General features: G+C 40.1%; 36 protein-coding genes and 3 rRNA genes (1 of these 39 running past the window's edge). 12 read left to right on the top strand and 27 right to left on the bottom strand.

The window, feature by feature from the left end; genetic code table 11:
• Positions 1-2,136, top strand: the 3' portion of a protein-coding gene (locus HH219_RS02775; RefSeq protein WP_169326560.1) for a TonB-dependent receptor. 768 nt of this gene lie to the left of the window's left edge; the window shows 2,136 of its 2,904 coding nt (coding positions 769-2,904); its start codon lies off the left edge, out of view; the stop codon is at positions 2,134-2,136.
• 78 nt (positions 2,137-2,214) lie between these two features.
• Here HH219_RS02775 and HH219_RS02780 read toward each other — a convergent pair whose 3' ends face one another.
• The 5 genes from HH219_RS02780 to folB form a co-directional block, all read right to left on the bottom strand.
• A complete protein-coding gene (locus HH219_RS02780; protein ID WP_169326561.1) occupies positions 2,215-3,300 on the bottom strand; it encodes a hypothetical protein in 1,086 nt (361 codons plus the stop codon).
• A gap of 57 nt (positions 3,301-3,357) precedes the next feature.
• A complete protein-coding gene (locus HH219_RS02785) occupies positions 3,358-7,008 on the bottom strand; it encodes a hypothetical protein (protein ID WP_169326562.1) in 3,651 nt (1,216 codons plus the stop codon).
• A gap of 443 nt (positions 7,009-7,451) precedes the next feature.
• Positions 7,452-8,252 carry an undecaprenyl-diphosphate phosphatase gene (locus tag HH219_RS02790; protein ID WP_054204345.1) on the bottom strand — a complete coding sequence of 267 codons (801 nt, stop codon included), beginning with the start codon at positions 8,250-8,252 and terminating at the stop codon, positions 7,452-7,454.
• A complete protein-coding gene (gene folK, locus HH219_RS02795) occupies positions 8,249-8,737 on the bottom strand; it encodes a 2-amino-4-hydroxy-6-hydroxymethyldihydropteridine diphosphokinase (RefSeq protein WP_054455114.1) in 489 nt (162 codons plus the stop codon). The genes HH219_RS02790 and folK overlap by 4 nt, the downstream gene beginning before the upstream one ends.
• Before the next feature lies 1 nt (position 8,738).
• A complete protein-coding gene (gene folB, locus HH219_RS02800) occupies positions 8,739-9,095 on the bottom strand; it encodes a dihydroneopterin aldolase (RefSeq protein ID WP_054204347.1) in 357 nt (118 codons plus the stop codon).
• A 228-nt stretch (positions 9,096-9,323) separates the two neighbouring features.
• Here folB and plsY point away from each other — a divergent pair, with 228 nt between their 5' ends.
• Positions 9,324-9,938 carry a glycerol-3-phosphate 1-O-acyltransferase PlsY gene (gene plsY, locus HH219_RS02805; protein WP_169326563.1) on the top strand — a complete coding sequence of 205 codons (615 nt, stop codon included), beginning with the start codon at positions 9,324-9,326 and terminating at the stop codon, positions 9,936-9,938.
• Here plsY and tsaD read toward each other — a convergent pair.
• The 3 genes from tsaD to HH219_RS02820 are packed head-to-tail and all read right to left on the bottom strand — an operon-like array spanning position 9,931 to position 11,936.
• Positions 9,931-10,944 carry a tRNA (adenosine(37)-N6)-threonylcarbamoyltransferase complex transferase subunit TsaD gene (tsaD, locus tag HH219_RS02810; protein WP_054204349.1) on the bottom strand — a complete coding sequence of 338 codons (1,014 nt, stop codon included), beginning with the start codon at positions 10,942-10,944 and terminating at the stop codon, positions 9,931-9,933. The two genes, plsY and tsaD, sit on opposite strands and share 8 nt — an antisense overlap.
• Before the next feature lie 52 nt (positions 10,945-10,996).
• A complete protein-coding gene (locus HH219_RS02815; protein WP_054204350.1) occupies positions 10,997-11,587 on the bottom strand; it encodes a YjaG family protein in 591 nt (196 codons plus the stop codon).
• On the bottom strand, positions 11,580-11,936 hold the full coding sequence (locus tag HH219_RS02820; RefSeq protein ID WP_054204351.1) for a DUF2007 domain-containing protein: 357 nt from the start codon (positions 11,934-11,936) through the stop codon (positions 11,580-11,582). Before HH219_RS02820 ends, HH219_RS02815 begins: the two co-directional genes overlap by 8 nt.
• Positions 11,937-12,013: 77 nt before the next feature.
• On the opposite strand from HH219_RS02820, the gene HH219_RS02825 reads away from it, so the two are divergent.
• From HH219_RS02825 to HH219_RS02840, 4 genes are all read left to right on the top strand, one after another.
• Positions 12,014-12,421, top strand: coding sequence for a DUF2721 domain-containing protein (locus HH219_RS02825; RefSeq protein WP_054204352.1), 408 nt, complete (start codon positions 12,014-12,016; stop codon positions 12,419-12,421).
• A gap of 50 nt (positions 12,422-12,471) precedes the next feature.
• Positions 12,472-13,998: a DUF3369 domain-containing protein gene (locus HH219_RS02830; RefSeq protein ID WP_169326564.1), complete on the top strand. Its 1,527-nt coding sequence runs from the start codon at positions 12,472-12,474 to the stop codon at positions 13,996-13,998.
• Positions 13,999-14,118: 120 nt separating this feature from the next.
• Positions 14,119-15,006: a LysR family transcriptional regulator gene (locus HH219_RS02835; RefSeq protein ID WP_169326565.1), complete on the top strand. Its 888-nt coding sequence runs from the start codon at positions 14,119-14,121 to the stop codon at positions 15,004-15,006.
• A gap of 362 nt (positions 15,007-15,368) precedes the next feature.
• Entirely contained in the window at positions 15,369-15,989 is a 621-nt protein-coding gene (locus HH219_RS02840) for a 2OG-Fe(II) oxygenase (RefSeq protein WP_169326566.1), read from the top strand.
• A gap of 1 nt (position 15,990) precedes the next feature.
• On the opposite strand, the gene ubiA is transcribed toward HH219_RS02840, so the two are convergent.
• The gene (gene ubiA / locus HH219_RS02845; protein WP_169326567.1) at positions 15,991-16,869 is read right to left on the bottom strand and encodes a 4-hydroxybenzoate octaprenyltransferase; all 879 of its coding nucleotides are present in this window, start codon (positions 16,867-16,869) and stop codon (positions 15,991-15,993) included.
• Positions 16,866-17,411 (bottom strand): chorismate lyase, encoded by a 546-nt coding sequence (locus HH219_RS02850; RefSeq protein WP_169326568.1) that lies wholly within the window; start codon positions 17,409-17,411, stop codon positions 16,866-16,868. Before HH219_RS02850 ends, ubiA begins: the two co-directional genes overlap by 4 nt.
• 154 nt (positions 17,412-17,565) lie before the next feature.
• Between HH219_RS02850 and HH219_RS02855 the strand changes: the two genes are divergently transcribed.
• Complete coding sequence (locus tag HH219_RS02855) at positions 17,566-17,973, top strand: flagellar basal body-associated protein FliL (protein ID WP_054204356.1); 408 nt, start codon at positions 17,566-17,568, stop codon at positions 17,971-17,973.
• Here the strand turns inward: HH219_RS02855 and glpG are convergent.
• The 6 genes from glpG to HH219_RS02885 form a co-directional block, all read right to left on the bottom strand.
• A complete protein-coding gene (gene glpG, locus HH219_RS02860) occupies positions 17,954-18,790 on the bottom strand; it encodes a rhomboid family intramembrane serine protease GlpG (protein ID WP_054455101.1) in 837 nt (278 codons plus the stop codon). The two genes, HH219_RS02855 and glpG, sit on opposite strands and share 20 nt — an antisense overlap.
• Positions 18,787-19,104: a thiosulfate sulfurtransferase GlpE gene (glpE, locus tag HH219_RS02865; protein WP_054455099.1), complete on the bottom strand. Its 318-nt coding sequence runs from the start codon at positions 19,102-19,104 to the stop codon at positions 18,787-18,789. Before glpE ends, glpG begins: the two co-directional genes overlap by 4 nt.
• Positions 19,105-19,162: 58 nt before the next feature.
• Positions 19,163-20,188, bottom strand: a complete 1,026-nt coding sequence (gene tdh, locus HH219_RS02870; protein ID WP_054204359.1) for an L-threonine 3-dehydrogenase — start codon at positions 20,186-20,188, stop codon at positions 19,163-19,165.
• A 51-nt stretch (positions 20,189-20,239) separates the two neighbouring features.
• Positions 20,240-21,436 (bottom strand): glycine C-acetyltransferase, encoded by a 1,197-nt coding sequence (locus HH219_RS02875; RefSeq protein ID WP_054204360.1) that lies wholly within the window; start codon positions 21,434-21,436, stop codon positions 20,240-20,242.
• 141 nt (positions 21,437-21,577) lie between these two features.
• A complete protein-coding gene (gene gmhB / locus HH219_RS02880) occupies positions 21,578-22,135 on the bottom strand; it encodes a D-glycero-beta-D-manno-heptose 1,7-bisphosphate 7-phosphatase (RefSeq protein WP_054204361.1) in 558 nt (185 codons plus the stop codon).
• On the bottom strand, positions 22,132-23,208 hold the full coding sequence (locus HH219_RS02885; protein ID WP_169326569.1) for a glycosyltransferase family 9 protein: 1,077 nt from the start codon (positions 23,206-23,208) through the stop codon (positions 22,132-22,134). The genes gmhB and HH219_RS02885 overlap by 4 nt, the downstream gene beginning before the upstream one ends.
• 127 nt (positions 23,209-23,335) lie before the next feature.
• Between HH219_RS02885 and HH219_RS02890 the strand changes: the two genes are divergently transcribed.
• A complete protein-coding gene (locus HH219_RS02890) occupies positions 23,336-24,058 on the top strand; it encodes a 3-deoxy-D-manno-octulosonic acid kinase (RefSeq protein ID WP_169326570.1) in 723 nt (240 codons plus the stop codon).
• Between the two features lie 36 nt (positions 24,059-24,094).
• On the opposite strand, the gene hldE is transcribed toward HH219_RS02890, so the two are convergent.
• Both hldE and HH219_RS02900 read right to left on the bottom strand, forming a co-directional pair.
• Positions 24,095-25,534 carry a bifunctional D-glycero-beta-D-manno-heptose-7-phosphate kinase/D-glycero-beta-D-manno-heptose 1-phosphate adenylyltransferase HldE gene (gene hldE, locus HH219_RS02895; RefSeq protein WP_054204364.1) on the bottom strand — a complete coding sequence of 480 codons (1,440 nt, stop codon included), beginning with the start codon at positions 25,532-25,534 and terminating at the stop codon, positions 24,095-24,097.
• Entirely contained in the window at positions 25,534-26,124 is a 591-nt protein-coding gene (locus HH219_RS02900) for an SIS domain-containing protein (protein WP_054455089.1), read from the bottom strand. Before HH219_RS02900 ends, hldE begins: the two co-directional genes overlap by 1 nt.
• 364 nt (positions 26,125-26,488) lie before the next feature.
• Between HH219_RS02900 and waaA the strand changes: the two genes are divergently transcribed.
• Positions 26,489-27,766, top strand: coding sequence for a lipid IV(A) 3-deoxy-D-manno-octulosonic acid transferase (waaA, locus tag HH219_RS02905; RefSeq protein WP_169326571.1), 1,278 nt, complete (start codon positions 26,489-26,491; stop codon positions 27,764-27,766).
• Positions 27,759-28,322, top strand: coding sequence for a DUF1415 domain-containing protein (locus HH219_RS02910; RefSeq protein ID WP_169326572.1), 564 nt, complete (start codon positions 27,759-27,761; stop codon positions 28,320-28,322). The genes waaA and HH219_RS02910 overlap by 8 nt, the downstream gene beginning before the upstream one ends.
• A 35-nt stretch (positions 28,323-28,357) precedes the next feature.
• Here HH219_RS02910 and HH219_RS02915 read toward each other — a convergent pair whose 3' ends face one another.
• From HH219_RS02915 to purL, 4 genes are all read right to left on the bottom strand, one after another.
• Positions 28,358-28,693 carry a YdbL family protein gene (locus tag HH219_RS02915; protein WP_169326580.1) on the bottom strand — a complete coding sequence of 112 codons (336 nt, stop codon included), beginning with the start codon at positions 28,691-28,693 and terminating at the stop codon, positions 28,358-28,360.
• A gap of 9 nt (positions 28,694-28,702) precedes the next feature.
• A complete protein-coding gene (locus tag HH219_RS02920) occupies positions 28,703-28,885 on the bottom strand; it encodes a YnbE family lipoprotein (protein ID WP_054204369.1) in 183 nt (60 codons plus the stop codon).
• Positions 28,878-31,340, bottom strand: a complete 2,463-nt coding sequence (locus tag HH219_RS02925; protein ID WP_169326573.1) for a YdbH domain-containing protein — start codon at positions 31,338-31,340, stop codon at positions 28,878-28,880. Before HH219_RS02925 ends, HH219_RS02920 begins: the two co-directional genes overlap by 8 nt.
• 112 nt (positions 31,341-31,452) lie before the next feature.
• A complete protein-coding gene (gene purL / locus HH219_RS02930) occupies positions 31,453-35,337 on the bottom strand; it encodes a phosphoribosylformylglycinamidine synthase (RefSeq protein WP_169326574.1) in 3,885 nt (1,294 codons plus the stop codon).
• A gap of 210 nt (positions 35,338-35,547) precedes the next feature.
• On the opposite strand from purL, the gene mltF reads away from it, so the two are divergent.
• Positions 35,548-37,002, top strand: coding sequence for a membrane-bound lytic murein transglycosylase MltF (gene mltF / locus HH219_RS02935; protein WP_249118430.1), 1,455 nt, complete (start codon positions 35,548-35,550; stop codon positions 37,000-37,002).
• 317 nt (positions 37,003-37,319) lie between these two features.
• Here mltF and tadA read toward each other — a convergent pair whose 3' ends face one another.
• Positions 37,320-37,823 carry a tRNA adenosine(34) deaminase TadA gene (gene tadA, locus HH219_RS02940; RefSeq protein ID WP_054204372.1) on the bottom strand — a complete coding sequence of 168 codons (504 nt, stop codon included), beginning with the start codon at positions 37,821-37,823 and terminating at the stop codon, positions 37,320-37,322.
• 179 nt (positions 37,824-38,002) lie between these two features.
• Here tadA and HH219_RS02945 point away from each other — a divergent pair, with 179 nt between their 5' ends.
• A complete protein-coding gene (locus HH219_RS02945; protein ID WP_054204373.1) occupies positions 38,003-39,307 on the top strand; it encodes an inosine/guanosine kinase in 1,305 nt (434 codons plus the stop codon).
• A gap of 16 nt (positions 39,308-39,323) precedes the next feature.
• Here HH219_RS02945 and glsB read toward each other — a convergent pair whose 3' ends face one another.
• From glsB to HH219_RS02965, 4 genes are all read right to left on the bottom strand, one after another.
• Positions 39,324-40,247, bottom strand: a complete 924-nt coding sequence (gene glsB / locus HH219_RS02950) for a glutaminase B (protein WP_054455079.1) — start codon at positions 40,245-40,247, stop codon at positions 39,324-39,326.
• Between the two features lie 682 nt (positions 40,248-40,929).
• Positions 40,930-41,044, bottom strand: a 5S ribosomal RNA gene (gene rrf, locus HH219_RS02955).
• A gap of 57 nt (positions 41,045-41,101) precedes the next feature.
• Positions 41,102-41,216 (bottom strand): 5S ribosomal RNA (gene rrf, locus HH219_RS02960).
• Positions 41,217-41,406: 190 nt separating this feature from the next.
• Positions 41,407-41,494: ribosomal RNA gene (locus HH219_RS02965) — 23S ribosomal RNA — on the bottom strand; the annotation flags it as partial.

Genomic DNA, 41,494 nt, shown 5'->3' on the forward strand with positions numbered 1-41,494 from the left:
AAACCTACAGGCCTTGCTTATTACTCAGAAGGCGGTGACTTCTTTACTAAAAATGCTTTTGAAGATGATGGCTACAATAATCACCATTACACATTTGATGAAAATGGTAATATTAGAGCGTTTGATAATGGCTTAGGTCGAATCCCTAACCCTGGTGTTGGCCGAAATGCAACTAGCTACTTTCAAGATGATCAAAAACCAGGTGATGGTGTATTTGGTCACGGTTATAAAAGCTACTTTCAAACCCCTTTAGAGCGCGTTATTGCCTCTGCTTACGGTACTTATCAACTACATGATAATCATACGTTAACGTTTGATTTTACTTACTCAAACACTGAATCGACTACTGAGAGTACACCGGCTTTCTTCCGTCATACCATTCGCCGTGACAATGCATTTGTAAAAAATGATATGGCTAAGCTAATGGATGATAACGAGCTAAAATCAGTCACTCTTCGTCAAGCAAATGAAAATCTATGGGGCGACCGCGCATACAACCAAGAACGTGAAGTGTTCCGTACCTCTATTGGCGTTGAAGGTATCATAAGCGATGATTGGGGCTATTCAACATATGCGCAGTTTGGTCGTATTGAGCAAGATACACTGTGGACTGGTGAAGTATTAACTCAAAACCTAGCTAACTCTATTGATGCCGTTGAATATCAAGGTAATGTTGTTTGTGCTAAACGTAATGATGACGACGAAGTAATTGGCGCAATTGAAGGCTGTACACCATTTAACACTATGGGGGCTACATCAGCAACGCAAGCGCAAGTAGATTATATTGGTACTACCGCAACCCGCTTTGCACAACACGACCAAGTTGTTTTTGCATTAACTGTAGATGGATCACTTTTTGAACTTCCAGCTGGTTATGTTGCTGCTGCATTTACCGCAGAACACCGTCGTGAATCAGCAATTATCACACCATCTGTAAATATGCAAAAAGGCTTAATCTTCGGTAATTCAAGCTTACCTATGGATGGTGAGATTGAAGTTGATGAGATTTCTGCTGAAATATCAATCCCATTACTTGAAGATGTATTTCTTGCGACAGATCTGACACTTGAAACAGCTTTCCGCTACATGGACTACTCTGTTACAGGTGAAGACAATGCATGGAAATTAGCGCTTAACTGGGGTGTAACGGATGAACTTCGTGTTCGTTTAAATCGTTCTAAATCAGTGCGTGCACCAAATATAGGTGATTTATTTACACCTAACTCAAAAACATTTAGCTCAGGTCGCGCAGATGTCTGTAGAGCTGATTCAATTAAATCATCAGGTAGTAAATATAAAGCTAACATCGTCAAAAACTGTCAAGCCGCGGGCTTGGCCGAAGGCTGGATGCCATCTGATGAATGGATATCAGGCGGAAGTTTACCTGGCTATATTCAAGGTAACCAAAATCTTAAAAACGAGACATCTAACGATTACACCGTTGGTGTAATTTATACTCCTGAGTTTGTCGAAGGGTTAGATCTAACTCTTGATTATTGGTCATTCGAAGTGGAAGGCGCTATAGAATACTTTGGCCGTAACAGTGTTGAATTATGTTATGAGTCATCATCTTTAGATAACCCTTTCTGTAGCAACGTTGTGCGTAATGAAAAAACGGGGGAAATTGAAAACTTCTTCACTCGCCCAATTAATGCCGCTGTTATTAATAAAAAAGGTGTTGATGTTGAATCGGCATACCGTACTGAGTTGTTCTCTGGCGACTTAGCACTAAAATTAACTGCAACCTACCTAATTGACGACAACAGTAACTCAACTGGTCGTATTGAAGATTTCCGTAGTGATGTAGGTGAAACTGCCTCTCCTCGTTGGAAAGCTCGTTTTAATGCTGTTTACTCACATGATGACTCAGCTTACGTATTAACAATGAATTATCGTCATGCGACTGTTAATGACAACGACTGGACCATTGAGGATAACAACTATAATAATATCCCGTCTTACACGACGTTTGATTTTATGTATAAAACAAACATCTTAGATGAGCTACAATTACGTGTAGGTGTTAACAACATTCTAGACCGTGAACCACCACGTAATCCATTCACTTACGATGATGGTGAGTTCTTTGACGTGAAAGGACGCCGTATATCACTAGGTGCTAAATACACGTTCTAATTTAAACGTGTTTTAGAGCAATAAAAAACGCCTTACTCGTCGAGTAAGGCGTTTTTTATTTTAATCACAACAAGCTTATTAAAATAAGATTTTTATACGCGCAGCTAACGATAACTGCATCGCTTTATTCGGGTTTAACTTATCCATGGCAAGCGAAAAATCAAACCACTCACTTTCATAACCCAGTTGAGGTACTAAGTTAACAGGGTCTATAAGTAGTTTAACCTGGCTTTCTCCCCAGGGCAGCTGAACACCAAGCTGTACAAAATTGATATCACCTTGACGGAGTAAGTTGGCAACATAACTCAGCTCTCGCTGTTTATATGACAACTCAATAGCAACGTGTTCTGGGATCCTAAAATCATGTTCACTTTCTCCCTCAAATCCTTTTAGGAGTGGGCGAAAACTGCTAAACCCTTGGTTATCAACAAAACTACCTTTTGTATTAATATTGGCACGCGTAAAACCGACATTATCAACAGTAAATTGGTTATAAATATCAATAAAACTTGCGCGAACTAACACGTTTTCCCATGGCATAAACTCTGTGAATACATCAAATGAATAACCACTGCCACTGTTATCCCACCCTCCATTATTTGGACGTTTTAAAAAGTTATTGTGCGTGTAGTACTCTTGGTAATTTAACTCGCCTAATAAACTATTATCTTCGCGACCTTGAACATTGCCGCTCACGAATGAGTGCCTAAAATAATCAACCCCCCAGTAACTCCCTTTTACACCAAGTAGAAATAATTCGAACTGATGTTCAAATGTAATACCAAGCCCTTTACTGCGGTTTGCAAAGTAGTCTAGTTTAGCCTGGTAGTTTTCTTTGCTCAGTAAGGGCGTTTTATTACTTTCTTGATAGTAGCCTAAAGCAGTGTCGGGGTTACTTTTTACAAAGTAGTCCAACCGCTGCTCTATATGAAAAGTAAATTGCTGCCAATCACTCGGCTGATAACTTAAGCCAATCCGCGTTTGTGAAAAACCGTTGTCTGCGTCGGTTTTTGGTGGTGTTTGCCATTCATCTTTAGCAAGCTCCAAAACAGGCGCTATATTGCTAAAGCTATTTGAATATACATAGGTTGATACTTCATGCTGCGCAATTACATGCATTGAACTAAACAATAAAGTACAACTAAAAAAACTCTTAATGTTCATTTTTTATTTCTTATAAAAAAGGCCAGCTAAAGCTGGCCCAGATTCACAATAAGCTAACTATAAACTTTCAACTGTACCATTGGTATAAACAATCAGAACAAGCCCTTCTCGCTTAACTATTTCAGCTGCCTTTTCATCACCAACCATAATAGTACCTAACACTTGCTCTGCTGTATCACCACTGTCAGATTCAGCTAACATCAAAGTCACATTTTCAGCGTTCACTGCAGATAAGGTTTCAAGTTTAGTATCATATTTGACCATGAAGCTTCGTTGCTTATCGCTATTAGGAAGTTGATACTTCACATCAAGAGCCAGCTTACCTTCATCAAGGTCTGTTCTTTCGCCACTCAGATTTAAATCAAGATTATATTCACCGACCTTGACCTGTACATTAAGTGCAGCATTAATATCTAAGAATGTATCTTCATCTTCAACAACTGTTCCAAGTTCAGGTTGAGCCAAATACATATCGATTTTATATTCACCATCGACAGCCCAATCCATGTGTTCTGGTCTTGTAAAATCAGCCGCAACTTTTCCTAAACCATCAACATACCCATAAAAAGTGCGCCACTGAAATACACCTGGTTCATTTGGATCTGAAATCCATTGCCCTCTGAAACCACCAATTTGAGCAGTAAAAATATCAACAGCTGTAAACGTTGCGAAATTACTGTTAATACCAAAGCTGCCAATCTCACTATTATAACGAATCGCTGAAGCTAACGACTCATATTCACCGCAATAGGATTCATAGGTATCAAAATCTATTATTTGGCCGCTACCATCAACGTATTCACCATTATCATTCATATATACTAAGTCATAGCATTGATAGTAATCAGCAACTTTATCTGTATTGGTATCTATTGGGCGATACAGCCGACTTAATTTTGGGCTAATTCGATCATTGTAAGAGTCCCATGAAGCAACTAACAATTCATCCCCCAAGTCACTTTCTTTACTTGATGACACAAGTTGTGATTGAGTTGACCCGCCATCTGAATAGGTTCGCGTGCTGTTAACGCTAACATTGAACTCATCGGTGCGCACTACGCTAACAACATCTTGGCTACCGCCCTCTACTGTAGCTGCTAGATTATTGGCGTTATTGCTAACACTTATAGTCAACAATTCATCTAAAATTGGCGATACAAGGTACGCATCTAAATCTACGTTAGCCCCGGCGCTGACCTGAACGTCATCATTAATTAAACGATAATCTCCTTCACCACCAACAGCAACGCCAAACCAACCATTTAAGGCGTCATTAAAATAATCACTCACACCTTTAATTGTAGTTGGGTCGACTTGGATCCCGATAAAGAGGCTTTCAACGGCTTCTTCGTAGCTATAAAACTCACCTTGTTGCTCATAAAAATTGAGTGCACTTAAACTTATTTGCTCACCATTTGGCGTGGTAAATAAACCATTATTATAATCAGTAAAGTATTGGTTAACGCGCTTTATAACAAACGGCTGGTAATATTCATCTTCTAATGATTTTTCTATGTATTCTACATAGCCATAAGTCAAATTATTAACTTGATTCTCGTAACTATAAAAGTAATATTGAGTGCCTTCAAACACAAATACTTCACGGCTAAATGAACCTTGAAAGTACCCTTCAATTTCAGTGGTTCTTTGAGCTTTCACTTGCCAGTTACCTAACTGCTCATTGGTTTTACTGTAAGTATAATTAGTCACAGTTTCACCGTTATTAACTGATAGTGATAACTCTGCATCGGCATTATCAACAGTGACTGCTGCAATATCTTCTTTCAACTTACCAAAACCCTTCAGCTCTGGCGGTGTATAAGTTGCTAAATCTTTAATATTAACCGTTGCGGTCGCTTTGATCATTTCACCTTGTAGTGATGAAAACTCTCCACTTAAGCTAACCATTTTTGGTAAAATTAGTGTGTCTTGCTCTAATGTATAATCCCATGCAGTTTCTGCATCATAGTTAGAAGTATCCGCGCTATAAACATTGACAGGTAAGAGCTCACCAGTGAGCGCCCCTTTAAAACTAATTGGGTTAGTTACTGTCTCTGTCGACTTTTGTGCAAGCTCCACAGTTAGACTCAGCTCTCCTTTTGTAGGCTCTGCATCCACATCGCCCGCTTCAATTTGCGCGCGTGTTACAGCACGGTCTAAACTGATTTTTGCATAGCTACCTTGTGTAATCTCAAATCTCACTGCATCATTTTCAGCCATACCAGACAGCGCTAATTGATATTGCTGATTATCTTGTAACGCATTGATCGCGATATCAAGTGTCAGTGACTCTGTACCTGCCGCTGCGGTTACTTTAAACGTTAGATTTTCTTCATCCAGTATGACTGTACCTGTACCACCTGTTGATAAGTAATCTTTTAAATCAAACGTAGTTGCTGGATTATCAGCTTCTTGTCGTTGTTGATTAATTTGTGTAATTGCCTCTATTACATCGCTTAATAACGCAAAGCTATCGCCCTGCTCTGCAACCATATCTCCTGCAGACTCAACTAAAGAAACAAATTTCTCACCTTCAGATTCAAAGTCTGCCCCTGACGATTTAGTAACATCAAATAGATTAGCAAACAGGCGAATATCATTAACCATAGCCGCGGCTTTTGCGATAGCATCACCTTGTGTTTGATCGCTAACTTTGCCTTTAATACGACCGCTGTCGCCCGCTTCTGCGGCCTTAGCCTTTTTTTCGTTTACGAGATTTGTTACTAACTGTTCAAGCGCATCTAAACCACTTAACTCTGTAACTAATTGAGGGTCTTTTTTTATTATTTCAATTAATTGCAATGTAGCTTGCTCAGCACCAGACAAAACATCTTCGACTGAAAATTCAAACTCGTCATCATCATCTGCTGCATTAGTAACTAAAATACCGCCATCAGCGGCGACTAAATCAGTAATTGCTGAGCTCAATTTAGCACTTACGTTATCTGTCCCAGCATCAGAGTATAATGCGTTTGCAATACCAGCATTGATCAACGCATAACGTACTGCAGAGATATTCTCTTCGTTTAAAATCGCTGAAGGATTTTCAATTGCGGTAGGCGCTAATGAATTTAATGCTCCGATCAGACCAAATACATTCGCAATTTGAGAATGTGCATCACTTACTGTTTGCTCAGTAATTGCACCACGACTTTGCGCAAGCTCAGTGGCAATATGCGTTAGTGGGGTGATGTTAGATGTGTTCTCGCTATTACTTTCACCTTGCGGCAGGTTTAATATTGATGTAAGTGAAAACTCAGGATCTTGAACCGTTAAGTTAACGTCATCACCATAAGCTATCGTTTGATCTGCTTCATTTTTCCCACAACCTACTGGAGCATCACATACCATAATTGTCGGTGATGCGGTGTCTTGACTGGCTGATACTTTCACTTTAACAAGCCCTGCTACCCCCTTCAACGAAACACTATAGTGACCCGTTTCATCCGTAACTAAACTAGAATCTCCAAGCTCATCGGCCGTCAATTCAATAGCTTCACCGTTTTCATATTTATAAAATGTCAGCTGTGCATTTTTTAATGTCCCTTTAGAGGCCACGCCTTTTACTTGTGCTTCACTTACAACTGGGGTGACCGGATCGGTAACAACAGGATCGGTTATTTCTGGTTTTTTATTATCTGAAGACCCTCCACACCCTGATAGAACAGCAACTACACTTAATGCTAACAATGATTTTTTAAATTCCATTTGTATCCCTTTTATAATCAATTATTAAAAACCACTCCAGTTTAGCCAAAAAAGTAAAAAAAAACACCTACGGAATCGAGGTGTTTTTTTCTCAGATAAATTAGGGCGTGTTGACCTTTGAGGATTGAAATTTGTTCAATCTAGGGGCGATTTAATCGCAGCGCGAGGTTTGTAACCTAGTGGGCTAAGTAAAAATCGAGCAAAGCTTCCGCGTCCTGCTCACGCCCCTTACCTACATCCGTGTAGGCAACAAAGAGTTAATTGCCCCTAGGAAGAACCCTTTGGGCAGCGCATGTTTGGCATTTATACTGCGTTATCGCCTATTTATGGGGAACAACCACACTACATAGGCTCTGCCTTGCCTAAATACCAAGCATACTGCTGCAAAATTAATCACGAAAGGTCAACACGCCCTAACTAATGTTATCTCAATTCCAATTCTGTTAAATCATCAAAAAAGCTATTAGACCTACACCGAGTAGTAATCTGTAGATCACAAACGGCATCATTCCCATACGCTCGATGATTTTCAAAAATAAGAAAATACAGGCATACGCTGAGATAAATGATAAACCAGCGCCTAAAATTAACGTAGTCCAATCAACTATCTCATCGCCTAATGCAAGCTCTACTGTGTAATAAAGCCCCATCATCGTGATGACAGGAATTGCCAGCAAAAATGAAAAACGCGCTGCGCTTTGCTTATTCATACCGAGCATCAAGCCTGCCGTCATGGTTATGCCTGAACGTGATGTACCCGGGATCATGGCCATGGCTTGCGCCATACCTATCATTAGTGCCGACTTCCAATTTAACTGGTAAATTGTTTTGGTTTGCTTGCCTTTTGCATCCGCATACCACAGTAATAAGCCAAATAAAATTGTGGTGATGGCGATAACCCAGGCACTGCGTAAATAAAGCTCAATTAAGTCTTTAAAAAGTAAACCCAGTACTGCAGCTGGTATAGTCCCTAAAATAATCCACCAGCCTAGTTTACTGTCGTCTGTTGTGCCTTGCGCACCAAATGATTTAAACCATGCGCCGAGTATTTCGACGACTTCTTTTCTAAAGTAAATAACAACCGCAATAAGCGTTCCAACATGTACAGCTACATCAAAGGCCAAGCCTTGATCTTGCCAGCCAAGAATTTGTGAAGGAAGAATAAGATGAGCGGAGCTTGATATAGGTAAAAACTCGGTCAATCCTTGGATAAGGGCTAAAACAATAATTTCAATAATGCTCATGGGTTAATAAACTCCACCTTCCATAGTTTTTGCTTGGGGTTGTTGTATGTATCCCATAACTGCGCGATCGTTTGCTTAGCTACAGGATGATAAAAGTCAGGGGCTATCTCAGCCAGCGGCTGAAGTACAAATGCATTTTTTGTTATTTCATCACGAGGCAACTGAGCTGGCGAATCACAAACTATATCATCGTAAAAAAGTAGATCAAGATCGAGTGTTCTTGGGCTAAACTTTTTATCGTTTAGAGTACGGCCATTATCTCGTTCAATATTTTTTAATAACTCACACAGCTGTAATAACGGCATATCTGTTTGCGCGCCAACTACAGAGTTAAAAAAATTATTACCAGCAAAGCCAACAGCTTCGCTTTCAAACACTGAAGAATGCTCAATAGGAGTAAAATACGATTTAAGGGCAAGTAACGCTTGTTGGATATAATGTTCTTTATTAACATTCGAACCAAGGCTAATATAAATCTGTGCCATCTTAACTTGCCTTGCGACGGGTAATTTGCACACCTACAGTGTTTGCCTGTGCTACCGCTGCCGGCTTACTAACTCGAATAGTTACTTCATCAGTATTAAACTCAGCCAAAATAATTGCAGCCAATTGCTCAACCAATGTTTCTAATAACTCTAATGGTTTTGCTGTTGTATGAGCAATAACACGCTCACTCACTTTTGAGTAATCAAGTGCTAAATTAATATCGTCTGTTTTTGCCGCGGGTTTAATATCACACAGCATTTCGATATCAAAATATAAACTCTGCTTAGTTTCTTTTTCAAAATCGTATACACCTATGATAGTGTCAACATGTAGTTGCGATATAAAAACCTTATCCATAACTGCTCCAACTTACAAAGATTCAAACTCTATTTAAGAGTTTACATACGCTATATTTTGTATTTATAACGTTTATACACTTCAAGTGTGTTTTATTATGTAAAAATTAACCATACAATAGCCTATAGGTACAATTAAGTACGCGGATATTGAAATCGCAAATATATGCAAGGCTATTTTTGCGGCCAATGATAGCCGAAAAAGAATGATTTAAAAATAAGGAAGCGCGTGATAGCCGTTTTAATGTTAGTTTTAGCCTACTTACTAGGGTCGATTTCATCGGCTATCCTAGTGTCACGGCTATTCAAACTGCCCGATCCTCGTACTCATGGTTCAAATAACCCCGGCGCAACGAATGTTTACCGTCTAGGGGGAGCATTACCCGCTTGTTTAGTTTTAGTCTTTGATATCCTAAAAGGTACCATTCCAGTATGGGGTGCTTATTTTTTACAATTAGATCCATTAACACTGGGCTTAATTGGTGTTGCTGCATGTTTAGGCCACATGTACCCTGTGTTTTTTCATTTTAAAGGCGGTAAGGCTGTTGCAACCGCTTTTGGCACATTACTACCAATTGGCTTATCTCTCGGTGGGTTACTAATATCAACATGGGTTGTTATAGTTGCAATTACACGTTACTCATCTTTAGGTGCTCTTGTCGCTGTTTCTTTAGCGCCACTCTACACATGGTGGATTAAGCCACTTTACACTCTGCCAGTTACATTTTTAACTATTTTGATTATTTTTCGCCACCGCGCAAATATTAAACGCTTATTTAGTGGTGAAGAACCTAAGATTGGCGACAAGAAAAAGTCGCCACCTAATAATACACCGACTAAATAGGATCTAAGCTATCAATTGGCCAACGAGGTTTAGTTTTCATATCAAGGCTTGCAAACTGCCCTGCTTTTAAACGCTGCATACCTGCATAAGCAATCATTGCACCGTTATCAGTACAAAACTCTGTACGCGGATAGTAAACCTCACCTTTCATGCCTTGCATCACACGTGCTAATTGCGCGCGTAATTGCACATTTGCACTTACCCCACCCGCCATCACCAGACGTTTAATGCCCGTTTGCTTTAACGCTCGCTTACATTTAATCACTAACGTATCGATCACTGCCGTTTGAAACGCATGTGCAATATCCGCTTTAGTTTGCTCATCATCGTCATTATTACGAATGGCTATTGCTGTTGCAGTTTTTAAACCACTGAAACTAAAATCCAATCCTGGTTTATCTGTCATCGGACGCGGAAAAACAAATCGCTTTGCAACACCTTGCTCTGCAAGCTTAGCTAACCTTGGGCCACCTGGATAATCCAGACCCAGTAGTTTTGCTGTTTTATCAAATGCCTCACCAGCTGCATCATCTACTGATTCACCTAAAACGTCGTATTGGCCAATACCTTCAACCTTAACCATCATGGTGTGTCCACCAGATACCAACAAAGCAATAAATGGGAATTCAGGAACGTTTTCTTCTAACATAGGTGCCAATAAATGCCCTTCCATATGATGTACTGCAACGGCTGGAATATTCCAGCCGTACGCAAGTGAACGACCAATAGAAGTGCCCACTAATAATGCCCCTACCAACCCAGGACCTGCGGTATAAGCGATACCATCAATATCTTCAGGGCCGCATCCTGCTTGCTCAAATGCAGCATCTATTAATGGTAACGTTTTACGAACATGATCGCGTGATGCAAGTTCAGGAACAACGCCACCATAATCAGCATGAACTTTAACCTGACTATATAACTGATGGGCAAGTAAACCCTGTTCATCATCGTAAATTGCAATACCAGTTTCATCACACGATGATTCAATACCTAAAATTCGCACGACTGTATTCTCCTAAACCAAATCTATTCTCTTGCTAATATTTTGCTTAATTTTATAAAGCTATGCCAATATTGGTTTGACCATCAGCGATTGCCAACTGCTTTAATGCTTTAGTGCTCTCAGATGTCACTCGCCCCATTTGCTCTACAAAATCGATCATTTCACCTAGCACTTCGATTTCATATTGCATTAACGGATGCTCTCTAATAGTTTGATTATCAGCAATCTCACCTTCTACTGTCAGTTGATACTCAATAAATCGAGCAACTGTCGCTTGTGATATTTTACTAATGCTAATAAATTCTTGCTCATCTTGAGCCATCAAACCATGCATCAAACTTAATAAAGCGGTAGCTGCATCAATCGCTGGATAAGTACCAAACATATCAAAATCGGCTAATTCAGGAACATTAGGCTCTATTTTCTCAATTTGCTTTTCTAAATCGATTTTACTTTTTGGTAAGAGAATTTTTTCCCAACATACGTTAAGCGCACTGCGTAATATTGCTTCGTCACCAAACCCTGTTGCCTCACTGAACAAACCGTAATTAGGGAGCATACGCTCAATAAGTGCACCGGCTAATACCGCTTGTTGTAAATAGTTAAGCTCTCGTATACGCTGAAAATTATTCGCTTTAGTCATTCTGTAACGCCCTACAAGACCAACATATTTCAAATGTTGGTCCATTATGCTCATTACAATTGGGGCATACCCAATCAGGAGCGGATTGTTTTACTTGTGCGTAGTTTACCAATATTTGGCGCGCCTGGCGCTCTTTTATCGCAAAAACCTGTACCCTCACCTGAGTTTGATCTAAAGGGATTTCTCCAACAGCTCCTTGCAAAGATTCACCGAGTAACTGGCATTCAATGGAGCTATTTAGTAATAACCCTTTAACTATGTTCGCTTCGATAGCATCAGCCGCAGAATAGACCGTCAACCATTCAAAAGGTGCTTGTTCTGCGCTGTCATTCGTTATTTTATTTTGCAATACGAACCTCTTTTTACTTTGTGATTAATTGACCCTAAGCTACTCTAAGCAAGGTAATTCTTATCTAGGAAGTCATCATGACCCTCACTACACCCGCACTACTTTTTCCTGCTATTTCTTTACTGTTGTTGGCATACACCAACCGATTTTTAGTGTTAGCACAATTAATTCGGGAATTAAACGCCCGCGAAGGTGATACTATTCGCCCTCTCGTTGTAGCACAAATTACAAACCTAAGGAAACGCATTAAGCTCATAAGAACAATGCAAGTATATGGAGTTGCTTCATTTTTAATGTGTACGTTTTCAATGTTTGCATTATTTATAAAGTTTGACACTACCGGTGTCATTTTATTTGGCACTAGCTTAGCCTGCCTCGCCCTCTCTTTATTGACTTCGCTATATGAAATACATATTTCTTGTGATGCAATTGAAATAGAACTTAAAAACATTGAAAAAAAACCATTAAGCAATAAGGCAGACTAAAAAACAAGCACTATACTACTTAGGTGAATGATAAAACTAAGGGTGTAGATGTGAACGACTTTTTATTTTCTGAAGATGTAGTTACTGAAGAGTCGACTGCCCAGACTGAGCATGCGTTTTGGGAAATACTAGTCGTAGATGACGAAGATGACATCCACCAAGTAACCAAACTAGTGCTCTCTGGATTCACATTTGAAGATAAAGCACTACGTTTTCATCATGCCTATTCGGCTAAAGCCGCAAAACAATTACTTGAGCAAGATCTCGATTTTTCAGTTGGGTTAATTGATGTAGTTATGGAAACCAGCCATGCAGGCCTTGATCTTATTAAATTCATTCGTGATGAAATTAATAACCACGATATCCGTTTAATACTTCGTACAGGCCAACCTGGTGAAGCCCCGGAGGAGTCAGTGATCCGTGAGTACGACATCAATGACTATAAAAATAAAACAGAATTAACAGCCATAAAGATGAAAACATTATTGTATTCCGCTCTTCGTGCCCACCGAGATATTCAAATTATTGAACGACATAAAAAAGGCTTGGAAAAAATTATTAATGCCTCAAGCTCTTTTTTAAAGTGTGAAAGTGTCCATGAATTCGCATCAACGATTTTATCCCATGTCACAAGCGTAATGGGCCTCGATGATGCTGAAATATATTGCGCAGCCGCTGTAAACCAACAAACTTCACCAGCTACAGATTTTAAACTACTTGCGGTTTCAGGTGTAGAGACTCAACCTAGTAACAATACAATCCCTGAAAATGTTAAAAATTTATTTGTAGAAGCTCACAATCGTAAATCCACGCAGGTAACCTCGCATGATTATATTGGTTACTTTCCAACACAAGCAGGCCTTGAAACGATGCTCTATGTTCACAAAGGGTCACAACTCGACCCAACTGAACATCAGCTATTGGAATTTTTTGCTAATAATATTGCCTTAGCTTACGATAATTTAAAACTGCGTGAAATTGTCAAAGAGTCACAAAAAGAACTTTCCTATATTTTAGGTGAAGCTGTTGAAAAACGTTCCAAGGAAACTGGTTCACACGTCAAGCGTGTTGCGCTTTATAGTGAGCTGCTCGCAAAATTATATGGACTCAATAATTTTGAATCGGAAATAATTAAACTAGCTTCACCACTGCATGATATCGGAAAAATAAGTATTCCTGATCAAATTTTAAATAAGCCTGGCAAGCTTGATCCTAAAGAGTGGCAGATCATGCAAACTCATGCGCAAGTAGGTTATGAAATTCTCAGTGGTTCGTCTAATGAGGTACTACGATGCGGTTCTATGATCGCGCATTTACATCATGAAAAATGGGATGGCAGTGGCTATCCAAACCAGCTTTCAGGTAAAGACATAAACATTGTAGGAAGAATTACAGCTCTTGCAGATGTATTTGATGCACTGGGCAGTGACCGCTGTTATAAAAAAGCATGGCCATTAGATGATGTACTTAGTTTAATAAAACAACAAAGTGGTCAGCAGTTTGAACCTAAGTTAGTCGACATATTTATTAACAATTTAGAGCTTTTCCTCGAGATAAAAGAACGTTACCCTGATTAAATATTGTAACAATTGTGTAAAATGCACTTTTAAAATTAGGTACAATGCATTACTATCTATTAAAATAATACTATTTATGTTCGCCATTAGCGCGGCTTACTTATACAAAGGACTATAAAAGTGAGATTTGAACAATTAGAGCAGTTTGTAGCTTTGGGCCAGCTACGACATTTTCGCCAAGCGGCTGAAACGACAAAAATTAGCACATCAGCCTTAACTCGCAGCATTCAAACACTTGAAGATGAAGTTGGCTATGAATTAGTCAAGCGTTCAACTAGATCGGTAAAACTAACGTCTGAAGGGGAGCTGTTTTTAGAATATGCACAACAAACCCTATCAGGCTTAGAAGATACAAAAAAGCGCTTATTTAAATCTCTTAATGGTTGCTCAAATGAAAAGCTTATTATTGGATATACGACCAAAGCCAGTGCAATAGTTCCTATTTCATGTGGTCAATTTTTAGCACAATATCCACACGTTAAAATTGAAATGCAACTGCAAGAACAAAGTGAATTAGTCCGTAAGCTACAATTGGGCGAAATTGATATTAGCGTATGCTCTCAAGCAATAAACAGTATCGGTAGCGATATCCACTTACCGGATCAGCTTATTTTATTTGTTTCTAAATTTCACCCGCTCGCAAATAAAAGTGATATTTGTAAACAAGACTTAAGCGATTACCCAATGTATGGCTGCTTTTCACAGTCAAAACAAATTCAAACTATGCTCAATGAAGCAATCGATGGTATGAATAAAGCCGCCAGTATAAAAGTCGGTAGCATTGACCAAGTTATGGATGGCCTATGTAAATCGAACCATTTTGCGATTGCAAGTATCGAACATGCAAATACAGTTGCTGAAAACAGCGATTTAGTACAACTGAAAACTAATAAAGATTTAGCTCATGAACAATTAATTGTACAAACGAGCCAACAAGTGACACCTGGCGATCACGTGAATCAATTACTGTCACTAATCGAAAAGACAGCGCTGTCAGCTAATTCATAATCTTAGTTGGTTATAACCGCGGTATTTTAGCGTTTCAAATGATGTGCTTAGTTATAAATAACCAGCACATCTGCCGTAGTTACACATTATTTAGGGTGTGTTGACCTTTCAGAATTAAAATTTGTTCAATCTAGAAGTAATACAATCGTAATCAGAGTGAACACCTCAACAGCAATAAGATTATTTTAATTTATTTTCAATAACTTAACCCCCCTATTACAATAGCATCCTGTGAAACTAAACATCTACTCACTAAAACTCAGCCATGGGTCTTTATCTGGTTAGGGGACTTAAAAGCGAAAAAGCTAGCTTATCCCCCCCCTTACGCTAAACTTACGCACCTTAAGCTCACTCTGTAAATAATGACTTTAAAATCCCCCTCACAATGCTACCTAGATGATATTGAAATCAAAGGTTATGCTGTCATTGAAGACGCTTTTGATAGTACTTTTATAAATGCGTTATTAGATGACTGTCACCGTATTAACCCTAAGTTTAAATTAGCGGGTATTGGTCGTCAGCAAAATTTACAAGTCGATAAATCTATTCGTACCGATAAGACCTATTGGTTTGATCATAGTAGTCAAGCACAAACAGCATATCTGAACGCAATGGAAGAGATGCGTAACAACCTTAACCGTTATTTTTTTCTCGGCTTATTTGATTACGAGTGCCACTATGCAAAGTATCAACAAGGCGATTTTTATAAAAAACATTACGATGCGTTTAAAGGCCGCTCCAACCGTGTATTTACAACTGTACTTTACTTAAACACTCCAAAATCAGGTGGTGAGTTAGTTATTTATAAACCTAAAAGTAAAGACTCTGAAATAACCCTTAAACCAAAGTCGGGTACGCTTGTAATGTTTGAAAGCGAACGCTTTATGCATGAAGTACTTTCAACGGCAAATGATCGCTATTCTATCGCAGGATGGTTCAGGAAAAATGCATCAATCAGCGGTGTTATAGATCCACCACGCTAAATTATATATTCAGTGGCAAGGATGCCACTAAGCCTACAAAAACAACCATACCAACATAGTGGTTGTTTAAAAAAGCCTTAAAACAACGCTCTCTATCACGAGTATGAATTAGAGATTGTTGATAGACTAAAAAGCCACATGCAACTAAAACACCTAGCCAATAGGGGGTATCTAAATCACTAATAACCCCGACTACAGCTAATAAAACAATAAACACCGTATTTAGGATAAAGATGATTAACCTGTCAAAATGACCAAATAAGATAGCGGTAGATTTAACCCCGATCTTTAAATCATCATCTCTGTCGACCATTGCATACATAGTATCGTACGCCATAGTCCACAGGACATTAGCAGTAAATAATAACCACGCTTGAAGGGGGACATCTCCTGTGGCCGCCATATATGCCATCGGTATTGCCCAACCAAACGCAGCACCTAAAACCATTTGTGGCAAATGCGTATAACGCTTCATAAATGGATAACTAAAAGCCAATAACAGCGCCCCTACGGATAATAGCATTGTTGGCCAGCTCAGCAGTAAAACTAAACCAAAGGCAATAATGATCAATAAAAAAAATAAACTTAGTGCCTCACCACTACACACCAGTCCTGCGGCAAGTGGCCGTTGCTCAGTACGTTTTACACTGCCATCAATTTCGCGGTCGGCATAATCATTGATCACACAACCCGCACTGCGCATTACAAATACACCCAAACTAAACACAATTAGATTAACCAAGCTAGGCGTTCCATTACTTGCCAACCATAAAGCCCAATATGTTGGCCATAACAACAACAACGTGCCAATTGGCTTATCTGTGCGCATTAGTTGTTTGTAATAAGGAATGTGGGCTTGCTGTAATGCGGCTAATTTCATGTGTAAATAAAGGCTCCAGGTAAGAATATTTCAGAGACCAAGAATCGGCTTTTCATTAACGAAAAAACACTTCGGCGTCCCCACAAATCCGTGGCTGTTGAAGAATATTGACTCACTAGCTGCTGGATACAATGTTGACGATCAAAACATGCAACTTCAATTTCTGTTCGTTTTAAATCTGGGTGTTGAAAGATAATGTCGCCCAGAGGTTTATTACCAAGCACGAGTAATTGCTGCTGTTGCATATCATCCGTAACCGGCAACCAACTTTGTGCATAGACCATAGGCAGGCCATCACACCACAGTAGTACTTCACGGTTTATTATTTTTTCATGTGAACAATCCAATAATTGCTGCTGCTCAAGAGTTAAAATACACTGTAACTCACTTAAAACCTGTACTGAAAAATCACGCCCATGGGACTTTAATTTAGCGGTCAGTGAACCGGGTTCAAGCAACCAGCTTTGCTCAGTTTTTGACAATGAATTTAATGCTGCGCCCCGCTGCCAATTGGCAGTGAGTGGTAGTGGGTATGTGATCACGATAGCTCTGTTTAATAATAACCAGATAAATGATACCACTGCCTGCGGTTTGGAAAAAGTGATGATTAATGAATATAATAACCCCTTCAGCCTGTATCTTGACCAGTATTACGTATAAACTAATGGTAATTAAATACGGGACTCTTTACTTAATATGAAAAAAACGCTTTACGCTAGTATATTAATTAGCACCTTGTTGCTTAGTTTATTTGGCAGCTTTGCGAGTCGCGCAGAAACAACGGTAGGCTATTTTGGCTTTGAACCAGACATTATTACCAACTATATTGGCCAAAGTAATAAAAAACTCGGTTATGTGCGTATTACCGTCGATTTAATGCTGAGCGATATGGCAAACATTGCCATCGTCGAACATCACACACCGCTGTTACGTGATGCGATTGTAGGGATTTTATCGAAAGAACCTGAAGAAAAAGTAAAGTCACTTACCGGTCGTGAAGAGATCCGTAAACGCTGTGCTGAAAAACTAAAAGCCCTATTAAAGCAAGAAACAGGGCAAGAAGTTATTCGCGAAGTGCTCTTTACTAAATATCTTTATCACTAGATTTTTTTACTGTAAATAATTGAGCGGTGAAGGCATAAGCCATACCGCTTAATAAGCCGCCTAAATGCGCCCAATTGGCCATACTTACAAATAACATATCTCCAAAGCCTAGTACTAGCCACACAAGCATAAATCCAATAATACCATTGCTGACTAACTCCGGTTGTTTAGGATTAAATTCGCGATAAATCCAGCAATAGCCAAGTAAACCGTATACGACCCCACTCAAGCCACCAAAATTAGGGCCAACCATAATAAACTCAGCCCAACTACTCAATAGCGCTGTAATAAGAAAAAGGCCTATTAGAGTACTCTTACCTGCCAGTTTTTCTATACCATTACCAAGGGTTATCCACCAAATAATATTAAACAACAAATGCACGGCACTAAAATGCACAATAGCAGGCGTTAACCATGTTAGTGGCTGATTTGGGTTAAACTGCAACACACTATAAATTGGCTCAAATCCACCGAGTGTAAATGCGATATAAATAGCAACACATAATAAGGTTACCGTCTGATTTAACCAGCTTAGCGCTTTAAAGCGCGCTTTTAAATTAAGCGACTGCCCTTGGTAACTTAAAACAGATTGCGTGCTGCCCACTTGCCATGAAGCAGCCTGGTAGCGTTCATGATGAGGGTTTTCAACAAACTCTTCCCATAATGGTTGGGCTTGATGAAAATCACTTGAGGCAATACAAATAATCACTGCTTGTCCATTGCTAGAACGTAACTGCGCATCAAGGCCTTTGCTTTTTACGTAATCTATAAAGCCTTGTGCCGCGCGGGGATTATTAATACTGCCTAATTCAATCATCGCTCTACATTCTCCGGCAATTGTGCCTCCCATTGCGTAAAACCACCATCCATACTGTACACATCTTCAAACCCTTGCTCGGCTAAATAGCTGGCAGCCCCTTGTGAGCTCATACCGTGATAACACACGATAATAATAGGTTGATCAAACTCTTTATTCATCATGAATTCGCTAATGTTCGCGTTTGATAAATGCTCAGAGCCAGGGATATGCCCTGCTTGGAATGAGTTAGGATCACGAATATCTGCAATCACTACATCCTCTTTATTAAGGAGTGCTTGCGTCTGTGTAATTGAAATATGCTTAAATGCCATAATACTCTCTAAATATAAAAGGCGACCTAAGCCGCCCTTTTTTAAAATCTAAATTGAGCTAATCCCAATTTAAAATAACTTTACCTGATTGGCCTGAAATCATCATATCAAAGCCTGCTTGGAAGTCATCAATTGAATACTGATGAGTGATAATTGGATTAAGGTCTAAACCAGACTGAATAAGGCTGGCCATTTTGTACCATGTCTCAAACATTTCACGGCCGTAAATACCTTTAATCACCAAGCCTTTAAAGATCACTTGGTTCCAATCAACAGCCATATCTGATGGAGGAATACCCAACATGGCAATTTTACCGCCATGATTCATGTTATTTAACATACCATTAAATGCAACTGGTACACCTGACATCTCAAGACCAATATCAAAGCCTTCTGTCATACCTAGCTCTTTTATTACATCCTCAAGCTTTTCATTGGCAACATTAACGGCGCGAGTAGCACCCATTTTACGTGCTAAATCCAAGCGATATTCGTTTACGTCTGTAATAACTACATGGCGAGCACCCACATGTTTAGCAACGGCAGCAGCCATAATGCCGATCGGGCCAGCACCGGTGATCAAAACATCTTCACCCACTAAATCAAACGACAATGCGGTATGCACTGCATTACCAAATGGGTCAAAAATAGAGGCTAATTCATCGCTGATATTATCCGGTATTTTAAATGCATTAAATGCAGGGATCACTAAATACTCAGCAAACGCACCTTCACGGTTTACACCAACACCCGTGGTGTTGCGGCATAAATGTACTCGTCCAGCACGGCAATTACGACAATGCCCACATGTAATATGACCCTCGCCTGAAACGCGATCACCAACACTAAAACCACGGACTTCTTGGCCCATATCAACCACTTCACCTACATATTCATGGCCAACAACCATAGGTGTTGGAATGGTGTTTTGCGCCCACTCATCCCATTTATAAATATGTACGTCGGTACCACAAATTGCAGTTTTACGGATTTTAATTAATAAATCGTTATGGCCAACTTCAGGTTTTGGCGCATCTGTCATCCAAATACCGGGTTCTGCTTTTAATTTAGATAATGCTTTCATGAATCACACTCAATAAAAAACCGCGACAAAAGCGCGGCTTAAAATAATAAATTAGATAACGCCCATTTCTTTACCAATGCGGGTAAAGGCTGCAATTGCGGTGTCTAGTTGTTCAATGCTGTGCGCCGCAGAGATTTGCGTACGGATACGTGCTTGGCCTTTTGGCACAACAGGGAATGAAAAACCTGTAACATAAATACCTTCAGCCAATAACTTATCAGCCATAGCTGATGCGACTTTTGCATCACCTAACATCACTGGAATAATCGCATGATCTTTACCTGCACACGTAAAACCTGCGGCTTCCATTTGTTCACGGAAGTACTTAGCATTTGACCATAATTTAGCACGAAGCTCACTGCCATCAGCTAACATTTCAAGCACTTTAATTGAGGCCGTTACAATTGAAGGGGCTAGTGAATTAGAGAATAAATATGGACGTGAACGCTGACGTAGCCATTCAACAATCTCTTTTTTACCCGATGTATAACCACCCGATGCGCCACCAAGCGCTTTACCTAATGTGCCTGTAATAATATCAACACGATCTAACACATTGCAATATTCAGGTGTTCCTTTGCCGTTTTCGCCAACAAAGCCTACTGCGTGAGAATCATCAACCATTACTAATGCATTGTATTTATCAGCAAGGTCACAAACGGCTTCTAAATTACAAATAACACCGTCCATTGAAAACACGCCATCAGTTGCAATTAATTTATTTTTAACGCCGGCTTCGTCTGCTGCAATAAGTTGTTTTTCAAGGTCAACCATGTCGTTATTAGCGTAACGAAAACGCTTAGCTTTACACAAACGTACGCCATCGATAATTGAGGCGTGGTTTAATGAATCAGAGATAATCGCGTCATCAGGACCCAAAATCGTTTCAAATAATCCCGTGTTAGCATCAAAACATGAAGAATATAAAATGGTATCTTCAGTTTCTAAAAACTCACTGATTTTTTTCTCTAACGTTTTATGAATATCTTGTGTACCACAAATAAAGCGAACAGATGCCACACCAAACCCATGATCATTTAAGCCATTTTGCGCAGCTTGAATTAATTCAGGGCTATTGGCTAAGCCTAAGTAGTTATTTGCACAAAAGTTAATTACTTTATCTCCAGAAGCAACTTCAATTTGCGCTTGCTGTTGAGAGGTAATTATACGTTCGTTTTTATATAGGCCTTCGGCTTTAACATCTTCAATTTGCTGTTGAAGTTGGCTAAAAAATGCAGATGCTCTCATCTGTAGTCTCCAATTTATTGAACGGGGTTAGCGCGAATAATATAACGCGCAGCTCATCTTTGTGGCTATTGTAAAAGTTTAGCTAAACAAATGCACTGTTTGTAGTTCGTCGCAGAAAAAATAGGCTGCCATTAATGATCATTATTGAGGTAACAATATATGAGGCAAATCAGCTAATGAATCGCAAACATGGTGCGCAGACTCAATAACACTCATCTCAAAACGTTGCCCAGATCGTACAAGTACTCGCGTTGCAATACTCGCGGCACTTGCCGCTTGCATATCACTGATCTTATCCCCCACCATAATACTTTGCGCAGGGTCGATATTATGCTCTTTAATACCCTGTAATAACATGCCTGGAGCCGGCTTACGACAGTCGCACTCTTTAAGATAATTTGGCTGTGCGTTTTTAGGGTGGTGTGGGCAAAAGTACACATCGGTTACTCGCACATTGTGCTGATTAAATTGTGCAATCATCCAGTGTGTTAAAGCGTTGAAGTCCGCCTCATTATAATATCCACGGCCAATACCTGACTGATTAGTCACTATAATTAATTTATATCCAGCATCTACAAATGCTTTACAGGCTTGAAAAACGCCGGGTACAAATTCAAACTTTTCAGGCTCATAAACATAGCCATGGTCAATGTTAACCACGCCATCACGGTCTAAAAACAATGCTTTATTGGGATTCATAATGGTGGCTCTATATCATTATTTATTTCAAGAACAACCCTTTCAAACATGACAATCACATCATCAACTTGTATTTGGCTCATTAACTCACTGCCTTTAATGCGCGTGCCCCAAGGTAATTGTTCCGCTGTTTTGCCTGTTTGTTTAAGTAAGTTTTGATGATACACCTCAACCACATAGTCTTGGTATAAATACGGCCCAGTACGTTTTGGGTTTGAATGTGCATATAAGCCTATCACTGGAGTACCCACTGTAACCGCCATATGTGCAGGCCCCGTATCTGGAGCAAGCATCAATTCAGCACGTTTTAATACACATAAAAGCTCTTTGAGCTTCGTTTTACCCACTAAATTTAAAATAGGTGTTTGCGTATTAGCAATAATTTGCGCGCTAAGCTCAATTTCTAAAGGAGTAGGTCCGCCCGTAATAACGACATTAAACCCTTTACTATGTGCATGTTCAGCCATTTTTGCGTAACGCTCTGCTAACCAATTACGCTCTTTTTTACTGGCAGCTGGTGATATCACAAAAATACGCCCAGCTAAACGCTCAGCGCCAAGTAATTGATCCGCAATACCCTGATCTTCACAGCTTACGGGCATCTTCCAAGTAGGCTGATAATCAGGCACGCCGATGGCGTGAGTAAAGCCTTTAAAGCCTTCTAATACATGTGCTTGCTGCGCAGGTGCTATACGCTTATTAATAAATAAACTATGTAACTCTTTTGACCGCGCCCAATCAAAACCCACTTTTGTTTTTGCAGGAATACAACGTGCCACTAAGTTCGCGCGCAATGCAACTTGCATATGCAGCAAAACATCAAACATGCGACCTTTAAATTGTTGCTTTAACTGCTGATAAGCTACTTTACCTTGCTTTTTATCAAACACCACCAGCTCTACGCCAGGTAAACCAGCTAAGAGCATCGCCTCAATTTTTCCTACCACCCAAGTTATTTTGGCATTAGGGTGTGCTTTTTGAATTGCTTGTACCGCTGAAACGCCATGGCACACATCACCAATTGCTGAAAGTCTTAAAATACAGATGTCTGAATAACTAGGAATTTGGCTCACTGGCGCTCTTCACTTAACAATAAACTATGGCTTGATCTTAAATTAACCACTCGCTATTGCAAGCACTTATGCTCCGCTTTAAAACAGGTTAATATACCCTTATCGGTTGTTATAAAGTAAATACGCTATGTTTAACCAACAAACCATTAATGAACACATTCTTTTAAGTCATCCAGAGCACAGCGCCCAAGTTAGCTTAAACTGGTTTGATAATGAATATTGGCAGCAGCAAAAAAAAATTGTCGGTACAAAAAAAGGCCGCGCAACAGCATGGTTTTTTTGTCATGACAAATTAACAGCGGTACTCAGGCACTATTGGCGAGGAGGTTTAGTAGGTAAAGTATTGAGCGATCAATACTTGTATTTAGGCCTTGAAAAAACACGCGTTTATCAAGAGTTTAATTTGATGATGAAACTCACTGAGTTAGGCCTAAATGTACCAAAACCAATTGCAGCTAAAGTTTCAAAATGTGGTTTAATTTACCGTGGTGATCTTATTACCCAAGCCATTACAGGCGCTCAGAGTTTGCTTGATGTTTTAAAACAGCGCTCTTTTACCAAGCAAGAGGTAATAAAAGTAGCTAATACTATTGCCGACTTTCATAATCATGGCGTGTATCACGCAGATTTGAATATCAATAACATCCTGTTTGATGAAACAGGTGAGGTCTATATTATCGACTTTGATCGCGGCGAACTAAAAACACCGGCAAAAAAATGGCAGCAAGCTAATATGGCCCGCCTTGCTCGTTCGTTCAATAAAGAGCAAGGTCGTAACCAAGTGATGCATTGGCAGCAAAACGACTGGCAGCATCTTGAATATGCGTACCAGTCAGCCTTAAGGGATTAACTTAAGCTAATTGCCCAAGGTAACTAATTAAAATAGTTAAGCTTTAATTTTACTGATCACTTTAGATGTAGAACAGCCATTTAAAAATTCAAGCACCTCTACTTTTCCGCCATGGCGCAGTACGTGCTCCGCACCTGCAATTTGATCAACCGTATAATCGCCGCCCTTCACTAAAATATCAGGACTGATCTGTTCGATTAATTTAGCTGGGGTGTCGTTTTCATCTAAGCTACCAAATGGTATAACCCAATCAACTGAAGCCAGTGCACTTAACACCATTGCGCGCTCATCAAGCGGATTGATTGGGCGCTCAGGGCCTTTTAAGCGAGTAATTGATTCGTCATTATTTAAACCAACAACTAGACGATCACCTCGTGCTTTTGCCTGTGCTAAATAACGTACATGACCTGCGTGTAAAATATCAAAACAGCCATTCGTAAATACAATTGTTTCGCCATTTTGCTTAGCAAATTCAATATGCTGAAGCACATCATCAAATGGGGTTTGATAATGCTCACCCGTTTTTTGTAAATACTGACCTAGTTTACGGCTCAGCTCTTCAGGCGACACGGTTGCAGCGCCTAATTTGCTCACCGCAATCCCCGCGGCAAGGTTCGCTATTTCTACCGCATCTTTAGGCTTCATGCCCGCACCAAGCATAACAGCGAGGGTTGCAATTACAGTATCACCCGCGCCAGTTACATCACTCACTTCAAGCTGCTGTGCTGCAAAATCATGTTTTTCATTAGCACTAATAAGCGACATACCTTGCTCTGAACGAGTCAGTAGCATTGCTGCAACGCCCGCATCTTTGATTAACTGACGCGCACTGTCAGTAAGGTTTTTCTCAGAGTCAGTTTTACCACCAGCTAGCTTAAATTCATTTAAGTTAGGAGTAATGTAATCAGCACCACGATAAAGATTTAAATCCGATGACTTAGGATCAATTAATACCGTTTTACCTGCTTTTTTTGCCATTGTGATCATTTGCTGGATCAACGAAAGTGAGCCTTTGTTGTAATCAGAGAACAATACAAAATCATACTGATCTAGTACCAACTCTAGGCGATTCAACAACAACTGGCTATGCTGCTCTGTAAACATTTCTTCTAAGTCTAAGCGCACTACTTGTTGGTGACGGCTAATAACACGCATTTTTGAAATAGTCGGCAAATCGCATACACTCACAAGTTGTGAGTCAATACGCTCATCTGCCAGTATATTTTCAAGGATTTGACCGCTTTCGTCTTCACCAATCAACCCAAGCAGACCTACCTTGCCATCTAAACGAGCAATGTTCTTTGCCACATTGGCAGCGCCACCCGCTTTGTCTTCAAATTTACTAACTTTAACAATGGGAACTGGAGCCTCAGGTGAGATACGTCCTGAATCACCATGCCAGTAGCGATCGAGCATTACATCGCCAACAACCAGTATTCTCGCATTTGATAAATGTTTAAATAGCGCTAAATCCATTAACTTTTCCCCGCTACAACCATATCAATCGCTTCACAAAGCCAATGGCCAATAAACATGTGCGCCTCTTGAATACGGGCGGTTTCATCATCTTTGATTATGATCGGTAGCTTAGCAATATCTTTTACTTTACCGCCATCACGCCCAGTTAACGCAACGGTGTAAGCACCAATCTCATTTGCAGCCGCTAACGCTAAATTAATGTTGGCACTAGTACCTGAGGTTGTTAAACCTATAACTAAATCTTCAGGCTTGCACAGTGCAAGAACTTGGCGCTCAAATACAGTGTCAAAATGATAGTCGTTACTATGCGCCGTTAAAATTGACGTATCGGTTGTTAGTGCCATTGATGCCAATGGCCCACGCTCTAATTTATAACGCACAACAAATTCTGCGGCTAAATGCTGCGCATCTGCTGCGCTGCCACCATTACCAAACCATACCACTTTGCCACCAGCTTCGAGTGCGCTATGACACACTTCAAGCAATTGCATGACTTGTGGATGGTACATTTGCATTGTTTCAAACAATGCTTGGTGACGTGCTAGACTTTCAAGGTAGCTGCTTGCTACTGAATCAACATTAGACATTTATAATCCTCTCAAAATTAGTCTGACTAGCTACTATCAAAAAGGCGTACTGATAAACAAGCATAGTCTTCACTAAACCACTATCACTGTGTGCGAAGCAGTTTTATATATTTTATTTGCGGCTACTACTAAAATGGTTTGTCGTATTAGGAGCCCTATAATGATGCATTCAAAGCGAGCTTCGGCTTTTTATAGCGGATTTAAATACCAACACTATTATTATTTTTGCAAAGATAACGAAATATTACCAAATTAGCGCTAACTAAACACCCAAAACTCTTTGATATAACGCTTTTTAACAATTTCATATTTTGCTTCTCAGTTATCCACGTTATCATTACACTTTATTATTTGAGGCTTAAAAATGGCACGTTTTTTTTATTCGCTTGTTCTTTACCTACTAAGCCCACTTATTGTTTTTTACGTCTATATACTGCGCGGTAGAAAAAATTCCGCCTATCGTGATCATTTTATGGAGCGCTTTGGTTTTATAAACGCTAATCTCTCCACTAATCCTCCTGTTATGATCCACTGTGCGTCAGTAGGTGAAGTACTTGCCGCATCGCCTCTCATTAAAAAATTACAACAGCAATTACCAAGCACGCCTTTACTTATTACGTGTAATACACCGACTGGCAGAGAGCAAATAAAGAATAATTTTAATTCATCGGTGCACCTATCTTACTTACCGATGGATTTTCCATGCGCAACAGCCCGTTTTTTAAAACGTACGAAGCCCGCCATGCTGTGTATTTTAGAAACCGAGCTTTGGCCTAATTTAATGGCTCAGTGTAAGCAACAAGGTATTCCCGTACTTGTACTCAATGCTCGCCTTTCAGAAAAATCACTGCAAGGTTATCAAAAGGTTGCTCCATTAAGTAAAGCTATCATGGACTCAATAACCGCTTTAGCAAGCCACAACCAAGATGATGCAAACCGTTTTATTAAACTGGGCTTAAATGCAGAATATATTCATATCACTGGTTCTATTAAGTTTGATATTAGCCCAACAATCGAGCAATTAGATAAGGTAAAACACTTAAAAAAGCAATACAACAACCAGCGCTTCATTTGGGTGGCAGGCTCAACGCATCCTATAGAGCATGCGTTAATTTTGAATGCTCATAAACAGCTTTTAAAGCACTCCCCAGATGCATTGCTGGTTATTGCACCACGCCACCCAGAACAGTTTGATAAAGTAGCTACATTACTTGAAGACTCAGCATTGAGCTTCAGCCGCCGTAGTAACAATGACTACCAGGGCGAACACGTACTTCTTGCTGATACTCTAGGTGAACTACAGTGTTTATACGGTATGGCTGATATAAGTTATATTGGCGGTAGTTTAATTGAGCGCGGCGGGCATAACCCGCTCGAATCTGCCGCTTTTTCAGTTGGCGTTTTAACTGGCCCTCATACTTATAACTTTAATCATGTTTACCCTGAGCTAATTGCACTGGGTGGCGCTAAAAAAATCACGAGTACCGAGGAATTAAGCCAGCAACTTATTACACTTTGTCAGCAACCTTTACTTTGTATACAGCTAGGCGAACGCGCTGCACAGTGTGTTGCAAATAACCAAGGTGCTATCGCTAGGACTACCGCCATCATTAATGAACATTTAGAGCCACGTAATGACTGAATTAATAAACCTAAGTTTACCAGAGCAACAAACCCGCGAGTGGGTTTCAAGCGTCATTGTTAAATACAATTTTTGCCCATTTGCCCGTAAAGAAGTTGAGAGTAACTGCATACATTATCAAACAAGCGGTGCCACCAGCATTGATGATGCTGTTATGGAAATGATTGAGCAATGTATTGAACTCGATCAGCTGCCTGAGCGTGAAACTACATTGCTCATGTTTGAACAAGGTTTTACTGATTTTGAAGAATTTTTAGATCTCGTTGATTTAGCTAATGCGCTGTTAGTCGCTCAAGGGTTTGAAGGTAAATACCAAATAGCGAACTTTCACCCTGACTATGTATTTGCAGACAGTGATGATAGCGACGCAGCCAATTATACTAACCGCGCGCCCTTCCCAACCTTACATTTAATTCGCGAGGCGAGTATGAGTGCCGCGTTAGATGAGTACAACGAGCCTGAGTCAATTCCAGAGCACAACATTAACCTAGCACGTCGTAAAGGTATCGATTTTTGGCAAACCTTATTAGAGAACTGTAAAAAACCGAGCATGTAAGCTCGGTTTTTAATGTCCTTAAGTAATCACTGAGTTTATTTTTTAACCCATTCACCATTAACTTCAACGAAGTGCCCTACTTGGGTTTTTTCAATCGTTTTTGCAGCTGCCAACGCCTCTACTTGCGCAAGTGATAGATTGTTCTTTTTAGCGAGTTTTAAATACTGCGCTTTACGCTTGGCATTAATTTCATCAACGACTGTTTTAGCTTCAGCGTTTTGAACTACTAATCCTAAATAACCAGAGCTATCTTCACCAACTAAGCCTTGGCTTTTTGCATCATCTAAACTAATAGCCCATGCAGAGAACGACAAACAAGCGGCACTCAAAAGTGTGATAAAATTTAGCTTTTTATTTTTAAATATACTCATCATTGCTCCTTAGAATAATTCACTGTCATCACTAAATAAACTGTCGAGTTCTTTATCAACTTTAACGCGAATTTCATGATCTACTTTCACATTTAAGTTAATTGTTATTGGTTCTTTAGCTGCCACTTCAACGCGGTGTGTGCACGCGCTTAGTAGCCCCAACGCCGATATAATTACTAACCATCTAGTCATTCTTGCTTCCTTTTGTTGAATACTCTTGTTCAACTTTTTGCGTAATTTCGTCACTTAAACGCAAGGCTCTGAGTAAAGTAAAAACGTTCTCTTCATGATTGTAGTTAAAGTTAACTTGTTGCGCTTGCTGTTGATTATAACCTTGTAAGTTTACTCCCAAAGTCATCCAACCATCAGGCTTTAAATTAACACTGCTATTAATTTTTTTAATATCCAAATCTTCCAGCAAGCCCAGTACTGGGCCAAGTTCTTGCTGCTGGTCTTTAACCGCATTGAATGCTGCGTTATCTGTGATCAGCAACTTTGCTGTTCCTTTATTGACAAGTTCACCGCCTCGCACTTCAATGCCTGCGTCAGTAAAGTAAACAGGTAGTTGACCTGCGACTCTACCGGTTAAACTTATCCCCGATTTTTCATCAAGTGTGATCAGCTTACTTGCGTCGATATTATCAAACTTAACCAACGCTTGTTGGGGTTGATTTGTTAAACGATACTCATCAAGTAAAAAATGCCCACCCATAACATTGCCAGAGACATTTAAAAGCGCAGGCACGTTTTCCTGAACTTGCCAATACCCATTAAGTTGCTCAACAACTGCGCCTGCACGTAATTCATTAAGCTCAAATGTAGTAGGTTCAACATTAAGCTGCCCTGAATCATACCGCCCCATAAATTGAGTATTTAGCTGCTTAGCAAGGTAGTCTGTGTACAAACCACTAACACCCGTAACCTGTAAGGAGATATCTGCCTGCTGCAGATTTATATCGCCAGTAATACGCCCGCTGATAGTCCCATCAGTTAAGGTTGCTAACGGTTCAAACTGATGAAGCAGTGGATTAAGCTTAGTCACTAATTGATCCGATATTATAACTTCAAAGGGGTGAGCAGTACTGCTCATATTATGGCTGGCAACTAACTCGATGCCGTCTATAAATATGTGATGCGACGCTTGTAAAGCTCTGCTTTGCAGACCTTGTGAACTAATGCGAATGTTTTTAAATTTGAACTCGTCACTTTGCAACATGGCCAACTTAGTTTCACTGGTTAAATCAAAAAACAGCTCCCCAACAGATAAACTTCCCGCTGCGGTTAACTGATTAGTAAGTTGAGTCAGTTTAATACTCCCTACTTTAACGATATCTAACTTACTTGATAAACTCGCTGTTAAATACTGATCACTTTGCAACTTAGCTTTTAATGTAGCGTGGTAATTATCAAGGAGGATATCGTCCACTTTTAGTTGCGCTAGCGCCAGCTCTGCTGATAACTCAACTTTGGGTTGTTCGCCCAATGCGTTACTTATTAAAAAATGCCCTTGCGTATTCACTTTTTGTAAATCAACAGCGATAAAATCAGGTAGCGTAGCCATTTTTAATTGGAAATTACCATCAACATGATTGTTGCTAGTATTCGCGGCTATTTTCAATTGGGTAATATCATCGCTGGTAAATAGTAAATCCACTTGTGCTGATAGAGTCTCCAAGGCGCTATTGATGTCCACAGCTAACTGCTGAATACGCATCTGTACGTGTGACTCTCCCTGCAAAGTTAGTTCATTCGCTGTCAATTGAGTGCCTTGCAGAGTGATTTTGTTGGGTAAAGTTAATTGCCAACTTAACGGTATTTGGTCAGCGATAAATTGCTGCTGCGCAGGATTAGTAATAACACCGTTTAAACCTTGTAAACACTCATTTTTAGCGTTAAATGTACTTGTTAATTGCTGAGCATCTACATTTATTAATTTAGTATTTAAGTGATAGTAACTACTTACATCGCCGTTACTTTTAACTGTCATCGGACAACTATCAATGACAGAGGAGAAACCAGCATCTAGCTTAGACTTTAACTTCAACTCAATACCATCAAAAGTAAAACTATGCTGACTCGTGAAATTAAGGCCTGCGAGTGAATTTGCTGTTGTCGCTTTCATTTTAGTTAGTAGCGTATCATTAAGCTCAATATGCCCCGATACTTTAGTCTTTGTTATTTTAACATCCGCTTTTACGTCACCAGCTACAAAAAACTCATTGATCACTGACTCATTAATACTGAGAGTTAACGGTTTTTGTAACTGAGCTTGCGTGATCTCTAATCGGTTTATATGTAATAACGGGCGACTTTGCGGTAACGCCAATACAAGCTTTTTAGCTGTTGATGACTCTGTTGAAGTATCAGAATTTGAGAGTATTAAATTCGCACGGTCAATCGTAATGTATTGGGTATTTACTGTAATATCTGCTAACTCTAACTGTTGCCCTTGATAAATCACACATGCCCGTTGCACGTGTAAATCTAATTTAGTCGTTAATGACCAGTCTAAGCAATGCAGCTCGACGCCAGAGCTACTCAATGTTGGCGCTATAAAATGTAAAGTGATCGGCATACGAAAAACATAGCCAAGTGTGATCACACTCATCAATAAAACTAATAACCCCCAACCAACACGCTTTAGCATATTATCCTTAAAATAGTCACGTTGACCTTTGTACAAGTTAAACAAAAAAGGCTGCACAATGCAGCCTTTTATTTTATCGCTAAAGTATGAACCTAGCTTGTATAAATGTAAATTAACCTACATTTTTACGTGCGTTACGGAACATACGCATCCACGGGCTATCTTCTTTCCACTCATCTGGGTGCCAAGAGTTAGCAACAGCACGGAAAACACGCTCAGGATGCGGCATCATTACTGTTGCACGACCATCCGCTGATGTGATACCTGTAATACCTTCTGGCGAGCCATTCGGGTTGTTAGGGTATTGCGTTGTTGGTTTACCGTGGTTATCAACAAACTTCACTGCCACAGTACCAGACTCAAGCGCCGCTTTAACAGCTGCATCGTTTGCAAATTCAGCATGACCTTCACCGTGTGAAACAGCGATTGGCATACGAGAACCAGCCATGCCATTAAAGAATACAGACGGATTTTCTTGCACTTCGACTAAGCTAAAACGTGCTTCAAAACGCTCTGATTTATTAGTCACAAAACGTGGCCAATGCTCAGTACCAGGGATCAATTCTTTAAGTGTTGATAGCATCTGACAACCATTACATACACCTAAGCTAAATGAGTCTTGACGCTCAAAGAAGCTTTGGAACTGATCGCGTGCCATATCATTAAACAAGATTGATTTAGCCCAACCTTCACCAGCGCCGAGTACATCACCGTAAGAGAAACCACCACATGCCACTAAACCTTTAAACTCTTCAAGACTTAAACGCCCTTCAAGAATGTCGCTCATGTGTACATCAACGGCTGCAAAACCAGCACGGTTAAACGCTGCTGCCATTTCTAAATGCGAGTTAACACCTTGCTCGCGCAAAATGGCCATTTTAGGCTTAGCGCCTGTAGCAATATAAGGTGCTGCAACATCTTCGTTTAAGTCAAAGTTAAGTTTAACGTTAAGACCCGGGTCTGTTGCGACAAATTTGGCATCAAATTCTTGCTTAGCGCAATCAGGGTTATCACGGCGTGCTTGCATTTGGTACGTTGTTTCAGCCCAAATAGTACGTAATTCTGTACGCGTATTACTTAATACAGCGTTGCCACCGCGATTAAATACCACGGTATCATCTTTGTTTAGGGTGCCAATTTCGTGGCTGATTGCAGTAATACCATGCTCTGCAAATACCGCATTCACAGCAGCTAAATCACTATTAGCTACTTGAATAACAGCACCAAGTTCTTCGTTGTAAAGCGCTTCGATATCTGAACCTGTTAAACCGTCAAGGTTTACAGTAACGCCGGTGTGACCCGCAAATGCCATTTCAGCTACAGTGGTAAATAAACCACCGTCTGAACGGTCATGATAAGCAAGTAGCTTGCTATCGGCGACTAGCGCTTGCATTGCATTGTAGAAGCCTTTTAATAACTCAGGGCTATCAACATCAGGTGTTACATCACCCAATTGCTTATAAACTTGCGCAAGGCTTGATGCGCCCATACGATTTTTACCCGCGCCTAAGTCAACTAAGATAAGTGACGTTTCGCCTTTATCTGTACGTAGTTGCGGAGTAACCGTTTTACGCACATCATCAACACGGCCAAATGCAGTGATTATCAATGATAATGGTGCGGTTACTGATTTTTGCTCACCACTTTCATCCCATTGGGTTTTCATCGACATAGAGTCTTTACCCACTGGAATAGTTAAGCCAAGCGCAGGACAAAGTTCTTCGCCCACAGCTTTTACTGCTTCATACAAACCAGCATCTTCACCTGGGTGACCTGCTGCAGCCATCCAGTTTGCTGAAAGCTTAATGTTTTCAAGGCTACCGATATTAGCACACGCAATATTAGTTAATGACTCAGCCACCGCTAAACGTGCTGATGCACCGTAGTTAAGTAATGCCGCTGGCGTGCGCTCACCAAGTGACATAGCTTCACCATGGTAAGTATCATATGTAGCAGCTGTCACTGCACAGTTAGCCACTGGTACTTGCCACGGACCAACCATTTGGTCGCGTGCTACTAGACCTGTTACTGAACGGTCGCCAATGGTAATTAAGAACGTTTTTTCAGCAATCGCTGGCAAACGTAATAAACGTGTTGCCGCTTCACTTACATCAATACTCGTTGTATCTAGTGCTTGACCTACAACTTGCTTTGATTGTGCTTCACGGTGCATTTTAGGTGCTTTACCTAGTAATACATCTAATGGTAAATCAACTGGGTTATTATCAAAATGACTGTCAGCAACAGTTAAATGACGCTCTTCAGTGGCTTCACCAATCACGGCATACTGTGCACGTTCGCGCTTACAAATAGCTTCAAAACGGTCAAAGTTTTCAACGCCTACAGCAAGTACATAGCGCTCTTGAGATTCGTTACACCAAATTTCATGTGGTGCCATGCCCGGCTCATCATTCGGAATATCACGTAACTGGAATTTACCACCACGGCCACCGTCATTTACAAGTTCAGGGAATGCATTCGATAAACCGCCTGCGCCCACATCATGGATAAACGCGATTGGGTTATCATCACCTAACTGCCAACACTTATCGATTACTTCTTGGCAACGGCGTTCCATTTCTGGATTTTCACGTTGTACTGAAGCAAAATCTAAATCTTCGTTTGATTGGCCTGACGCCATTGATGAAGCAGCACCGCCACCTAAACCAATGTTCATCGCAGGGCCACCGAGTGCAATCAGCTTAGCGCCAACAGGGATTTCACCTTTTTGCACATGATCAGTACGAATATTACCTAAACCACCAGCCAGCATAATAGGCTTATGGTAACCACGTACCTCTAGACCATTATGACTTGTCACTTCTTCTTCATAGGTACGGAAATAACCAACTAAGTTTGGACGACCAAATTCATTATTAAACGCAGCGCCACCTAATGGCCCCTCTGTCATAATGTCTAGCGCAGTAACGATACGCGCAGGTTTACCAAAATCAGTTTCCCACGGTTGCTCGTAACCAGGGATACGTAAGTTAGATACAGTAAAGCCAACTAAACCCGCTTTAGGCTTAGAGCCGCGACCCGTTGCGCCTTCATCACGAATTTCACCACCAGACCCCGTTGCTGCACCAGAGAATGGGGCTATTGCTGTTGGGTGATTGTGCGTTTCAACTTTCATCAGGATTTCAATATTCTCTTGATGATACGCGTATTCGCCTTCAACATTTGGGAAGAAACGACCTGCTTTAGAACCTTTCATTACTGCTGCGTTATCTTTATAAGCAGATAACACGTTTTCAGGGTTAAGCTCATAGGTGTTCTTAATCATCTTAAACAGTGATTTTGGCTGTACTACACCATCAATAGTCCAATCTGCATTAAATATTTTATGACGACAATGCTCTGAGTTTGCTTGTGCAAACATAAATAATTCGATGTCGTTCGGGTTACGCCCTAACTTTTGGAAGTTTTCTACCAAATAATCAATTTCATCATCAGCAAGCGCAAAACCTTGCTCAACGTTTGCTTTAGCAAGTGCTTCACGCCCACCACCTAAAGTGTCAACCGATGACATTTGGCTCGGTGCGTCGGTACGGAACAACTTAGCAGCGTCATCAAATGCGCTATGCGTTGCCTCAGTCATACGATCGTGTAATAAAGCGGCAGTTTGGTTTAATTGTTCGGCGTTTAAATCGCCTTCAACATAATAAGCAATGCCACGCTCAACACGGTGTACTTGAGTTAACCCACAATTATGTGCAATATCCGTCGCTTTTGAAGCCCATGGCGAGATTGTGCCAGGACGAGGTGTTACTAACACCAATGTTCCTGCTGGTGTATGTTCGGCAATCGTTGGACCATAGGTAAGTAACTTCTCAAGCTTAATTTGCTCGTCACTTGAAAGCTCTGCAGTTAGATCTGCAAAGTGTGCATACTCAGCGTATACATTAGTGACTGGAAGTTGCGCCTGTTGGCAACGGGCTAAAATTTTCTGAACTCTAAAATCGGAAAGTGCTGGTGCACCACGAAGGATCAACATAGGTATTTTCATCCGGGGTTAGGGATTGAACGATATTTTAGACGGCCATTATAGTTCAAATAGGGTTCATATTTAACTCAAAATTACACTTTTCATCAAATTATCTTCTAAATTTTATACTACAGGGAATAAACGCAATAAAACCAATCGCCAAGTGACGTCATCACTTAGTTTTGATATAAGTGTATTATTGGATTTAAGGGGCTCGCTATGTTCAAACAAAAGCTAATTACAATCATTACGTTAGTAATGTTTTTGTGTGCATGCGATATGCAGCAGCAACAATCTCAACTCAGCCAGATAAAAACTCAAAATAAAATCAGAGTAGGCACCCTCGCGGGCGCAAGTAACTATTACCAAGCAGTCCAAGGTGAGCAAGGCTTTGAATACGAACTTGCGCAAGAGTTTGCTAATCACCTTGGTGTTGAACTGGAAATGGTGCCGTTTTTTAATTTATCAGATATGTTCTCACGCCTTGATAGTGGTGATTTAGATTTAATAGCCTCTGGTTTAACCTATAATAAAGTCAGAGCCCAAGACTATCGATTTGGTCCAACCTACCGCACAATAAGTCAAAAGCTTGTTTATAAACAAGGTCGAGTTCGCCCACGTGACTTTGATGATCTAACAGGTAACCTAACTGTCCTTTCAAAAAGTAGCCATTCATTAGCATTGCAGCAGATAAAAAACACGCACCCAGATATTAGTTGGCAAGAAACTGAAGATCTTGATGAAGAAGAGCTATTACAAGCAGTGATAGATGGCGAAATAGATTACACACTTGCAGATTCTCATACGCTTTCACTATTTCGACGTTACCACCCCAATCTAAGTATTGGTTTTTCTGTTACTCGCAACGATCCTATTGCGTGGTTATTGCGTAAAGATGGTGATGATTCCTTATATGCGTTAATGGTGCCATTTTTTGGTGATGCCAAACAAAAAAATCAACTATATGTTTTAGAAGAGAAATACTTTGGTCATGTACGTCAGTTCAATTATGTGAATACGCTTGCCTACATAGAGGCAATTAAAGAAACACTCCCTAAATATCAACCTTGGTTTGAGCAATATGCTGGCAGCCTAGATTGGCGCTTATTAGCGGCTTTAAGCTATCAAGAGTCCATGTGGAATCCACGAGCGAGGTCGCCTACAGGTGTGCGCGGTATTATGATGCTAACGCGTAATACAGCAAAACAAGTGGGTGTAACTAACCGCCTAGCGCCAGAGCAAAATATAAAAGGAGGCTCTGAGTACTTAGCTAAACTTGTAAAAAGAATTCCAGATAGAGTTCCACAACCTGATCGTACTTGGTTGGCTTTAGCCTCATACAATATTGGTTGGGGTCATGTAAATGATGCCCGCATAATAACGGAGCAACAAGGCGCCAGCCCTGATAAATGGGCTGATGTAAAAAAACGATTGCCGCTACTCATTAAAAAGCGTTATTACCGAAAAACCAAGTATGGCTATTCTCGCGGTGATGTTGCAGTTAAGTATGTAGACAATATTCGTCGCTATTATGATGCGTTAGTTTGGTTGGATGAAAATAATGCGATTAATGAAGCACCAATACTGCTAGCTCCTACAGATCTAAATAATGACAAGGCGGAACCTAAAAAAGATCAAATAAAAGCACCTGTAATGACTAAAAGTAAGCAATAAAGTAGAGCATAGTGCGACTCACACAACTTTAAATAAGATAAAACAGTACAAACTAAAATATCTATTTACTTGTCACCAAATGATCACTAATGTGTAGTATCAAGTATATAATTAAATTATATCTTTCTCACTCTCACATTTTCAGGGGAAACCATGCTGAAACGTCGTCGCACACATTCGTTTAAACGGAATGTTATTTATTCATCATCTACCCGTCGCAGAATAATGCTGCGTAACCTGCAGAAAAAAGTAATTTGGCGTCGTAGAATGTTTGCCATGCAACAAATGGCGGAATTAAACGTTGCAGCCCCTGTAGGTTAAACCTTCAGGTCTCGCAATGCCTGCTTTGCAGCTTTTATTTCTCCTCGGCGACGTTTAAAAAAATCTGAAATGGTTTGACCGCATAAATCACTTAATACCCCAGCTTCAACTTCAACTTGATGGTTTAATCTACAATCTTGCAATAAGTTCATTATAGAGCCCGCAGATCCTGTTTTTTCATCCGCCGCACCAAATACCAAACGCTTAATCCGACTGTGTACCAATAATCCTGCACACATAGAGCAAGGCTCTAAGGTTACGTATAACGTACAGTCAATAAGGCGATAATTATTAAGCACCTTACCGCCTTCACGTATCGCAATCATTTCAGCATGTGCTGAAGGATCATTATCTGTAATAGATCGATTATAACCAGCAGCAATAAACTGGTTGTCTTTGACCAGCACCGCACCGACGGGAATTTCATTTAGCTGCTCAGCTTTTTTTGCGAACTCTAAGGCCTGTGTCATCCAGTATTGGTCGTTCAATAGCTCACTCATTGACTTAATCTTTTGCTAATTATTGTTTAATTATACTCATTTAGAGATATAAAATCATAACCATACTGATTAGTGATAAAAATAAAACAAATTAAAACCGCTTTAGCATGGCTCATACAGTGCAACTTGCGATATAATCCCTCGCTTTTTTTATTTAGCTCACAACACACGGGTAGCAAATGAAATTTCCTGGACGCCGCAGGCATAAACATTATTTTCCAGTGGAAGCAAAAGATCCACTTACTAATCAACTCAATGCCAGTGATAGGTTGCACCGCAGCTACATCACAGGTATAGATCAAATCGTAGTTGATATAGAAGCTAAAGTCGATCAAGCTTTCCTAGACGAATTTCAACTGCGCCGAGGTATGTCGCAGGTTATTGATAATGACATAACCAATGCATTATATGATCGTTTAAAACTCAACGACATGATCGATTATGAGTTTGCCGGTGGTACCATTGGCAATACCATGCACAACTACTCAGTACTAGCAGATGATCGCTCTGTACTGTTGGGCGTGATGAGCGAAAATATTAAAATTGGTAGCTACGCCTATCGTTTTTTATGCAACACCTCAAGTCGCGTAGATCTAGATTATCTGCAACCTGTAGATGGTCCAATCGGTCGTTGTTTCACACTCATTGACGATACTGGTGAACGTACCTTTGCGATCAGCGCAGGTTTAATGAATCATTTACGTCCTGAATCAATCGATCAAAACCTCATCGAAAACTCATCTGCGTTAGTGATAAGTGCTTACCTTATGCGTACACAAGGCAATGAAACTATGACCGAAGCTACAATGCAAGCGGTCAAATATGCAAATGATGCCGACGTACCGGTAGTACTTACATTAGGGACTAAATTCTTAATCGAACAAGACCCTACTTGGTGGGCGAACTTTGTCGATAAGCACGTTGATATTTTGGCAATGAATGAGGAAGAAGGGCTTGCAATAACAGGCTTTGAAGACCCTCTGCTCGCCGCAGATAAAGCACTTGATTGGGTCGATTTAGTGATCTGTACCGCAGGTGAGAAAGGCTTATTTATGGCGGGCTATATCGATGAGCAGTTTAAACGAGAAACTGAGTACCCATTATTACCTGGCGCAATACCAGATTTCAATCGCTATGAATTTTCTCGTGCTATGCGCAAAGTTGACTGTCAACAGCCTACCCGTGCATATAGCCACACAGCACCATTTATGGGTGGCCCAGACTCGATTAAAAATACCAATGGTGCAGGTGATTGCGCACTAGCAGCCGTATTACATGACTTATCTGCAAATGTTTATCATAAACTCAATGTAGGTAATTCAGCTAAGCACCAACAACCAGCAATGACTTACTCATCATTATCACAAATAAGTAAGTATGCTAACCGAGCTAGCTTTGAAGTATTGGTTCAGCACTCCCCTCGTCTATCTCGTGGCTTACCGGAGCGAGAAGATTGCCTTGAACAAGTTTATTGGGAACAATAGCCCCCTTGGTATTTATTTAAAATATAGAGATATCAAGCTTATTAGATAGCAGCTCCAATGCTGCTATTCCAGCAACAGAATTACCAAATGAATTTAACCCAGGGGACCACACAGCCACTGTAAATTTATTAGGTAAAACGGCTAAAATTGTTCCTGACACACCTGACTTTCCAGGCATTCCAACCCTATAACCAAAGTCCCCAGCTGCATCATATAAGCCACTCGTAAACAACAATGAATTTAGTTGCTTACTCTGAAGGCTAGAAAGGACTTGGCGGTTTGAAGTATTATCAACCCCCTTATTTGCTAAAAAATTATACGCTTTAGCGAGTTCAATGCAGTTTAACTCTATCGCACAAAAGTTAAAGTATGCCCACAATACATCATCAACTTCATTATTAAAGTTACCAAAGGACTTCATCAAATGCCCCATCGCGGCATTACGGTGACGAAACTCATACTCAGAGCTAGCAACTTTTTTATCGATACGAATCGTTTTATTTCCTGATAAAGTTCTAAACGCTTCTAACATGGAATGCATCGGTGCCGATAATCGACTATATAGCGCATCACAGGTCACGATCGCACCTGCATTAATAAAAGGGTTACGTGGTATACCTTTTTCAAACTCAAGCTGCGTTAGCGAGTTAAATGCAGTTCCTGATGGCTCTTTACCTACTCTCTCCCATAACTCGTCACCATAGCGTTGTAACGCTAGCGTTAAAGTCATCACTTTGGAGACTGATTGAATTGTAAAACGTTTGGAGCAATCACCAGCACAGAATGTCTGACCGTCAGTTGTGTAAATCGCAATTGAAAATTGATTAGCATCCACTTCAGCTAACGCAGGAATATAATCAGCAACTTTACCCTGTGAGAGTAATGGCTGTACATCTGCGGTGATGTCATTTAATACTTGTTGATAATCAGAGGTAGGCAATTTGACCCTCACTGGAATTGTAAAGAGAGATAAAATTCTATCATGTTAACTTCAAACGAGGTAACTTTGTTACTCTAAGTGTAAATTTCACAAAGAAAAAGTTCTTCAAAATTAAAAAGCTACACCACCCTTCATCCTGTTATAAGGTATATCTCTGATGTAATACCAATCTGCGTTGATATGGGGTCTATTTAATGACAAGAAAATTGCGCTATAACTAGGCAAAAATTTTTATATCTAGTTGTTCTAAATAAAAAATCTTTAACGACATTATAGTCTTGATTTAATTCGTTAAATTGTTCAAATATTTATGCAGATTGGTATAATAGCCTTCCTTTCAATTCTCTCGTGTTCGGCCGCAATCCCTCATGCTACGACTGATACCAATCGTGTTAAGTTAATGACCATTTATAGCGAAAGATAAATACAGTGATAACAAGGCAGATATTTTGACATGGTGTTGTTCTCGGCAATTGCTCCTGCATTGCTCTACCTCCTGCATACATGCAGTCGTACATGAAAAATTACTAACGCAGTTAGCGCTTTATTTAGTCCGCTAGAATGGTTAAATATTTAAGCCGATTAGTATGAGCCTGTTTATTTTTTAATTGACCGGTTACATCACTTTCTTCCAAACGAAAAAAAGCCGCTTCATCTCTGAAGCGGCTTTCTCTAATTTAAATCCTGGCGATGACCTACTTTCACATAACAAATGCTACACTATCATCGGCGCTGTTTCGTTTCACTACTGAGTTCGGCATGGGATCAGGTGGGTCCAAAACGCTATTGTCACCAAGAAAATTCTTTTCTATTTTCTTATTTTTATATTTGCGCAATGCGACTTTTAATTTGGAGCCTGGCGATGACCTACTTTCACATAACAAATGCTACACTATCATCGGCGCTGTTTCGTTTCACTACTGAGTTCGGCATGGGATCAGGTGGGTCCAAAACGCTATTGTCACCAAGCAAATTTGGTGTCAGTTCGTATCTCTACGCACTAACTAAAATTTGAAAATGCTGATAATTGTTTTCTTACAACTTTAAGCTTATCGCTTACAGCTGTTAGTAAATCTACTTTAGTTGTCGCGATAAATCACGACCTACAATCTTAACTTCTTGCGCTATCAACTATCACATAAAACGCGTTTGGCGTTGTATGGTTAAGCCTCACGGGTAATTAGTACAAGTTAGCTTAACATATCACTATGCTTCCACACCTTGCCTATCAACGTTGTAGTCTCCAA

Origin of the sequence: Pseudoalteromonas sp. NEC-BIFX-2020_015 (assembly GCF_012952265.1) — a bacterium.
In the GTDB taxonomy this organism is placed as follows: domain Bacteria; phylum Pseudomonadota; class Gammaproteobacteria; order Enterobacterales; family Alteromonadaceae; genus Pseudoalteromonas; species Pseudoalteromonas neustonica.

Coding starts and splice junctions, on each gene's coding strand:
- HH219_RS02815 (WP_054204350.1), bottom strand. CDS start 11,587: ATGACTAAAGCGAATAATTTTCAGCGTATACGAGAGCTTAACTATTTA.
- gmhB (WP_054204361.1), bottom strand. CDS start 22,135: ATGAATCCCAATAAAGCATTGTTTTTAGACCGTGATGGCGTGGTTAAC.
- HH219_RS02890 (WP_169326570.1), top strand. CDS start 23,336: ATGTTTAACCAACAAACCATTAATGAACACATTCTTTTAAGTCATCCA.
- HH219_RS02790 (WP_054204345.1), bottom strand. CDS start 8,252: ATGAGCATTATTGAAATTATTGTTTTAGCCCTTATCCAAGGATTGACC.
- hldE (WP_054204364.1), bottom strand. CDS start 25,534: ATGGATTTAGCGCTATTTAAACATTTATCAAATGCGAGAATACTGGTT.
- glpE (WP_054455099.1), bottom strand. CDS start 19,104: ATGGCATTTAAGCATATTTCAATTACACAGACGCAAGCACTCCTTAAT.
- HH219_RS02920 (WP_054204369.1), bottom strand. CDS start 28,885: ATGACTAGATGGTTAGTAATTATATCGGCGTTGGGGCTACTAAGCGCG.
- HH219_RS02840 (WP_169326566.1), top strand. CDS start 15,369: ATGACTTTAAAATCCCCCTCACAATGCTACCTAGATGATATTGAAATC.
- HH219_RS02780 (WP_169326561.1), bottom strand. CDS start 3,300: ATGAACATTAAGAGTTTTTTTAGTTGTACTTTATTGTTTAGTTCAATG.
- tadA (WP_054204372.1), bottom strand. CDS start 37,823: ATGAGTGAGCTATTGAACGACCAATACTGGATGACACAGGCCTTAGAG.
- glpG (WP_054455101.1), bottom strand. CDS start 18,790: ATGATTGAATTAGGCAGTATTAATAATCCCCGCGCGGCACAAGGCTTT.
- HH219_RS02875 (WP_054204360.1), bottom strand. CDS start 21,436: ATGAGAGCATCTGCATTTTTTAGCCAACTTCAACAGCAAATTGAAGAT.
- folB (WP_054204347.1), bottom strand. CDS start 9,095: ATGGATAAGGTTTTTATATCGCAACTACATGTTGACACTATCATAGGT.
- purL (WP_169326574.1), bottom strand. CDS start 35,337: ATGTTGATCCTTCGTGGTGCACCAGCACTTTCCGATTTTAGAGTTCAG.
- HH219_RS02900 (WP_054455089.1), bottom strand. CDS start 26,124: ATGTCTAATGTTGATTCAGTAGCAAGCAGCTACCTTGAAAGTCTAGCA.
- waaA (WP_169326571.1), top strand. CDS start 26,489: ATGGCACGTTTTTTTTATTCGCTTGTTCTTTACCTACTAAGCCCACTT.
- HH219_RS02910 (WP_169326572.1), top strand. CDS start 27,759: ATGACTGAATTAATAAACCTAAGTTTACCAGAGCAACAAACCCGCGAG.
- tdh (WP_054204359.1), bottom strand. CDS start 20,188: ATGAAAGCATTATCTAAATTAAAAGCAGAACCCGGTATTTGGATGACA.
- HH219_RS02925 (WP_169326573.1), bottom strand. CDS start 31,340: ATGCTAAAGCGTGTTGGTTGGGGGTTATTAGTTTTATTGATGAGTGTG.
- HH219_RS02855 (WP_054204356.1), top strand. CDS start 17,566: ATGAAAAAAACGCTTTACGCTAGTATATTAATTAGCACCTTGTTGCTT.
- folK (WP_054455114.1), bottom strand. CDS start 8,737: ATGGCACAGATTTATATTAGCCTTGGTTCGAATGTTAATAAAGAACAT.
- HH219_RS02785 (WP_169326562.1), bottom strand. CDS start 7,008: ATGGAATTTAAAAAATCATTGTTAGCATTAAGTGTAGTTGCTGTTCTA.
- mltF (WP_249118430.1), top strand. CDS start 35,548: ATGTTCAAACAAAAGCTAATTACAATCATTACGTTAGTAATGTTTTTG.
- HH219_RS02915 (WP_169326580.1), bottom strand. CDS start 28,693: ATGAGTATATTTAAAAATAAAAAGCTAAATTTTATCACACTTTTGAGT.
- HH219_RS02825 (WP_054204352.1), top strand. CDS start 12,014: ATGACCCTCACTACACCCGCACTACTTTTTCCTGCTATTTCTTTACTG.
- HH219_RS02945 (WP_054204373.1), top strand. CDS start 38,003: ATGAAATTTCCTGGACGCCGCAGGCATAAACATTATTTTCCAGTGGAA.
- ubiA (WP_169326567.1), bottom strand. CDS start 16,869: ATGAAATTAGCCGCATTACAGCAAGCCCACATTCCTTATTACAAACAA.